Here is a 57,671-nt window from a genome sequence, read left to right as displayed (position 1 = left end):
TGGCCGTTGGACACGCCCGGCGCGACACCGGTGACGGGTAAGCGTTCCGGGTCGGGGCGCACCCGGTCGCGGGTGGGTGTGCGCCTAGCCGTCAGCGGGTCAGCAGTGGCGTTGGCGGTCGCCGTCATGGGCGGCGTCGTGCTGTTGGGTCATTCCGGTGGCGCCGGTGCGGCGGTAGCAACGGTGACGGTCACCCCCTCGGCGACGCCAACGGAGCTGCCGGTGACCGCACCGGTGGGGTGGTCCGCGCAAGCATCGTGGTCCTCGGTGGCGGTGCCCGCGCCGTCGGGCGCGAGCACACCGGCGCCGATGGTGGCCGTGTCCGGGACAACGGTGTTCACCGTCATCACCCGCGGGGTGGGCGGCCTCTCGGTCGCGGCGCTGCACGCTCGTACGGGCGCCGTGGCGTGGGCACGCCCGGTGACCGGGTCGCAGGTGACCGCCGGCCCGGTGCTGGGGGCGATCAACGGGGCACCGGTGGTGATGGTCGCTACCAACACCGCGGTGGTCGCGTTCACCCCTGCAGGCGTCCCGGTGGGGTCGTGGACGGTGCCCGTGACCGCCGCAGCAGGCAGTAGTGCGGTGGTGTTGACTCCGGCCGGTCCGATCCTGCCCCGGACACAAACAACGGTCTCGATCGTGGGGCCCGACAACACGCTGATGGCGCGGGCGTTGCCTCCGGGTGGACGCGCGGTCGCGGTCCTGGGCGGGGGCGCAGTGTTAGTCACCGACACGACCGGGCACGCGTACAAAGTCACCTCACCCACGGTCGCAGGCACGCCCATCGGACTACCCGCCCCGAAGGGGTACACCGGCGGGGTCACGGTCGCGGTCACCGCGACTCAGTTGGTGCAGTCCTGGTCCCCGACCAAGGCCACAGCCGGCGGCGGCGCGCCGGTACAGGTCCTGCGGGCCAGCGCGTTGTCGACGTTGACACCGTCCTGGACCGGCGCGCAGATCCCCGCCACCTCAGGGGCGACCGGACTGATGACCTCCCCGGACGGGCGCACGGGCGTGGCCGGAGCCAGGGTGGTGAACCTGACCACCGGCGCGGTGGGCGGCTTGCCGGCCGGGTGGTCACCCCTGGGCGTGGGCAACGGGGTCATCTGGTGTCACAACGCGAACCAACAGGTCGTTGCTGTGACGGCCTCAGGCGCGGTCATCGGTGGTGCGGGAACCGGCACCGACCCGGCACCAACCCCCGGGGGTGGCACTGGGCAACCGGTAACCCCGTACGCGCTGGTCGGCAGGTCCGCGCTGGTCCTGGCCGCTGCAGACAGCGTCCCCCGCTTGTACTTGCTCCCGGCAGACCCGGGTGCTGCTACCTCGCCGGCGCCAAGCCCGACGTCGATTACCCCCGCGGCAACGACCCCGCCCGTGCCGTCGAGCACGGCCAGCACACCAGCGAAGAAGACGCCAAAGAAACCGAGCACCAAACCGGGCAAGAAGCCGAGTAAGAAACCATCGGTGACGTCGTCGAAGGGTGGCCGCCGATGAGTGGGGGCAAGGCCGCGGGTGGGGCGCTGCTGGGAATCGCGGTGATCCCGATCCTGGTGGTGGTCGCGATATCTGGGACCGCACCCACGCCGGCGCCAGTCGGGGGTGGCGGGTTAAACAGTGCGGGTATCCCAGCAGATCTGGTCCCGTTGATCCAAGCGGCAGGAACGGTCTGTGCGGGGATCACCGCACCCGATATCGCGGCGCAGTTGAAAGCCGAATCTGGCTTCAACCGGGCCGCGACCAGCCCTGCCGGCGCGCAGGGCATCGCCCAGTTCATGCCCGGCACGTGGGTCACCTGGGGCAAGGACTATGACCACAACGGGTCCAGCTCCCCACTGGACCCAGGCGACGCGATCCCAGCCCAAGCCCATTTCATGTGCGCCCTGTACTCCCAGGTGACCACCTTGCTGAAGGCCGGGAGCGTCACGGGTGACCCCAACGATCTGGCGTGGGCGGCATACAACGCCGGCCTGGGCGCGGTCCAAGGCGCTGGTGGTGTCCCACGCAACGGGGAAACCCCGGCCTACATCACCAACATCCGTAAGTACCTGGCGTTGTTCACCGCCGCCGGTGGGGTGGGTGGCCCAGCCCTGGCGGCGGGCGCGTCCCTGTCACAGACAGTGCTGGCGTATGCGTGGCACACCAACCAGGGCCAGGACCACCTCGCGCAGATGCCGCAGTACACCGCCGCGGTGAACGCCGCCCGGGCCAGTGGCCATTTCTACGCCCACCAACCGGGGGAGTACCCCGCTGGTAGGCCCGAAGGGGATCACTGTTCCGCGACGGCGTCATTAATCGCGACCACGGCAGTGGATCCCTCCTACAACGATGCCGGCGTGATGGCCCAGGGTGCGGGGTTCGTCCCCGTGCAGGAAGCGTGGATGGCCGCGCACTGGCAACTCGTCGGCTCGGCCGGGTCGTTGAGCCTGTCCCAGTTACGCCCCGGTGATGTCGGGATCAGCAACGGCGGGGGCCTGACCCACGTGTGGATGTACGTCGGCAGCGTTCCGGGGTTCTCCGGCAACTTCGTGGAGGGCTCGTACGCCTATTCCGGGCATGTCGGGTTCGCCCCGCAAGCCCGCCAATCACCCGGGGTGCTCTATGCCGGGTTTCCCCACGCCGTCTACTACCGGAAGAAGTGACCCCCATGTCGATCACCAGGTACACGATGAGCGCCGCGGCCGGGGCGGTCGTGGTCGCCGCGGCACTGACCGGGTGCGCGGGGAAAACCTCGGCCGGTCCGAGCACGGTCACGGTCACCGCCTCCCGCACGACGTCGAGTTCGTCGACCTCGAGCTCGAGAACGCCACAGATCCCGACCGCGACAATCGCGCCGGGCACAGCGGGCACCCCGCGTGGGGGAGCGCCCGCCCTGGCAAAAGTGAACGCCCAGAACGCCTCAGCGGTCGCGGCAGCGGTGATGCGCGTGTTCGCCACTCGTGACACCGCGTTGGACACCACCCCGTTGGACGCGGAACGACGCGCGATGCCCTTGCTGGGTGCGCCATTAGCCGCGGCAGTGAACGCGCCGATTGGCGGTAACGGCGGGGGTGGGCCCGCGTGGTCGGCATTGACCGCCCACCACGGATGGACCACCGCGACCGCGAAAGTCATCCCACTGCAGGGCGTGGCAGATCAGTCCGGTGACAGCCCCACCCTGGCCGTGCGCCAAGTCGAAGTCGCCACCACCAGACACGGGACCGGCGGATGGTCCACCACCGCGGCGATCGCCCTGTGGGTGGTCACCTGCTCGCGGGCATCCAAGAACGCGCCGTGGCGGGTCACCGCGGTCTACGAGCAAACCCCATGAACACCACGGACATCAACCGGTACGTACGACCTCACCCAGGGAGTCACCACGATGAGTAACGACACCGACACGACCACCGCCGTCACAGCCAACGACACCATCACCGCCGGAACCGGCGAGGTCTTGCAGTTGGTGATCGGGGACGGGCAGTACGTCCTGGACGGGGACACGGTGATCGTTCCGGACGGGTCGGTCCACCAGGTCGCGATGGAACACATTGCCGCAGCAGCCACCGGCCCCGTGCAGGTGAGGGCCAGCGACGGGTCGGCGGTGTACCAGCTCCTGGTCAACCCCGATGGGTCAGTGACCGCGCTGCCCGACGTGCCCGTGGCCTCGGTGCCGCAGCCGTCGGCAGCTCGGCGCGGCACCCCCGCCCGGACACAACCGGTCGGGCGGAAAGTACCTACCACCACCACGAGCATGCGCACGGACACGGATGACGTGCCAGCCAACGATGTGCCGGAGAGGGCGGCGCGGGATGAGGCGCTGTCGCCGGGGCAGGTTGTCCCCGCACGGGAGATCTCTGAACCGGTGGCCTGCGCGGCACCTGTTGATGCGGGGTTGTCCGGTGGTGCAGCAGCCGGGGGAGTGACCGGTGCGGCGGTGGGTGTGATGGGTTCGCCCGCTGAGCCGGGCACGCGGGCGGATCGGCGCGCGGCCCGGGAGTCCGTCACGTTCCTACCGGGCGCGGATGAGGCGTTCGCGGGTCCGGTGGCCGAGCCGCCCGCAACTGGGTGGGCGGGGGTGTTGGCCCGGTTGGGTTTGCGCAGGACGCCGGCTGGTCCGACGCCGGAACAGTTGGTGCAGCGGGCGGAGTTGCGGGCGATTGCCCAGCATTGGGCTGGCCCGCGCACGATCGCGGTCGTCAACCCCAAGGGTGGTGCGGGTAAAACCCCGACGACGATCGCGTTGGCGGCGATGTTCGCCCGGTGGGGCGGGGCGGGGTGTGTGGCCTGGGACAACAACCAGACCCGCGGAACGATGGGGTGGCGCACCGAGGCGGGCCCGCACACCGCGCACGTGCGGGACCTACTGGCGGCGGCGGATGAGTTGATGCGCCCGGGCGCACGCGCGGCGGACATGGCCGGGTACGTGCACCACCAAACCGAGGACAAGTTCGACGTGTTGCGGTCCAACCCGCACTCCATCGCCCCCCAGGAACGCCTGACCGGGGCCGACCTGGACCTCCTGCATCAGGTCACCGCGAGGTACTACCGGCTGATTTTCATCGACTCCGGTAACGATGAGTCAGCGCCGAACTGGTTACAGATGATCGAACACACCGACCAGCTCGTCGTCGCGACCACCACCCGGCCCGATCACGCCGAGGCGGCCCGGCTGGTACTGGATGAGTTGCACGAACAGTCCGAGAACAGCGCCGAATTAGCCAACAACGCGGTCGTGATCGTCGCTCACGCGGACCAGTCCGAAGAACCGGCCACCGCCTACCTGGACCGGTTTGGTGCGATGGCCCGCGCCGCGTGCAGCATCCCGTACGACCCGGGGATGCGCGCCGCCCACCTTCGCCTGGACGGGCTCCGCCCGGACACCCAGGACGCGTGGCGGCACGCCGCGGCGTTGGTCGCAGCCGGTCTCGGTACGGCGACGCGGTCGTGAGCGCGCCCACCATGCGCCGACACCGCACCGGCCCCGACAACACCGCCACTGCCGCCAGCAGAAGCACCGGTAAGAGCCGGGGTAGGGAAGTTGCCCCGGTGAACCCGTTTCTACCCCCACCGGAGCAGGAAGCAGCCGTTCCCGAACCGGTCGTCGTTGATCCGCTCCTGGGTAAGGACCTGGCCGCGACGGGCCCGGCCCGCCCGATCGGGTTGGACGCCCCACCCGGGCCGGGCCTGGCGCGAGCCTTCACCGGCCCGGACACCCGGACCCGGGTCGTCGGTTTACACGGCGGCGCTGGTGCCAGCACCATCGCGCACCTGTTGGGGGAGCGGGTCGCGGTCGATGCGGGCCAGAAAGTTCCCCTCGGTGGCACGCCCCGGGTGTTGTTCGTCGCACGTACCCACGCCGCCGGCCTGGCCGCGGTTCGGCACGCGGGTCGGGTGTGGGCCGCGCACCAGTTGGACGACGTCACCGTGCTCGGGCTGGTCCTGGTTGATGACGGGCCCCGCATCGGCAGGGAGCAACTGAGCGCGTGCCGGACGGTCATGCGGGTCTTTCCCCGCACCTGGCGGATCGGGTGGGTCGAACCCTGGCGCACCCAACTAGCCCCAGACCTGCGCTACGCGCCACTACGAACCCGGCGCACCCTGCACCAACTACACGACCTGTGCGCACGCCAGGCCATCAACCTGGCCAAGGACCTGGCTAAGGAGCAGCAGTGATCACCGCCGCCGCGTTCGGGGTGGTGGTCGTGGGCCTTGTGATGGTGATTGCCGGGTTCATGTACCTGGCTCTGGGTGCCCGTGACTGTCAGGGCGACGGCAACGGCCGGCAACGTACCGGCTTGGCATTCATGGTCACCGGAGTGCTCATCGCGTCAGCCGCGGCGGTGATCGCGGGCATCGCCCGGTAAGACCCGCCCACCTTTTACTCACTCATCTACTGCATCACTACGAAAGGAAACACCCCTTATGAGCATCATGAGCAACACCCACGTCATGAGCGCTGTGCACGCGGTGAACGCGTTTTCTCCGACCCCGCCACCGGGAATGACCGGCCTGACCCAGGTCGTCGGGTGGGCCGCGTGGGCGGTCCTGATCATCTGCGTGCTGGGGTTCCTCGGCGGCGGCGCGTACCTGGTCATCGGCGCGATCGAGGGCCGCGAAGTCCAAGGCGTGAAGATCATCGGGATCTCCCTGGTCGCCGCAGTCATGGTCGGCTCGGCCGCAACGTGGATCACCACATTGACCGGCGTCACGTTGGTCTGACCCGACCGGGTCAGTAACGGCATCACACCCAGGAGGCAGACATGGCACGCAAGGACGACGATGACGGTTCCAGGACCGGGGCCATGACCAGTTCCACCCTGTGGTGGGGCGCGGGCGGATTGATCCTGCTAGTCCTGATCGGTCTGGTGTGGGTCCTGATCAACGCGGGAAAATCCTCTCCCGCAGCGGTCGCGACCCGCACCGTGACCGCTCCCGCCACAACCCCCAGCGGCGCCGGAGCACCACCAACGACTCCGGCCAGCTCAGCCACCACCACGGGTAACGCCTCAGGGTGCAATGTGCCCGGCGGCAACGCCCTGGTCCCGACCGCCGCGATTCCCGCCACCTGGCAACTCGTCGGGTCGGTCGCTGCGCCGGTGTCTCCCACCGCCGGCCCCACGAAGATCACCGGCACCGTTCGAAGTTGCTATCAAGATTCGCCCAGTGGCGCGGTTCTGGCGGCGATCAACATTGCGGTTGCTTTGAACTCCTCGAGCGAGCAGGAAGTCATCTCTCAGCAGTACACGCAGGGACCCGGCAGATCAGAGGCGGCCGCGTTACCCGCCGATTCGGGGAACGGGTCAATTTCCGGATTCCAAGCTCAGGCGTGCACACAGAGTGCGTGCCTGGTCAAGGTTGCCGTCAGTGTCCAGGGAAGCTACGTCGAGCAGACCATGCCAATGATCTGGTCCGGTGGGGACTGGAAGGTCAACGGCCAGGTCACCGGGGTCGCGCAACCCGTTGAGGTCAGCTCACTGTCGCCGTACGTGGTCATGAATGCACAGGGCGCGTCATGACGCACCCTGCGCAGCTTTCTTCCCCGCTTCATTCGTGTTTCAGCCTTTCGTGCGCGGCGTCGTCGCTGGCGAAGTCGGGTTTCCAGGAGGTCGTGAAGGCGTTCGCTGATGGCGCGCAGTCGATGTTCAAAGCGGTCGCGACGTTTTGGGTGAAGGTCCCTGACCCGCAACTGGGCGCGGGGACCGGTCCGGGTCAGCAGATCGCGGGCCTGGTCACCGATGAGTCGTGGGTCATCGCACTGTTAGCTACGTTCGGGTTCCTGGTCGGGATCGGGCGCCTGGTGTGGGCCAACCGGGTAGGTCAGTCCGCGCGGGAACTGGTCCGCGGGTTGATCGTGTTATCGGTGGCGGCATCGCTGACGACGGCGGTATTCACCACGTTGTTGCAGGCCGGAAATGGGTACTCGGACTGGATTCTGCAGCAGGCGACGGGGAAGAACACCACCGGTGACGCGTTCACCGCGATCATCACCCAGTCGTTGAAAACGAGCACGTCTGGGATTGATAGTGCGCTGGGCGCGTGGTTCCTGCTGTTCTTGTTGTTGATCCTGGGCGCCCTCATGCAGGTGGTGTTCATGGTCATCCGGGGCGCGGTCATCTACGTGCTGGCCGTGTTCATCCCCGTCTTCGCCGCCGATTCGTGGTCAGAGGAGGGCTGGGCACGGTTCAAGCGCGCGTTGATGTTGATGTTCGCGTTCACGATCTACAAACCGGTCGCGGCCACGATCTACGCAACGGGTTTCCAGGTCCTGCATTCCCCCGGGGATTCTGACCAGGGGACCGCGTCGTTGATGACCGGGATCTACGGGCTCACGATCCTGATCCTGGCAGCGATCGCGTTACCCGCGTTGATCAAGTTCCTGGTCCCGATCGCTGCGATGGGTTCCTCCAGTGCGTTCTCTGGTGGGGCCGCGTTGGGTGCGATCGCCACCGGTGCGGCAGCGGTCGCGACGATGGGCGCCGGGGCCGGTGCGGGTGCCGGGGCGAGCGGTGCCTCGATGGCCGGCGGTGGTGGATCCGGTAGCGCCTTCGGTGGTGGAGGTTCCGGCAGCAGTGGTGGCGGTAGTGGTGGTGGGGCTGGTCCTACCCCCGATACCGGGGGCAGTTCCGGTGGGGGTTCTGGTGGGGGTAGTAAGGGTGGTGGTCTGCCGGGTGGTCAGGGCCTGGGTGGCGGGTCGGACTCCGATTCAGACGGTGGTGGGGGAGGCATCATCCCGACCGATACCCAGCAGACAGCATCTGGTGGGTCGGGTGGGTCCGCTTCTGACACGCCGGTACCGGTGTCGTCGGCGGGTGGGGGTGCCCCGGCTCCTTCGGGGTCCACCGGGGATACCCCCGCCGCTCATGGCGGTGGCGGTAGCGGTTCCAGTTCGCCCGCAGCCAGTAATCGTGGCGGCGGTAATGGTGCAAGTAGTGGTTCCAGTTCGCCAGCTGCCGGCGGCGCTTCGGGTGCTTCGGGTTCCGCCGTGGCTCCGCCGACCCTGAGTGGTTCCAGCGGCGGTGGTGGTGGTGGTTCGTCGCGGGGTGGTGGTGGCGCCCAGGTGGGTGGGCAGGTCGCGCAACAGGTTGTTGCGTTGGCTGCGGACTCGGTGCCGGACGGCGCGGAAGAGGCCCAGGTATGAGCCAGCCAGTAGGTCAGGTCGTCGTCCCCGTGAACCCAGTCGTATCCGTGAACCCAGTGGAAGAGGTTTGAGCAATGAGTGAGGTCACCGCCGAGCAGGCTAAGAGGGTCACGTTCGGCAATTTGCGGAAACCGTCGGTGCCGGGCCTGTTCGGTCTGCCGCCACTGTTTTTGGTGGTGTTGGCCTTCGCGGCGATGGCCCTGATCGGGTTATCGGTGGCGGGGCAGTTGCTGGCGGCGGTGGGCCTGGTGGTGCTGACCGGCGTGTTGACCGGGGTGATGTTGATCCCGCATGCCTCGGGTCAGAACCCGTACGTGCGGACCACCCGGTGGGTGCGTCATTCCCACGCGGAACGGGCCGGCCGCACGATGTTGCGGCAGGGCCCGGTCGGGCACGTACCTGATGGCGCGGTCCGCCTGCCGGGGTTGGCCGCCGCGAGTGAGCTGACGCAGTGGGAGGACTCGTTGGGTCAGTCCTTCGGGTTGATCAGCATCCCGGCCACTGCCCATCACACGATCGTGATTGATTGCCACGCCGCCGGGACCGGGGGTGTGGATCAGCACGTGATCGATTCCCAGGTCGCGCACTGGGGCGCCTGGTTAGCCGGGCTGGGTCAGACCGGGGACATTGTGGCCGCAGCCGCGATCATCGAAACCGCCCCGGACACGGGTCACCGGCTGCGCCGGGCGGTGTACGCCGACGTGGATACCTCTTCCCCGGCGTTCTCTCAGCAGGTGCTCGCCGACTCGGTCGCGGGAGCCTCAGGGTCGGCGGTGATCACGACCCGGTTGACGGTCACCTTCACCGGTAAACCCCTCGTGGAAGGGGTCCGCGGGAAAACGATCTCCACTGCGGACATGGCCGCGGAGATCTCCACCCGCCTGCCATCACTGTTGGGCGGGTTGAAAGCCACCGGCGCCGGCACCGGCGCGCGCCCGTGCACCGCCCAGGAGCTGATCGACACTGTCCGGGTCGCGTACGACCCGTCGGTGGCCTCGGACGTGGAAGCCGCGCGGGTCAGCGGCCAGGGGACGGGGTTGTCCTGGGATCAGGCCGGGCCTGTGGCTGCGCACGTCGCGTATGACCATTACGAGCACGAGTCGGCCATCTCCTGTTCGTGGCAGATGACGTCCCCACCGCGGGGGGTGTTCTACGACTCGACCCTGTCAGGGTTACTGGCCCCGCACCGGGATCTGACCCGTAAACGCGTCGCGATCCTGTACCGCCCGCAAACCCCCGAGCAGTCCGCGACCGCGGTGGACCGGGACGTGAAAAACACCACCTGGTCCGCCTCGGAAGGTAAACGGGTCACCGCCCGTAAAGGTGGCGAAGCGGCCGCCGCGCTGAAAACGGAGCAGGAAGAAGCAGCCGGCGCCTCGTTGGTGCGGTTCGGGATCATCGTGACCGCGACCGTCCTGGACCCCGCGTTGTTGCCGTTGGCCCGCAAAACGGTGATGTCCTCCCTCGCGGCGCCGGCTCGGTTGCGCCTGCGGTCAGCGAAGGGTTCCCAGGATGTCGCGTTCGCGGCGTCGCTGCCGATCGGGCTCGTGTTGCCCGATCACATGAGTATCCCGACCAGCATCCGTGAGGCCATGTAATGCCCACCACCCCAACCACCCGCACCGAAAACAACACAACAACCAGAACGACCAGACACACCAGATGGACTAGATGCGCTGCACGGACTGAATGGACTACTGGCACGACGGGCTGGGGGAGTGCGCGATGAGGACCGACCTGCAGAAGACACCAGCCCCGATCACCGGCCCGGCCGCGCCCGGGCCGGTGATCGGGCCGGGGGAGGAGCTGGTGGTGAATCCGTTCCTGGAGGAGGCCACCAGCGGCCCCGCCCGCCAGGGCGGTGCGCGCCGCGCCCATCGGGCCGCGGCCCGCGCGGGGGCCGCGAAGCGCACCCGGCGCGTTGGGTTGTTGGCGGGGGTGCGTGCGCGGCGGGCGGTCAACCTTGCCGGGCGGGGCACAACTCCTGGGAAGCGGGGTTGGCCTGGCCCGGGTGGTGGTGCCGCGGTGATGGTGGATACCCCCACGGAGTGGCGTGGTTCATCGGTGCAGGTATGCGGCCTGTGGCCGTTTTCGGCCGGGTCGGGGACCCCGGTGGTGGGGGTCCCGTTGGGTCGGCACCTGATCACCCGGGGCATGGTGTGCGCGGACCCGGTCAGTTGGTTTCTGAAGAAGCTGATCAACAACCCGTCGGGGTTCATCCTGGGCCGCCCCGGGTTGGGCAAGTCCTCTTTGGTCCGGAAAATGGCCGCGATCCTGCCGGCGTATGGGGTGTTACCGATCGTGTTGTCCGATCTGCGCCCGGACTACACCGACCTGATCCGCGCGTTGGAGGGCCAGGTCATCAAAGTCGGGCGCGGGGAGGGCAACGTCAACCCGTTGGACGCGGGCCCGTTGGCCGCGCGGATCAGCGAACTGCCCGACCGCCTTCGCCGCAAAGCCCACGCCGATCTGGAAGGGCGGCGGTTGAACGTGGTCCGGGGCCTGTGTGAACTGTCCGGGTCCGAGCTGGCCGACCACGAAGTCAATGTCCTGTCGACCGCGCTGCGCCTGGCCGACCCCGACCTGAGTGGGAGGGCGGTCATCGCGGACCTGCGCGCGATCATCGAAGAACGACCGGAGGTGTTGCGCCGGGTCGTGCAGGACCGCACCAGTGACAACGCGCGCTACGACGACCGTGTTGAACGGTTGATTGACGCGTTGATCACGTTGGATGCTGACGGCCCGTATGGGGATACCTTCGCCCGGGTCACGTCGGAGCCGATGATGTTGGACCGGGCGGTCTCTTTCGACATGTCGGCCGTCGAAGACGATGACCAGGTCCTACAAGCGGGTTTGCAGTTGGTGTGCTGGTCCTACGGGTCCGCCGGAGTATCCGCAGCGAAATACCTCGCGGACGCTGGGTTGGCGGAGCGGCGGGTGTACCTGCTGATCATGGACGAGCTGTGGTTGGCGTTGAACGCGGCCACGTTCATGGTTGACCGGGTCAACGCAATCACCCGCTTGAACCGGGCCCGGATGATCGGGCAGTTGCTGATCACCCACACGATGGACGACCTGGTCCTATCCACGGAGGCCGCGACCCGTAAAGCGTGGGGGTTCGTCGAACGCTCCGAAATGGTGTTCCTCGGCGGCCTGGCCGAGGGGGAGATGGGCAACCTGCAGAAAGTGTTCGGGATGTCTCGCCGGGAGCGGGAGATGATCACCGACTGGTCGATGGAAGGGACCATCAACCCCGAAACCGGCCAAGCAGAATCCGCACCCGGGCAAGGCAACTTCCTGCTCAAAACGGGCAAGAAACCCGGGATTCCTTTCCACGTGGACCTGACCGACGCAGAAAAAGCAGTCGGGAACACCAGCGGGCAGTGGGACAACCTGCAAGAAACGTGGTCCCGCCGCGCCACCGATCAGGCCGCCGCGCCCACCACCACGCCAGGGGGACACCGATGAGCAACACCAGGCCGAACAAACGATCCGACCCGGGCACCTCCGATCAGCTCTGGATCGGTGTCATCGCCCTCATCGCGGTGGTGGCGATCCTGGCCGGCCCGGCGTATGCCGGGTGGGTCGTGGGTGGCCGCTCCTGGTCGGCGGCGGCGATCGCGACCGCGGCTGTCTTGTACGTGCTCGTGCTGACCGTGGCCGTGATGGTGACCATGGCGTTGGTGCGGCGTCGCCGGGGCCGGGTGTGGACTGACCCGTTGGCGCGTTCGATGTCGACGCGGGCAGATATCGCACCGTTAACGGCACGCGTGGTCGCTGCGGACACGGCCCGGTTGGGCGCCCAGACCATCACCGCCGGGGTGGGGGTGCCAGTCGGTACCGCGGTGCTGACGAAGCAACCGTTGTACGGGCCGTGGGAGTTCACCCAGCTGTGGTTCATGGGCCCACGGATGGGCAAAACAACATCGCAGTGCATCCCACACATGGTGGCCACCGGTGGGCCCTCGTTAGCCACGATGAACAAACCGGACCTGCTACACGCCACGTGGGGCCCCCGATCAGAGATCGGGACGGTCTGGATCAGCGACCCGCAACAGTTAGCCGGGCAGGCACCGACCTGGTGGTGGGACCCGTTGTCGTTCATCACAGCCGGGTTTGGTGCGGTCTCGCGGGCGGAGAAACTCGCGGGGATCTTCCAAGCGGCCTCCACCAAGCCGGACGCGAAAGAGGACGCGTACTTCGGTCCCGGGGGTGAGTCGTTGCTGTCGGACCTGTTGCTGGCGGCCGCGGTCGCCGGTGAGCCGATCACCCGGGTGTATGAGTGGTTGACCTTCCCCGACGGTGAGCCGGATCTGCCCAGCCCCGTTCAGTTGTTGAAGGACCACGGGATGCACGCGTGCGCGACGTCGCTGACCGGTCACATCCGTAAAACGGCCAAGCAGCGTGACGGCCTGTACGGGTCCGCGCAGATCATCATGCGGTTCCTGCGTGAGGGAGAGTTCTTGGCCTGGATTACCTCCACTGGCACCGGTGACACCCGCCGCCAGTTCAGCCCCCAGCAGTTCGTCACCTCTACCGACACGCTGTACCTGCTGTCCCAAGAAGGCCCCGGGTCTGCGCGGGCCATCACCGCGGCGTTGGTCAACGCGGTGTTCGTCGCCGCGGAAGAAAAAGCCAACGCCAGCCCTGGGGGCCGGTTGGCGGTGCCGTTGCTGTGTGAGCTGGATGAGGCGGCCAACATTTGCCGGTTACCGCAACTGCCGGCTATCTACTCCCACTTCGGGTCCAAGGGGATCATCCTGATCACGATTTTGCAGTCCCGTGAGCAAGGTGTGCAGGCGTGGGGTGAAAGCGGTCTGACCTCGATGGTGTCCTCGGCTTCGATCCTGGGTATCGGCGGCGGTATCCGCGACAAGGACCACCTGCTGGACCTGGTCGCTCTGATCGGTCGCCGCCAAGAGGTGCACCGCTCCCAAACCAGCGGCAACAAAGGCAACCGTTCCTCCTCCCGGGACGTGCGCGAGGAAGACATCTTCTCCGTCGATGACCTGGCCGCGTTCCCGCGCGGGCGGGGAGTGGTCTTCATCGCCGGCACCAGACCCACCCTGATCAAACTGGACCCTTGGTACGAGCAAGACCCGCACATTGCGGGCAAGATCGCCGCGAGTATCGAGTGCTACAGCCCCGCGGCTGAGGCTGCGGACCTGCTGGCCGGCAGTACACCGTGACCCGCCTGAGCCCGCCCGCCACGGGGCCGCTGAGCGGGTCGGCCGGGGACTTGACCCGCCCTCTGCACCGCGACGATTACCAGCCGGTCCCAGCCCAGACCACACCCGGCGGCCCGGATCAGCCGCCGCCACCGGTGCGCAGGTACGCCGGTGTTGATGAGTTCGTGGACCAGTTCGTGCTGCCCCAATGGCGCTACCGCCTGGACATCGAGGACGTGCGGTGGTGCGCACGATGGTGGGAACACACCGCGGCGCTGGGCCGCCTGGAAGCGTTGTGGGAAGCGTTCGAAGTAATGCGCCTGGACGACGGGCCCGCGTTGTCGGTCTGGTACCGCGACCACCTTGACACCCATATGACGGTCCTGACTCAACGCAACGGGGTCTTTCACCGGTGCTCTGGTGAGCGGGGTATCCACGAGCTACCACCGGTGTGGCCGCACGGGCAGGTCCCGCCCGGTTTCCTGAGCCCTCCCAACCCAGCAGGAGAAAACGATGAGTAACGACGCACACCTGGATGAACTCGGCGGCGAACTGGACCGGGTCCTGCGGACCGCGACGATGGCGGTCTCCCAGCTCGGTGAACACCTCGCGCGGCGGGTAGCCAATCAGCACCAGGCCCGCGCCGCGCAAGCCCGTCAAACGTTTATCGACGCCCGCGACCAGGCCCGCCAGCTCTACCTGCCCCTGACCTACGGCACCGCCGCCGATCGGGCCACCCCCGCCCAACTACGCCAAGCCTGGCAGGCCGCTGATGCGTGGGCCGGGCGTGACCCGCAAGCAGCCCGCGCCGCGGCGCACCTGCGGGACAAACTGCCCAACCAGAACACACCCAACACGGGGACCACAAGTGCCACAGGTGCCATGGGGTCTACGCAACCGGTGCCGGTACGCGGGCGTAGCGACGGCGCGGTGGTCTCTACCGATCAGGCTGTCGCGTTGGCGCAGGAGCACGCGCCCGGGTACTACACGCGTCACCACGAGGAGCGGCGCGAGGACAACCTGCAGCAGCTGATCGCCGACTGGTCACAGTGGCAGCAAGAGGGTGAGTTGCCGCAGCGCTCGGTGCGTGAGGAATGGGCCCGACACGTGGGGCGCAGCGAAGAAGCGACCACAGCCCGATTCACCGGCGGCCAGGCGGGGTACGACGCCGCGCTGGAACAGATCTGGAACAGTGCGGGCAGCCTGAGCGAGCAGGAAGCCCTCACCCTGGCCGCCGAACACGCGCCGGCCTATTACACCCGCCATGATCCTGAGGTTTTGGCTGTGGATTCTGACACCGCGCAGGTGCGCGCCGACTGGGAACACTGGCGCGAGCACGGGCAGTTACCGTTGCGTTCCCGCCAAGAAGAATGGGCCGCGTACGTGGGCCGGCAAGAAGAGTTCAACCCCGCCCAGTGGGACGGGGACGTTGAACGCGACGCCGCTCTGCAAGAGGTCTGGGACGAAGGCCACGACGAACGTGGCCTGCTAGAGATGACCGACCACCTAGACCGGATGGACGACGCCGGCATGGACAGCACGCCGGTCGTAGATTCGACGTTGGCCGCAGACATTGAACAATTTCGCCTAGACGCCGGTACTGCCCGCGCGACGTACACACCATTGCTAGACCCTGCCGTGTTCGCCAACGCCGATCAGGGCGCTGCCGTGACGGCGTGGGAACAAGCCGCCGGGTGGGCAGGCCAAGACCCCGCAGCTCAAGCCGCGGCCGAGCAGCTAGATCAACAGTTCCGCACCCGGTGGCAGACCTCCCCGATGGAGTACCTGCTGGATCACCTCGCAGACCAGGGCGCCAACACCACCGAAGATGCCCGCGCCGCCCACGCCGCGCAAACAGCCACCGCGCAGCGCGCCGAAGCTGATGAACTACGCGCCACCGCCAGCGAGCTGCTGGACACCGAGCAGGCCCCGGACCAGCACACTGCGGAGCAACACAGCGCTGGGGGACATGCCGAAGCAGAACATGACCTGCACGAAGCCGAGCAGGTCGACGACGACGCGGGCACCGCGCAGGAAACCGCGCCGTATGACAGGACCAACGAATCAGACATGAACGCGCCCGGTGTCACCGACGAAGCCCGCGAAGCCCGACAGCAATCCGCTGCAGGCTTTTCCCGCTCCACCAACGACATGCTCGCCCGGCACGCACACGGCAAATCCAGTACCTCACATGGCAAACCTGCCAAAGCCACTATCGGCCACCACGCCGGCACCGAGCACGACCTGGGCCGGTAACCGGGGGAGCAGTAGCAACGCTGCAGAATCGTGCGCTCAGCCGACTGCAGCGCTGCTGGCTGTTCCCCGTTAAATAGCGGACCACAAAGCCGCTAGAGCAGTGCCACTCAACGCCCCCCTGCGGGATTTTTCACCGAACAGGGCTAGGGCACTGTTAGTCCCACTACCCGCCTGACACACGGATTCGCGTGGGCGGGGTGTGTCGTGGGACGTTCCGCATCAGGGCGAGACTGCCGAAGGATCAAGACGGGCACTTTGGACTTAAAAGTGCGCGAGGGGTTCAGCGCGTCGGCTATTATGCATGATGCGAACATTGTTGGAAGAAGATCTAATGTGAGCCTTTCAGGAAGGGGAGGCAGTAGTGACTAGCGTGCCAGGCACCGCCGTCCCAGAGGATCCCTCTATGGAGGCACTCGCACAGCAAATCCTCACCATTCGCGAACTTCCCGAATTTCGACAATTTGGGAGATACTGGGAGGAGATAACGGAACACGCGTTGTCTACCAGCGCAAGGGATTTCAGAGTTAGATACGTTGAGAATCAAGAGGAAATAAACTCGCTTCAGGCGGGAGGCGTTCTTTCCAAAAATAAAAACAAACTAAAACGTCGAATCGAACTAATTGTTTGCGTTAGCCTTGCCCTGCTTCTATCTGTATTATTTCTCCATTTATCTCGCGGATGGTTTTCGAATTGGACTTGGCTACCCTCCCCCAGTAAGAGTCAGGCGTGGAGGATAGCTCTCAATCTTTTCTTACCGGCCGCCGTACTGGCAATTGGGATATTCTACTGGGCCTCGCGGCGGCGATTTAAAAACGAACAAGATTTACTCAAATTGCGCGTAGCTAACCTAAACGTTGCTTGGTCCAGCGAAGCGCAAACACTGGCAGCCGCCTCGGTCAGACTTTCTATAAACACCCTGCTAACCCCAAGAAACTTGGTGCCGTTTCCAATCTCCGCGCCAGACCTAGTAGAGCTCCCTCCCGACAAGGCCGCCGCTTCGAGAACCATCGACTTCGTAACAAAGTTTATTCGCGACCATCGAACGTCAGCCATCGGAATCGCTGGCCCGCGGGGGAGTGGCAAAAGTACCCTCATGGCGGAAGTTGGTCGCGAACCGGGCACACGAGTGATACCGATCTCTGCGGCAACTAAATATGAACCAATCGACTTGTTGAGGCGGATCGCCTTTTCGGCGAGTAGCTCAAACAAATACAATGATCTGCCGTTTAATCCGACAATATACCGTGAACCGTTTTTGGTGCAACTATCAAGGTGGATAGGCATATTTCTCGGCGCATCTCTCACACTCATCGGTCTCTTCATCCTGATATTGGAGAAGAGTGGAACCCCCCTAAGCCTGCCAAGCGTATTCACTGTTATCGCCGTCCTCGCCATCGGAGTCGGAGTCATCGTGACCATACGGTTGCTGATGCTTAACACGCTAGGGAGAGTTCGATCAGTGAACTCATCGCCCGCTCGAGCGCTGGCAGACGAGTTAAGCAGAGAGCTAACTGAAAGCCGGAGCGGAACTGCAGGGATGAAGCTTTCATCCCTGTTTAGCTTTGAAGCAAAAAGCGCAACGGAGAAAAAACGACGCGATCTGACATACGGGGACCTGATTGACCGCCTGCGCGAAGTACTCCCCGCAGAGATTCATATAGGCTCACAGGACGAGCGGGTCGTCGTGATCTTGGATGAACTTGACAAATTGCCGGATGTAGAATCGTTGACCGCGGTGGTCAATTCGATTAAGGATCTCTTCCACATACCTGGAGTGCATTTCCTAGTTTCAGTTTCCGATGAGGCGCTTTCCAACTTCACCTTACGTGGATTAAAACCCAGAGATGCATTTGATTCCTCATTTGACGAGATCGTTCGCATGTCCCGCCTCACGCCCGTTGAGGGTGTACGTCTTCTAGACTCTCGGGTAAACGGTTTCCCAAAGCCACTCGCCCTCTTGTGCAACGTTTGGGCCGGTGGCATCCCCCGCGATATCATTCGAAGCGCAAGAACGTGCATCGAAATCGCCCTTCAGAGTCCAGACGTACAACCGTGGAAAGATATTTGGACCGCATTTCTTGATAACGATATAACAAATCGCGCTCACGCCGTGGACCAATTCTCCTCACCCATTTTCGATGCGGCAGAACCGACGGTTAGTTCCCGTTCAGAATTAACGCGCGCTTCGCCGTCCTCAAATAAATTGGAAGAGGAGCCTCTAGCTGTTTTCAGATCATGCTGTGGCGCTGCACTGTCAGTGGTTGAAAAGGACCCAGCTGCCGATCATGAGTCAACCCTGCTGCGCCTTGAACTATTAACTGAGGCCGTTGGAGGGATAGGCGACGGCAGCGCGGGTGTCTTGCGTGCTCGATTCAGTGTTGATGGCCCAGACACTCCCGACATGCCCTCAGGGACAATTTGCCAGCGAGTAATCTTACGCTGGCGTCGGAGGCAGAGGGATGTTCGAAGCGAGGTCACCCGGCGTGCATGACGGTTCGGCGCTGCAATGGCTACCGACGTCAGCTGGTAGACGGAGTTGACGAGGTCCTAGTGAACGATCGTTCACCGGTCGCGATCCCTAACTGACCGGAAGATCGACCCATTTCCGTGGCGCTTACTGGGGCTGCGGGATGGGATCCTCTGAAGCATGAGCGGCGAGACCAGTCTGGCGAAGTTGCTGGCGACGATGTCACCTCAACGACGCCCAGGACAGTATGTCTTTGTCACGGTTGCCTCCTACCCGAAAGGCGCCGAAGTCCTGGCAAGCGTCGTTGAGCACGAGGGCCTCAGTGTCGTACTTACCCAGGACGACGCAGATCGACTTGGTCTTGCCTACGACTACGTCGCCGGATGGATTACCTTGCAGGTCCACTCAGCGCTGGCGGCCGTCGGGTTGACCGCTGCAGTGAGCGCAGCCCTGACCGAAGCGAATATCAGCTGCAATGTCGTGGCTGGACACCACCACGACCACCTACTGGTCCCAGCCCATCGCATTGATGATGCGATATTCATTCTTCGCAGCCTCACCGATTGATGAACATCACCGGCGCCCGCACGCAGTAGATCGTCCCTCGAACCCAGATCTGCGGGACCGCACCACTCCGATGTCCATAGGGAACACGGTCGCTGTGACCGGCGTCCGGAAGCGGACCGTTCACCGGTCGGCGATCCGCTTACGGCTGATCGGTGTGGGAAATGTCTATGTGCCGTGGGCGTCCTGATACTGCTGGGTAACGTCTGTGGAGATGCGACCTCGGTCAGATACTTCGATGCCCTGGTTTTTTGCCCATGCACGAACCGCTTTAGCGGGAGGAGCGCCGTTGCGTGTGTCGGTACTTCGGCGGGGTGTAGCGGGCTGAGGCACCCTGTGACAGGCGGCTTCAATGATCTGGGTGAGCAGTTTGTCCAGGGCTTTGGCGTTCCGTGCTGATAGGTCGACCCGGTAGTCCACACCTCGGTAGGAAAAGTCCACCGTTTCGGTGGAATCAGCAACGTTGTCATCGGCGAAGCGCTCGATGAACGCCCGGGTCAGGAAGAGACCGCCCTGGAGGAGATGCTGTACATCTGCACTGATGATCTGTGGCGCCTTCAGCAAGGCCAGCGGTTCAGTTTTCATGGTGCTGCCAGCGTGTCAGAACCAGAATTGAAGGGCCAATCGCTCCCACCCGTGCGCCAGTCGTGGATCCCGATATGGCTCGCCCCGCAGGTTCTCATGCGCAACCTTGCAGCGCTGCTCCTGGTACCCCCGGTTTGTTATATCCCGCGGTCCGTGTCGCGGTCACGGCCTGGTTGCTCGTACCGGGTGACCCGCGCGACCGCAGCCGGTGCGTTGCGTGCGCCGCGGGCCAATGTTGCATCTATCCGCGCCGCTCGTTCTCGCGCGTCGCGCCCAGCAGCGCGCACATCGGCGGGCATCTCCTGTACCTGTGCTGTCTGTTCCCACCGCGAGGTGTTCGCATCGATACTCGCGCCCACCGCCGCCAGGGTGCGGGTCGCAGCGACCATCTCGTGGCGCGCCAGGTGCGCGTCTTGGATCGCTTTCGCGGTGCGTGACATTTGTTGCATCACTGCCATCCACCCCCGCGCGCAGTCGTTGCCGGTGGCGCGCAATGCCAGGTTCACGTGCCGTGCCGCGAGTTCGGCCTCACTGAGCCCGGCCCGCGCCACGACTGGGGCAGTGGTGCCCTGTCCCGGCAGCGATAACGCGACCCGGGTGAGGCTGTCCGCCGCCCGCCCCAGAGCAGGACCGTCCCGCCCTGGCGCGCGGGCCGCGAGCAAACTCATCGTGCCCGCCGCGTGCGCGGTCTCCCTCTTCCACGCCGCCCGGTCCGTGACATCAACCCCCGCCAGACGGTCATTCCAGTTCGACAACGCGACCGCCGCCGCCTGTAAATGAACGTTCGGGTCTTCCGCGACCGGTGGGGTCGGTAGCTCCCCACGCCATAACGCCAACGCGCCCTGCTTCGATGCATCGGTCTCGTTCGCCGTCCACGCCGGGCGCATCTTGCCCAACGTCAGGTCCGGGGCCAGTTTCTTACCGCCGTACCGCACCCGCTCATCAACCCCCGCCGGCCTCACCCCTTCCGGTATCGGCACCTGCACCGAATACCCCACCACCTGCTCGCGCCCACCAGCCGCCCACCGCGGCTCAATATCAACACCAGCCTCCAACACCGCGTACACGAATTCCTCCTCCGTCAACGCAGCCTGGACCGCGCCGCGAACGACACGCTGCAACAGCACCCGATCAGGATCAACCTGGGTAGACCCGGCCGCTTGCCGCTCACCCGCTCGGCGTGACTCGCCCCGCTCATACCCGGGCAACCCCACCGGCTCCCGGGCGTCCCGTTGGCGCTCATCAATAACCACCGCATCATGCAACGGCACCAGAAAATCGTGACGTGCCTCAATCTCACGCCGGACCCGCTGAGACTCCCTCTTCGAGAACGACGTGTTCGCCCACCCCCCGCCCTCGTTGACCAGATTCACCACCACGTGAATATGGTCATTCCCGTTTCCCGACGTGCCGTGATGAAACGCGACCCACGTACACCCCACCCCCGGCCCACCAGCAGTGAAACCCATCCCCTCCACAAACTCCGAAGCGACCATCTGCCACTGCGCATCCGTCAACGCCGGATCATCAGCGTGGATCGACATCGCCGCGTGGAACACGTGACCCGCAGCCGGCGGGGTCGACCCCACACCAGTCACTGCGCCCTGCGGGCCGCCACGGGGACCGGCCCCCGCCATCGCGAGCTCCTCGGCATATTTGGACCGCCACGACGCCTCCACGACCCGCCCCAACTGCGCCGCATCGGCCACGCTCAACGGCCCACCCCACTCCGCGAGCAACCCCGGCGAACCTGCCACCAGATGCGGATTGGTGTGCTCGTTGTGCGTGCCCTTCCCGAAGCCGTACCGCATCAACCCCGCCGCGTCCGTGCCCGTCTTCAACACCCGCACAATCACGAGCCCTCACCCCCGGGCAGGTCCTTCAACAATTCATTTAACCTCCCGATCTGACGCTCCAACAAGTCCACCGCACCCGCCAGCGCGCGCCCATCCACCTCACTTGTAGCATTCGCGACCCGCGCGATCTGATTGATGTTCGTCGCAGCACCCGCCAACAACCGGCGCACCCCGTACAACTCCAAATGCACCTGCTGCACCTTCGCCGCCGCGACCACATCCCCCGCCAGCATCGACCGCGCGTACAACCGCGGAACCGTCACCCCCTGCAACTGCGCCAACGCAGACACCCGCGCCCACTCACCATCAGTATGCGTGATCACCACCCGGTGAGCCCGCGGACCACCACCCGCGTTCGCCCGCCGATACCGGCGAAGAACCCGCGGCACCACGCCACCCTCACCGGCATCCCCATCGGGATCGTCCACACCGTCACCAGACACGTGGACCAACCCCTCCCGATACGCGCCCAACCCGCCACGTGCAGGCGCCAAAGAACCGCTTTCGTCTGCCCAGCATGACCCAAGATCCCGCCAGGCGCCAGCCCAAGGGACCATTTATTGCACATAAATCCACATCTTGCTCACGTCGGTTGAGTCTCATATGTTTTCCGTGGCTGTGTTGCGGTCCGGAAATACAGCCCAGACGAAGGGGTGGCCTTGAGGGCACGCCGGTTTGCGCAACGCCCCAGCGGTCACCCACATGGTGGTGACGTTGCCAAGCTGCTGGACAAGCGGGCACGGGCTCAGTCAGATCCTCGTCTCTCGGCGATAACCCGCTCCCGTCGAGGCGAATAACAGCCCGACGCGCCCTAGGGTGGTCACATGAGTGACATCACCGACCGTGCACAACAACTCCTCGCCGGACGCATCGACGCGATTCAAAAACTCAGCGAACGTCAAGCGGCCGCAATCGGCGCACGCGAGAGCGCAGACGCCGCCGAGCGCGATGCGGCTTCTGCATGGACCGAAGCAACACAAGCAGGGTGGACCGCAGCAGAACTACGCAAGCTCAGCCTCACTCAACCAGGCGCACGCCGAGGTGGACGACCCAAAGGTAGCCGCAACACAAAACGCTCCGAGCAACCAATCCCCGTCACGATGGATAACCCATCCAACGAGTGAGTCCTCGATTGTTGATGGACAGTCTCGGCCTAAACCCTGGCCGCAAAACCTCAGCCGGACACGCTCACCGAGTACGTTCTACATTCAGAGGGGCACGGTAGACCTGTCACGAATGTAGTGCGCCCAGCCCTACGGATGTCCTGGACTTGGCCCGTCCGCAGGATCCTCCATTTCCGAGTTGGCCGGTGCAACACTTGGGGATGGATTCCGCTGTCATCGCCGCCTGGATCGGAGCCGCAACCGCCATTACAGGCACGGTCGCCACCATTGTTGTCGGCGCCAAAACGTCATCACGGCAACAGGACTTCGAACAAGCGGTCCAAGCCGCGCAGCGCGACTTCGAGCGGCAGCAGGTTCGTTTCGCGGACCAACGCGACGCCTACCGGGATTTCTTGGTGCCAGCGGAGACGCTCATAGACGTGTTGGGGGATCAGTACATCAAGCCAGGCAAGATCAGCAAATTCGAGAAGGACGTGGAGATGAGGGTTCTTCTGGCGCCAGAAGAACCCCGAGAAGAGACAGTTAATCCTCTCCCTGTGTTGGCACCAGATAGTGAGGAAGCGGTAAGCCTTCGTCAGCTGATGGTTGAGACCCGGACGCAGCGCGTCAGGATCGCCCTGATGGGACCGCCCGAGGTGGCCCAAGCGGCCTTGAATTTTGAGCGCTCCGTTCGAACCGCTACTCGCGCCGTGCTCTCGCGCGAGCCTACGGAAGCCAGAGACTCCTTCATCGAGGCGGCGGGGGCGCATGAGGAATTCCTCGATAAAGCCAGGTTGACCCTCGGTGACAACTATCGAGGCGGCTCGTAGCGTCTCAACTTTCCGCGTGATGCCCTGGGTGCTGGCCGGGCGATCACGTCGCCATGTCGGCGGTGTTGTAGAACATGATCCGGCATTGGTAGTTGGTGTAGAACGGTACCCACGCCCTCAAAGAGATGCCCGCCTAATACGCGTGCAGCGAGCCGCGTAGGTTCCGACGCCGCCAGGCCCGATGAGCTCAGCAATCGCGAGCAAATTCCTAGGCATGCAGTGCGATCTCCTGGTCAGCTCGAGGAGCGTGCCTGGTTTCGTCGGCTCGTCGTGTCTCGAGTAACCGTGTCACCGTGACTGCGCCAGCCGGCGCCCCGAGTGTGTCTCCATCACACGGGATAATGACCGGAATCCCATGTAATAGGAGTTACAGTGTGTCGCATGTTCGACCCTGAAGACCCTGCTGCCGGTTACGCGTTGCTCTGGCCACGGCAACTCTTCGGTCGTGAGTTGAAAGCACTACTCGACGGGCGATACATCGATACTGAACTGGGACACAGAATGGTGCTGCTGTTTGAGGAAGCGTTCGTGGGCCCCCACCCGGCGGAAGACGCAGGGGAAGCGACACGTCGGTCACTCTTTGCTGGTCTCGGCACCCATCCTTCGTTCCCTGCGCGCGAGCTTGCAAAGCAAGTACTTAGAAAGTGGTCCTCCTTCCCGCAGTATTTCCGGAAGCAGTACTACCGCGAACGGAACTCAGGCTACGGCCCCCCTGAGGGCGCCCCCTCATCCCAGGATCAAGCCTGGGAGTGGACTCATCGAGAGCTGTCGGATGCGATCTCCATGTTCGATGGACAGGGTTACTTCGATCGCTACGGCGGCCACCGGTGTGATGACGATGCGACCCCAAACACCCATAACGACACGATGCACCGACTCATCGAGGATCACTCGGGGCTCGACGTCAGTTCGCCACATTGGTGGGCGGAAAACCGGGACAAAGATGACTTTCTCACCTTCATTGAAGTGATGCACGACCTCATCGCCCGACCCCGAAAGCGGAGTGACCACCAATCTGAAAAAGATGATGATCGTCATCACTACTCCGATTTCAACGAGCGTACGGGCCAAGCGGTGTACCGATGGAAGGTCAACGCGATCTTCTCTAAATACGAGATTAAGTTCCGGATAGCCGAAGAGGGCGAGGACCTTGGGCACGTCGTGAACGCCGTGCGTGATCCACGATCTGATCTCGAGCGCGAAGTACGGCATAACGTGCCCGACGGTGAGGAGAACCGCCAGCGGATCGAACACGCCATCTCTCTGTTTCGCCGCCGTAACGCGAGCACCGAGGAGAAGCGCAGTGCCTGCGTCACCCTGGCGAGTGTGCTGGAAAGCAGACGCCCCCTCCTAAGGTCTCGTCTGCACGAAAAGGACGAGGGTGCGCTCTTCGAGATCGCGAACAAATACCGAATCCGGCACCACCGAGCTGACCAGTACGGTGATTACGCCGAGGAGTTTCTGGACTGGATCTTCTGGAACTACTTGGCTGCCGTCGAGCTGAGCAACCGGCTGATGGCCCGCTCCCCCTCCATGGACCGCGACGATGCCTGAGGGCCTAGTCCCCTACAGCGAGACCGACGCGATCCGACTGCTCGATGATGTGCCACTGTCCGAGGCAGAAGCCGAGTACGTCGAGGCCGCCAGGGCAACGAACACGCTGCGCGGGTACCGCTCGGACTGGGCCGAATTCAGCGGCTGGTGCGCGATGCACGATGGCCGTGAATCGCTGCCGGCGGCGGCCTCGACGATTACCGGATACCTGTCTGATTTAGCCAAGGCTGGCGCGAAGGTAGGGACCCTGAGCCGGCGGCTGTCGGCGATTAAGTTCGTCCACCAGCTGCAGGATTTGCCCGACCCGACAGCTAACGCCCGCGTCGTGGCTGTCTGGGAAGGCATTCGCCGCACCCACGGCGCACCACCAGACCAATCCGCACCGCTCATGCCGCCGGACCTTTTCGACGTCCTGGCCGCCTGCACCACCGCTAAAACGTGGAAGACCAAAGGCCGCTGCCCCGAACCTGACCTGGCCGGATACCGCGACAAGGCCCTACTCCTCGTCGGATTTGTCGCTGCGCTGCGACGCAGTGAAATCGCAGCCCTTAAGTGTGTCGACATCAGCGACCACCCCAACGGGCTCGTCCTCACACTCCCCCGGTCAAAGAACAACCAAACCGGGGAACATACCGAGCTCGTAGTCCTGCCGCGCGCAGGTAACCCGGACCGGTGTCCCGTCACTATGCTGCAGCAATGGCTCCGGCTCGCTGACATCGCTAGCGGGCCTGTCTTTCAGGGAGTTACGAAAGCCAATAAACCCACCGGTCGACCTTTGAACCCTGAATCAGTCAACAGTCTCGTGCAACGTGCCATCTCCCGCGCCGGGATCGACCCGGAGCACTACAGCGCCCACTCCCTGCGTGCTGGCTTCATTACTTACGCCCACCTACGCGGAGCGACCGACCGAGCGATCGCCCACCAAACCCGTCACCGCTCGCTAGCCACCCTCGGGGGCTACGTCCGCATCCATAACGCCTGGACCGACAACGCCGCTACGGCTCTTGGGTTGTAATCGGACACATTTCTGTGTTTTACCCGGAAGCCTTGCGCACCGTCGAATCGTGAGCATATCCAGCGATCGCTGCCCAAATCCGCTCAGACATGCCTCGCCCCGCGTGCATGTCCAGTAGCCACCACCGGTCGATCACTCCAAAGGGAAGCGCATTTCTATGTTTCCCTCACTTTTCGTTCCGACCCCGCTGGGCGACCGGAACCCACCGTTGAGGCCGAGCAAGCACCTGAGCAGCGACGACGGCTGCAGCGGCCATTGGCTCCGAGTGGTCAAGTAACAATTTGGGGACTGGGTGAAGTTTTACGCCGAAAGGTGAGCTGATCATGCTGATTTCTTCCAAAAATATCTCTGCCGACGGCACCGAATATTCATTAACAAACTCGGCCGGACCCTGAATAATCAGCCGATGTGGTCCGACTACCGCGACGAGGGTGGCCAGAGCTTGGCCCAACGCCCGGCCTGCGTCCCTAAACACCTTGGTTGCCACCTGGTCTCCTTGATCGACAAGTGCAGACGCTCCCGCGAGGTCGACGACGTCCGGGTGCATCTGAGCAATTTTTCGAATGATCGCACCCGCGCTGGCCACTGTTTCGAGACACCCACTCGCATCGGTACCGCATCGACACGGAGACCCGGGTCGCTCCACGATGACATGGCCAATTTCACCACTTACGCCGTTGATGCCGTGTGCCATCTCGCGGTTGACGACATAGCCGCTGCCGACGCCTTCCCCGCTTCGACTCAAAAGGATGACCGCTACGTCTTGGTCGACGCCATCTGTCAGGTACTCATTCACGGCAAGGGCACTAGCGTCGTTGGATACAACAGTCGTTATCCCAATGCGTTTTTCTAGTTCTCCTTCAAGGTGCACTGGTGCTCGGTCCAATATTGGAACGGTCTGCTCAGTGAAATGCTCTAGATCAGGGGCGAAACGGACATCGCCCGTTCCTTCTTCTACAAGACCAGCCAAAGTGATTCCGAGTCCAACGATTTCCGATTTCTCTACCGGAAGGTCCTCAATCAGTCGCTGTACAAGAGTCGCAATACCCTCAAATACGTCGTTTGGTCTCGTTGACGCCCATGGAAAGAAGTCCTCTGCGACTACTTTTTTGAGTCCTAGATCGGTCACGATACCGTGGGCGCCGTCCGCGCTGAGGCTGACACCGACTAGCGGGCCGAGGTCGTGCTTCACTTGGAACCGGGGGGGTTCATCGTCCGAGGCTTGCGCTGGCGTCAGCCAGCCAACCTCGTGCAGCAACGAGATGGCGTGACCGACTGCGGAACGGGGAAGGTCGGTCAACGCGGCGAGCTCGTGCTGCGATCTGGGCTGAAGTGTGCCTTGCGAGCCATAGAGAGCCGTGAGCACGGTGCCCGTGAGGTTTTCTTCAATGCGGGAGGTGTCGTAACCCACCCAGGATTCATCTGTAACCACGGCCGTAACCCCGGCACCGGGCAAGACCGTAGACCTCATCTCCGCAACCAAGTCCTTCCGATCAGGAACCAGGTGGAGCTGTAGCTGTAGACCCAGAGCTTGGGCGTAACGTCGGAGCGTTGTAACCCGTGGATCCGTGCGGCCCTTCTCCAGGTCCGACACGGCGGACTGGGTCGTCCCCATCAGTTTGGCTACCGCGCTCTGAGTGGTTTCACCCCTCGCCTCGATCATCTCGATGAGCAGCCGGTCACGCTGGGCGGCCTCTTCGAACGCAGCTCTCTTTCCCGGATCCGACGCCAGTTCAGCCTGGATGACATCCAGGTAGTTGTCGGACTCGGAGGGCGCGGAGGACGCGTGCAGGTCAGCCATGTGCTCGACCATATCGGTTATTACCGATATGGGTCAAGGCTTAGCCGGGTTTGGCTACCACGTGCCCTTGTCGCCGAGCCTCGACCGGGCGGTATCGCACACGGCGTCGTAAACATCCGGGTCATCAGCAGCTACAAGGAGGACACCAACAGCATCAGGTCGATCCCGTCGATCGACGTAGAGGATCAGGGCTGTGAAGTAGATCGCACCGTCAACGTCATCAACAGGGACAGAGACAAAGGTCTCTCTCAGACGCATCGGGCCACGGACTGCCTCCGTCAGGACCCCCCCACCATTAGCAATGGCGTAGATCCGCTCGTCCACCCAGTCACCAGCCCGGGGATCACCCTTCTTGAGTATCTCGAGTTCTTGGCGCGCGTCAGGATGTACCTCGACGTGTGGCGACATGCCGTCTTCCTCCTCAGAATCTCGCGCGGCTCGATACCCTGAGCACACACCAGCCAACGTACCGCCAGTCGGCACATTTTTTGGTGCCCTGCGGCACCCGAGGGCCGTGGCGGCCCATGCTTCCCGGAAGGTAGGAACATGGAACTGATACGCCGGAAGTGGCCTCAGATTGTTGCATGTTTAATTACAGCTGTCGTAGTCGTCACTTTTGTCGTCTGGGCACTGCCTCTATGGTTGACGTTGCATCCCCATCTTGACGGGTACGAAAGGCACGAGGCTACTAACGCTGCTCGCACTGGTGTTGCAGCAGTACTAGTAGCGATTGGCGCGACCATCGGCCTGCTGTACACGGCTCAAACCTATCGACTGGCAGGAAAGGGGCAGATTGCCGACCGCTACACGAAGGCCGTGGAGCAGCTTGCCAATGAGAACGTAAGCGTCAAAATAGGTGGAATTCACGGGTTAGGACGCACTGTTCGCGATGCAGAGGACTATCGGCCAGTTGTAGCAAGCATCCTTGCTGCTTACATCCGCGACCGCTCGATCAAGTCGCAAGAAGGAGACGGGCCCTGCGTCCAATGTGCTCCACATACACAAAAGTCCGACGTCACAGAGGCCCTTGCAGTTTTGCTTTTATTAGCTAAAGAACATCCCACTATTAGGGCCTTAGATCTCCACGGCACTTGCTTGGCTGGAAGTGATATGATGCGAAAGGACCTTGTAGACGTTCAGTTAAATGATGCGTGCCTTGTAGGCACTAAACTCAGTGGCACCGATCTAAGAGGCGCTGACTTCGAAAATGCCGTTCTTAAAAATGCAGTCTTGCACGAAGCGCGCATCAATAAAGGAACATTGTCCGAGGATCAAAAAGATTCCCTAGCGAAGGGGACGATCACTTGGGAGTGATTGATGTCGGGAAGTTCCGCAGCGCTTGGTCAACGCTGCGGAACGTGAAACGGCCGGTGACATCCATCAGTCCGCAGCAGTCAGCGCCTTTCGGGATGCTCACAAACGTGCCGGGAAAGATCAGCACCGTGGCCTAGGTACCGTCTTCCTCCATGATCAGCACCGCCCACCGATCGCCCAGTGCGTTAGTTTTGGCCCGGTACTCCCGAATGTCTCCCCAGGGCCACGAGCCCTACATTTCAGACCACGTCACGCGCAAAGTTGAAGAGTCGGCAAAGTAGCCGCTGATCAACGTTCCTGCGCTTGCAAGCTCAGTGTGTTGAAGGGTAGATCTCGCTGGGTAGATCACGCTGATGGCGGTGTGGTCGTTGAGGCCGGCCGCGCCTGGGGATGTTCTCAGTCTGTGGCGTTTGCCGGCTCTTCGCACTTGAGGGTGGGGTCATAGGTTGAGGCCTCCGCCGATCAGGAGCATTCGGAGGCGGTAGTTGTTGCGGTTGGGGATGCCGCGGGCGACGCGGCGGTGCAGCTCGATGAGCCCGTTGACGGCTTCGGTGCCGCCGTTGCTGGCCCGGTTGGTGTCGAAGTAGGCCAGGAACGCTTCTTTCCACCGTTTCAGTGTTGTGCCGAGGCGTTTGATCTCGGGGATCGGGCACGTCGCGAAGCAGCCCAGAATCCGCTGAGCGGTAGCCCGCCCGGTGGGTAGGTCCTTGTTTTTGTACGCGTCGCGCACGAGTTGACTGGCTTGCCAGGCCAGGTAGACCTCCTCGTGGCGTTCATCGGCTGCAATAGCTCGATCCAGGCGTGCTCGTTGCCGGTCGGTGAGGCGTTCTTGCCCACATCGCAGGATCGTTTGGATGCCGTACAACGGGTCACCGCGGCGGCCTCGGTGACCGGTGGTTTCCTGCTGGACACGACGCCTGACTTCATCGACGGCTTGGGTTGCGAGCTTCACGATGTGGAACGGATCCACGACCGCGATCGCATCATCGAGATGGTCATCGATCGCGTTTTTGTACACGTGGAACGGGTCCAACGTGGCGACCTGGATACCGTCACGGAACGCTTCGCCGCGTGCGGTGAGCCACCCGGCGTACACGGCACCAGACCGGCCCGGGACCAGGTCCAACAACCGAGCGTTGGTGTGCCCCTTGATGTCTCGGGTCAGGTCGACCATCCCTGTGAAGAACTTAGGTCCATGTTTGCGTTCGGACACGTGGTGCCACACATGTTCATCGACCCCGAGCATGGTGACCCCCGCGAAGCGGGTTTCATCATCGACAGCAGCTTGTAACAGCGGGCGGATCGAGTCCCACACGGTGTGCCACGTGGTGCCCATTTGCCGCGCCAATCCGCTGATGCTGGCGTGTTCGCGCCGTAACTGCCCGATCGCCCACCAACAGGCCCGCTCGGTCAGCAACGCCCTCGGCACCGCCACCTGTTCGTTTTGCTCGGTGAACGACCCAACCGGGCACAACAACTCGGGGCAGACCCACCGCCGTTTGGACCAGATCACCGTCACCGGGACACCCGCCGACGGGATATCGACCAGGCGGACCGGCCGCCGGCCGTGACCGTGCGCGACGACACCGCACGTGGTGCAGCCCATCAACCCTGGCGGGGATTCCACCCGCACCGTGAGCGCCCCGCCAGCGCCACGCTCCACCCCGATCACCCGCAGCCCCGGCAGGCCGATCAGTAGGTCGCACCGGTCGCAGTAATCGTCCTCGTTCGGGCAGCACAACGTAGGGTCAGACATCGGTCGAGGTCCTTGACATCAGAAGAGGTAAGAGTCCTCTGATTTTCAGGGGCCTCGACCCCACACCACCCCACCACCGGCTACCGGCGTGTCTCCCTCACCCCACCCTCAAGTGCGAGGAGCCATCAATGCTCTGCCCACGCAACAACCGGGTACACCCCGCATGCGCGATCGCGGGTGCAACATCTGGCCGTGGCAATCGGAGCAGGGAACTGTCCGTGGATGAGATGATCGGCCCGATAGTTGGTAGCCCCTGATCCAGGGGACCATGTACGCCCTTGCAGCTCGGTAACTCGAGAAGGATTGACGATTTGAGCCAACATGCGTCGCGTGAGCAGGCAGATAGCGGATGGCCCACCTGGGGCAAAGCCGTCGAAGATGCGCTCACCTCGCAAAATATCTCGACCAACGCGGCGGCGGCTCGACTCGATGTTCGGAACGTAACATTGCGGAGGTGGCTTGACGGAAAATCACCACCAAGGCTTGCGCTACTGCCAGATTTCGCAGCCCTTACCGGACTCAGCCACGCATATCAGTTGTCCCTTGGCGGCGTACTACCAAAGTCGTTGCGCTCAGATGCACATACGATTCAGGTCGCGGCGGAGCTACGCAATGCGGTCGGCACTGTCGAGCAACTTCTATCGCGCGCTGCGGAGCTGGCATACGCTGACGCAGGTGCCCGGCTGGCTGGAATTCTCCTGGGGAATGCCAGCGGCCTCCAGATCACGCTCCGTCGTGCCTATCGCGGCGCACGCCATCCGATCCATCTGAGTACCTACGTAGGTGTCGATACTCAGAAACAGGACGATGTTGAGGATCTCCGTCAACTAGTGACCCAAATCGTTGGAGAATATGCTGGTGCTTTCGGGGCTAGCTGGCGCGAGCAGGATGCACATGACTGGAAACCACCACGCCCCCGACTAATCTTGAACGTTCCTCAACATGAGCGCCCCAGGGCGCCCATTGACATACCATTGACCGCCGCACCCAACTTCTTAATGCTTGGTTGCCCTTATTCGCACGCGGAGTACGTTGGAGCACTTATCGCCGAGTCGCTTGGGTATGGATATCACGACTTGCGTTATAGCGTCTCACCGCCACTCGATCGAGCACCTACTGATCCGTATGTGACCGAGGCGAGAATTCGATACACTAAGACTCTGTTGCGTGACGAACGACTAACAACTAAATATGTGTCCTCGATTACTGATCACCGTGTGATTCCAAACGTAATTGACGAACTTCGGGAGAGCGATATCGCATGTGTAATTTACATACGAAGCCAGGATCGTTTACTCGAACGTGGCGCCGAAGTTTGGGGTATAAAGCAGGACGAAATACGAGATCTTCGAGATGTGCTCGACCAACTTGTCGCAGAATCTCCATGGCCAGCGATTATTGTGTCTATGCCAGACGAATTACTCTCCGAGGATCCTGAAGGCCCGATTGTAAGCGACCGTATTGCTGATATTTCTGTCATGATAGCCGCTGATGTCTGGCGCGTCCTCACGACACATCGCCTTGTGCCCCGTGGAGACTCCGCACTCGGCACACTCAGGGGCTTTTTTGATGATCAAGGAAGATCAAAAAACTCTTCTGAGTTACGCGCCCCTCTAGTTAATAGCCGGTTGCGGATGCCACCAAGGGCTCATACCAGCGATTAATTAGCGTGCTAGTGATCTTTCAAGAATAAGTTTGGTAGCTGCCCCTGCAGCGTCTGCAGCCAGGAGTCCGATCATGCCCGCCGTGAAACTAAGGCTGGACCGGCGCAGGACAGGGAGGGTAACCGACTTCTCGGGGTTGAAGCGTCCTAGGGTGATGTGCGGGCGAAACTGGTCACCAATAAATTCGTAACCGAAATTCGCTAAATTATTGGCCTCTACCATGGATAGGTGAGAGTCAGGCTCACCGGTGTGGTAACACAGGGACGAAAGTCCAGAAATTATCTGCGCCTGGACGCTCACAAGGTGAGAAGTCTTTTCGTAAGAAACCTCTGAGTATCCATTTGCCGTTAAGGCGAAACCGGTCGCTCGACATGAAATTTCTCCAGACTCACGAAGAGTTCCCATAAGTGATTCGAGCCGGGCGGCGACATCTTCAGCATTCTGGACGTCAAACATATATAACGTCATGTGTGGTCGCAGAGTTCTACCGATTGTGAAAGAGCAGTCTTCAGCACTTATAGAATGTGCCGACTCAACCAAGTTCTTGGAAATGTCGGGTGAAGGCAGCAGAGCAACGTTAACACGCATTAGCCTGGTCTCATTTCTACTAGTTAATCAGATGCGCTCTGCGCCATGTCCATAACCTCGGGCAGGTCGGTTGTTACTCCGTCAACATCCAAACTATATAGCTGCCGCGCACGATCTAAATCGTTTACCGTCCAGGCTACAACTGTGCTCGTTACTTCACGCAGTTTTGCTAGCGAATCTGGGGTAACAAGCGAATGCCGGATGGACACACCCGTATCTTTAATCTCGCTCGAGATAGCGGCTGTCAGCTCCATAGTATTACGTATTGTTCGCCATGTCTCGAAGCCGCGTTCACGAAAAAATTTTAAATCTTCGATAACGTGCGTACTTACCAAAAAACGGCTAGGCTCCACCAGTGGAATAAGTCTCTCATTGAGTTGCTTTCTACGCCATGGAAGATCTTCTTTTAAATCAAGAACTATGCGATATGGAGCCGGTACGAGCACGACTGTTTGGAGAAGGGACAGATCCTGAAGGTACATTCGATAAAGACGGAAGTTTGGACCATCATTCTCTATCCATCCAGGCACTCTGAGCACAGGAAGGAAATGTGAAACTATCACGCCAGATCGATGAATTCGTACATCTACTTCAAATAGCTTTGCGCCCGCAGAAGCTAATTTCGCACATTCAGATAACCCTCTCGGCGTCCTGTGCGCTACGGCAAACATGTATTTTGCGCAACCCAGATCATGGGGTCGGCCACCTCCTTCGCAGTTGATAGGTCCAATCAGTATTTGACGTTCGACCATCAGCGCTCGATGTGAAGGCAGAGGTCACGGTGTGCTTACAAAGCATCATAAGCCTACGGGTTCATGACGGGATGTGGCGTAAACCCCTCGGCGAGTCAGCAGGTCCTAATGGTGGGGCGCTTCAGTCGACGCCTCGGCTCGAGGCGAGGTCTTTGTCGTGCAACTGTGCCGCATCGTCGAATAAAGGAGGCAAAACGGCCAGCCCAGCCTGACGAAACTCTCGCCCAGAGGACGATCGAAGACGCGTGAGGCCACCTGGTCATGAGAAGAAGCGACAGCAAGACACAACGTTGCAAGATCCGAGCGGATACGCGGATCTCGTGTCGTCGTTCTCGGCGCACCACATCAACGAAAAAACCTAGGTTATATGAGGATTTGACAGACTCATCGGTACCTCAGTAACAACCCAGACGTCGCCAGCCCGGCGATGCTCGGCGGCGTCCCACGACGGTTCACTCCAGCGACATTTGGTAGAGCGGGCAGCATCGTCGCTGACAGCAGCAATGCGAGCCTCACATGCGCAATGACTATTATATGTGAGGTACTGGTGATTCGGTAGGCACAGAAGCACAGGCAGCTGTAGATCTGGCGATCTTCCCGCCAGCCGGCAGCGACGATGGGATATGGCCAACTATTGAATTTCAAAATGATTGAAAATTTGGTCCGAGAACCTCAGTTCAAGGCGGTCTACGTCGATCTGGACAACACGTTAATTAAGGGATCAGCGTTGTTTCACCTGGGTAGTGCATTAGCTGCTCGCGGTGTCCTCCGACGATCAGATCTGGCTCGACTGGCAGTTCACCACATCGTTTATCGACTTGCTGGAGAGCACCCACGGCTGATCACCACCGCTAGGGATCACAGCCTGCATCTGGCTGCAGGACTACTCGTCGAGGACGTCCTGACTGGCGCCGACCAACTATATGACCAAGTGCTCGCTCCACGCTTGTGGCAAGGAACGATGCGATTGCTCCGAGCCCATCTCGATGCCGGCACACAGGTGTGGTTAGCCACCGCTGCGCCAATCGAACTAGCCGAGCTCATTGCACGTCGCCTGCGGTTATCTGGTGCGCTAGGCACGCGTGCGGAGGTAATCGAGGGCATGTGGACGGGGCGACTAAATGGATCGCTGCTGCATGGGCCTGCCAAAGCGGCCATCGTGACCCAGCACGCCGATCAGCATGGATGGAGTCTGGCTGACTGCATCGGGTACAGCGATTCTGTTCAAGACCTACCTCTGCTAGCCGCGGTGGGTCATCCTGCCGCGGTCAACCCCGATCGCGCATTGCGACTGATCGCAGTTCGCCGTGGGTGGCCAATCCATGACTTCCGCTCACGCTCCAGAATTCGGACTCCTCACCGTAGGCGTTAGAAACGCTCAGGACACTGGCCATCCGCTTGGCCTAACCGCGTTACACCTCTACACACAGGCAGACCTCCACGCGGTGGGGTCATCAACGCATAGGGTCGACTGCTGTGGGACTCTTTACTCCGAGGGCGGGACCCCTCCTAGATGGTGACGACGCCGCGGTGATTCGTGTCGCTCATGACGTTCTGCCGGAGTTGTCATTCGCTATACAGCGGAAGGTGCGCGAGGATCACTCTTTCGAGAGGCTTCGGTTGATCTGCCTCAGTGACGCAGATTCAAGCGATGCCGGAATGAGAGCGCGCTGCGAAGCCATCCAGACCGTAGTGGAAGAGCTCCGGTCCCTTGGGTTCGTGGCACATCAACTCGGGCCGGCATTTTCAGAGTGGAACGATGTCGACGTCGTCGGACGGCGGGTAACCTCAGCCTCCTAAACGGCCCGAAAATCGTGAAGCGGTCGAAGCCGAGGAATACTCAGTGGTCTGAACACTTCCCGGCGACAGCGTGTTGTACAGACGCAGGAGCAACAACCTGTTGGCCAAGGCCAAGTCCACACCGCAACCACGGCGGCCGCGCCGGTCCCAGGACACCCGCCGCCTCACCTGAGTCACCACGAGCTTCACGAGCTTCACGAGCTTCACGAGCTTCACGAGCTTCAGATAGTCCACGGACACTTCTGTTTTCGGCAACCAGTGACGCACCGCGGGCCGGAACGATGCGTTCGGTTCGGTCGCCACGACCCGAACGCTTTGGAGCCACCAGCGCGGTTGGGCCTTCGACCATCAGTGCACCGCGGCACCGCGGCACCGCGGCATCGCTCATAGGCTTGAATACTCGTGGCCCTGACTTGCCGGGCTGACTAGTTACCACCCAGCCTGCCCCAGGGCCACGGGGCCTAATTTTCAGGCCACATCACGCGCAAAGTTCAAGAGCCGCGTCGACAGCAATGAACTGCCAACTTTAGGCATCTCAGAGATCACACGGTGGTGCTCTATTTCATCAGTGTTGTGCCGCCACCCCACACGCAAAATGCATCACATAGATGAGTCATACCTGTGCCCAAATTTAGGCATCAAGAGTTCTGGTAAATCGTCGCGCGAGTCTGCAGAATCCCTCATATCGGGAAAGATTATTAATAGGCTTTCCAGCGATGAAAAGAAGCTACGGCAGCTTACTCGCCGCACGAGAAGACCCAATCTAAGGGAGACCGAGCACCATGGCGACGAAGAAGACTCACCACGTTTGGCCGATCTGTATCAGTACCGGCAAGGCGCGTTATGGCGAACGGAAAGACACCAAGCTGGCCCTTTCGGAGGCCGCACGCCTGCGGTCCGTGGCCGAGCGCAACGGTGCGCTGTGCACATGGACGGTGCTGCGCGCTTACCGCTGCGACGAATGCTATGGCTGGCATTTGACATCGAAGCCCCAGTCGCGTGGGTGGGCCGCCTGATGCCAATCAGCTTCACGGCTCGCGTCGCCCATTGCGCAGTTATCGGCTTCGTGATGTCTGCTTCGATGACGCTCAGTGGCTGCAAAGCGCCCGAGGATCACGGCCTCATTCTGGGCGTGACGGCCAGTGCGGCTGAGCCCGCACCGAGCCTCGCTCCTCTGGTGGGGGCGCTAACTACCCATGCGGTGGGAGCCGTCAATCCGGGTGGTGGCGCGGTCAAGGTTGTGGTCGGGAACAACACGGATACTCCGGTCGTCGACCTGACACCGCTGAGGTCGTCCCAGGAGGTCGAGCAGGATCCGGACCAGGCGCAGAAGTTGGTGGCCAGCAAGCTCCGCAAGTTGCAAGCAGTGTTGGACATATCCACACCACAGAAGCCGGGTCTGGACCTGATGGGCCTCTTCCGGCGCACGGTACAGGCTTCCTCCTCCGGGGACAGTCTGCTGTTGGACACCTCCGGTGTGAGCACCGTGGACCCGCTCGACCTGCGGGTCACTGGGTGGTCCATTGATGTCGCCTCCACGGTTACCGATCTGCGCAAACGGGGCCTGATTCCCGACGCCCGGGGGCGCACGGTTCGGTGGATTGGTCTGGGCGTCACCGCCGGTACCCAGCCTGAGTTGACTCTTCCCGAGGTCAAAACGGTCACGGATCTGGCTCTGTCGGTGTGCCGGGCTAGTGGAGCGGTTTGCTCTGCGGAGTCCGGCGATGTTCCCCGGACTCCACCGCACTCGACTCAACCCGTGCCGGTGGTCACGGTTGGCCGTACGACAACGACGTGCACTCGTCCGATCAACCTGCCTGGTGACGTGCTTTTCGACCGAGGCAGTACGTCCTTGAGCGTCAATGCCGACCAGGCCTTGGGGACTGTTGCTGCCCAGCTGGCGACCTGCCCCGCGGGGCGGGTCGCCACGATCACCGGTCACACCTCCTCTGAACTGAGCGGCGACCACGAGTTCGCGTTGTCCAAGGCCCGCGCTGTAGCCGTTCGAGCCCGCTTGCTGCAGCTCGGGGTACCGATGCACGTACTTGGTGCCGCGATTGGTGTCGGCGACACCCGCCAGGTTGTAAACAACCTGCCCGATGGGCAGCGCGTCGACGCCCTCGCACAGCTGAACCAACGAGTTGAAATCACCATCAAATGAAGGAAAATACCGTGTCAATCCAGTCCGAGATCAACCCGCCCGAAGCTGACCCGAGCCCTGTCCATATGCGCGTGGTTCCTAGCCCCGAGCCGACACCACCCAGCATCCCCACGATGCACACGCTGACTTCGATGATCGGTGTGGGCCCGATGCCCTGGACCAAAATCGTCCAAGGCCACCACATGGTTAAAGAGTCCGGCCGCATCCGGGTCCCGCGCCCGCCTACGCAGCTCTCACACGCTGAGGACGACGTGCGCCGTCGCGCAGAAGCCCGTGCTCAGCGCAGCCTCGACGCCGGGGTCAAAAAGGCCGACAAGGACGTTGACGTGATCAAAGGCCTACACGCCGAGTTTCTGGTCAACGAGGTGGTCTTGGGCCACCTCGACACAACTCGATACGTGGGACCTCACGGAGAAAGCCTGTCGACCCCGGAGACCGCCGGAAAGCTCGCGACCTGGACGCAAAAGGTGAGTGATGACGAGGACGAAGGTTCCGTCGCTCACCGGCGGACGGATCCCCGGGACAAAAAGTTTTACCCTGCGATCTTGTGCGCCGACATCGTCGTCCTGACGTTGATCTGGTGCAAGATCCTGAACGTCAACTTCCGCACTTTCTGGACCGAACCGGGCGGATGGATCAAAGCAGGCACCGCGCTCACCTTTGGCTTAGTCGGCACCTTCGCGCTGTCCATTGTGATGACCCACCTGGGAAAGCATCACCGGTCCTACCGAGCAAGCCACGGCGGGTGGGATTTCAGCGGTGGGAACCGGCGGATGCTGATCGGCGAACTCGCCGCGACCTTCCTCGTGATCATCCTGGTCGCTGCGGTAATGGCCGCCCGGGTCGTCGCGGAAGCAACTGGCCCGCAGAGCACGATGCTGCTGTGGCTGCTCGCAGTCCTGTTTGCAGCGCTGATGAGCGCTAGCGCCTACCTGGCGTATAAATCCGAGTTCAACAACGGGTCACTACTGACAGACAAGATCGACGTGCTCGCCCCGCAGGTGCATGTCAACGACGCCACCAAGAAACAGGTCGAGACTAAGCAGTCCATCCTGTTGGAGACGTCCGGCAAGCTGACCGGTAAGCTCGAACGTCACCTCGTCAAGACCAGTTCTGCGGCGCTGGCAAGTGTGGAGAAGAGTCGGGAAGACCGGACCATCCGGTACGCCCGAAGTATCCATCAGCAAATGGGCGCGTCGGGTCAACTGCCCGCTCCTCGCCTCGATTTTAGCGGTCTGGAATTGGCTCTTCAGCAGGCCAAGCAGCTGCGGCGTCACCAAGATCAGCTGGAAGTTCTCGACGGCAACAGGGCCACGCCGTGAGTAGTTTTATGGACAAGGCAAAGCGCGTCCAGGCCGCCGCCCAAATCACCGGGCTCCTTGCAAGTAGCGGGCATGCCCCGCCGCCGGCGAAGATGTCCGCCGCTCTGCGGGATCAGTGGAGCCAGAGCCAGCGCGCCTCACCGGAAGAAATCCACCGCAAGATTCAGCGCCTAACGACGAAGAACTACCAACCGACGACCTCGCTGACCAAGAAGGACAGCAAGAAGCTCCGCGGCAAGTAGCAGAGCCCCTCACCAAGAGCACAACGCGCAACCACCTCGGCCGCGAGTTGATCGTCGGATGGGCCCAAACCCCTCCGGCGATCAAGCTTGCCGCGCCAAAGCAACCCGGTACCCGTCTGTCGGGTTCTACTCACCGCACGGAGACTTCATCGGTTCTTCACTTGACTCCACCGCTGGTCTCCCCGTGTTTGACCGGCCGCAGGCGGTCCGGTTGGGTCGCAATTTACCGGAGCACAGTTGCTCAGGTTGGTGGACCTTTGGTGATGGGGTGCCGGTCGAGGTCGGGTTGGTAGAGGCCCCGGTAGGAGTGGATTTGCTCGGCGGTGCGCACGGTGATCGCGGTGCGGTGCGGGTCACGGTTGGCTTTGGATTGCAGTTGTTGCCGGGCCCGTCGGCCATCTTCGCGGTGGTGCATTCGGACGGGATCGCGACGGTCGCGCTCGGGTCGTCCGCGTGCTGTCGTTCGACTTCGATGACGTACCACTTCTTCCTCGCCCGCTTCTTCGCCGCAGTTTTGGCGGCCGGGCCCTACGGGGTTGGGCGCTCGGGCGTGGTGCCGGGCTGGGCTGGTATCGCGGTGGGGGTGGCCTCGATGTCACCCACTGGTGTGACGGGATCACGGCGCTTGCTTGTGCTCCTGCGGCCACGTCCCGCCGACACGGTGGTCGGCGTCTGCGGTGACGCCGAAGATGGTGCCACCGCCGGCGCTGGTGTCTGCTCGTTGGTGATGGCATAGGCACCGCGTCCGGCGAGAGCGTCATAAAGGACGCTGCGGGAGACGCCAAGATCCCGAGCGATCTGTGCTTTGGGGATCTGCAACGCGACCTTCTGACCCACCGTGGTGACCTGCTCGGCAGTGAGCACGGGTTTACGTCCCTTGTACGTGCTTTTGGCTTTCGCGATCGCGATGCCCTGGCGTTGGCGTTCCCGGATCAGCGAGCGTTCCAACTGGGCGACCGCGCCGAGCATGTGTAACTGGAACATCGCGTACGGGTTGGCTTCGTCTTTGGCGAACGTGAGGTGTTCCTCCACAAAGTGCACCGTGACGCCCTTACTCGTGCACTGCTCCACGATCTGCGCGAGATCGATCACCGAGCGGGCCAAGCGGTCCATTGACGCGACGCGCACCGTGTCCCCCTCGCGCACATACTCCAGCAACTCCCCCAACGCGGGCCGGTCCTCGCGGCTTTTTCCACTGAGGTGATCAGTGAACGTGCGATCCACCTCCCCCACGGCGCTCACCTGCCGGTCAGTGTGCTGATCCACTGAGGACACCCGCACATACGCCACTGTCTGAAACTGCACGCGGACCACGTTACTGCCGGAACTGACCGAATAACAGATGGATTACGACAGAACGACAGTTTTTTGATCCATCTCACATGTCCGACATGGGTATACCCCAGAACGACAGATTTCTGGGTGTTCGGGCGATCCTCACGCGACCCGAGGTCACTGCCTGTGGCTTGTCCGTTGCCCTGCTGCCGGCGCTTTCCTGTTGGTGGCTCAAACCCTGTCGCTGAAAGCGCCTGAGACATTTCACGGCGGGACACTTAACCGAGACATCTCGGTGCCCGACGATCCGGCCGGGCCGAGTGGTCGCCGCGACGGCTGCTGGACGTCTCATCAACGTTTGCCTTGATAAGACAGCCACGGGATGCCTAACTCACACGATGCGCCCTTCCTCGTCTATGTGTCGGGGTCGCCCACGTAGGGCGAGAGCATGTGAACGCCCGGTGGTGGTGTGTCTCCAAGTCCGGATGGCGGGACCTTCCAAGACGAGACGCGCGCGTTAGGTCTACGTTGCCGCCGCTGAACTTCGCTCGGGCGAAGGATACTCTGCCGATGGCCCGGCCCTAAGACCGGAAATTCATGCCGTGATGCATCTATATGATGCCGAGCGATCAACCAAGCGACAGAAGAGGACGACCGCCGGATGCCGTGGACCAACGAAGAGCGGGAAGAACGTCTGCAGGACATCCTGGAGTCGATGAAAGCGATCTTTCAGGCCGACCCCGAGAAGGCGGTGCGCAGCCAGGAGTTCATTCAGACCTTCCACAGCTTCGTCGCCGATGACTTTCGAGCGTTCCTGACCACGAAGGCTACGAAGGCCGGCGTGAAGGTCGTCGAAGAGGCGAAAATCTTCGGCTCGTACAAGTCTAAGGACGTCGATGTCGCCGTCGTCCACCCCACGAATGGCCCGCTGATCTTGGTTGGCGTGCGTAGCCAGATGAGCTCAGTCGGCAAGAACGTCCTGACGTACTACCAGGACATCGTCGGCGAGGCGATTTCCCTCCAAGAACGCTTTCCCATGTGCACTACTGGGTACGCCTATCTTCACCCGCTTGAGGTCGTGCCCTGGCAGAAGAAGGATGGGAAGTGGGTCAAGGCCGAGAACCCGAACCACCATCGTTTCGCACGCATGTACGCCGCCATCGGAGACCGTGACGACCGCCTGTACAAGCACCAGACCGGCTCATACGACCACTTCGCCTACTCCGTAGTCGACTTCCAGTCTGACCCGGTAAAGCTGCGCGATGACATCATCAAGCGCGCCGTCGATAGCCTCGAAATGTCAATCCTCACCTTCGTGCCGCGGCTCGTGGAAACCTTTCACTCGCGCAACCTCTGGGTACAGGACATCTTCGAGCCGACGAAGACCGAGGAGTTCCCAGACGAGGACGACGAAGAGGGCGAAGAGCACCTCGATGATTCGCTCCTGACCTCTAACAAAGACTGATCTAAGTCTGGTTCTGCGCCTTGCGCCAACAAGCGAGAGTGTCTGCGCCCTCCCATATAGCGGCCAGGCCGTCGGTGCCCACGAGATTCTCGATTGACGTTGCACCGGCTGCGTACGCAGCGGCAGCATCGCCCGAGCGGAGGGCAACGTTGAGCTTCTCCGCGTCACCGTGTGGCGTCGACGCAGGATTAAGGATCCGAACGGCGTCGGCCTCACGAGGGACGGCAATCATGACGCCCCCGCCGAGCGAGTGGATCTGCAGCTCTGTACTGAGCAACGTCAACGGCGTGTACCAGGAGTTCACGAAATTTCTCGGGTCCTGGTCTACCTTGGCATAGCCGCACAGCACGCTGTTCGAGGCCACCCAGCCCGCATCGTTGAGGTACAGACGCGGACGGTCACTGAACGTGGTGAGCACCAGGTCAGGCGTCTTGACGCCAGGCACGCGGTACCAAGGCTTGCGGATGCGGCACTTGTAACCCATGTCCACGCCGTCGTGTTCACCCTGAGCGACGTACTCACGCTCGCCCTTCGTGAGCTTTTCGCCAGGAAGCCAGAGCCAGGAAGACGGACTCATGGAGCTCGTATCGACGCCTCCGCGCGACAACTGACGGGAGCTCCCAATGGTTGGTAGGAGTGAGCCTTTAGGCAGGCGGAAGCTCTTGGTGGTGCGCTGGTCGGGGTGGAAGAAGGACTTGTTGCCCGACACGTAGCCGATGTTGAACTTGACCCGGTCGCTGGCAGGGGACGTATGCAGGTCGATCACTGCCAGGGCGTCACGCGTGACCTCAGGTAACAGCGCGTACTGGAAGGCGCGCTCGCCCCTCACGACGTCTTGAAGCTTGATCGGCACGCCAGCTCCGATGCCGGCAGACAGATCAGCAAGTCGATCATGCGCGAGCTGCTCGACGTACGAAGTCGTGCCGCCGCGCTCCTCGGCAAGGAGGACCAAGACATTCTGCATGATGTCCCGGAACACGCGCTCACGGAACCTCAGTACACGGATACGGCCGAATGAGCGCCCCAAAAGTTCCCATAGTGGGCGGGCGTAGCGGACGTACGTGAAGTCCAACGGGAGCACGAACGCCAGCCGCCCGCCCCGTTTGAGCTGGGCGGTGGCCTTGGAGACAAACGGCATCCAGACGCTGCCAGCGGTGTCCATCGCCAAGCCGCCCATCGTCGAAGCGGCGGCGTCGAGCGCGTTACGCCGGAGAGTGCTGTCAAGCTCGCGCACGCGGACAAATGGCGGGTTACCGATGACCACGTCCGACATCGGAAGGTTCGTCGCGGAGAGGAAGTCGCCGACGTGAACACGACTCTTCGTCACCGCACCGCTCGCTACAGCCTCAGCGGCTGTGGCGGGATCGAGCTCGCAAGCGTGCAGATCGAGAGCGTCCCAGTTGCGCGACGTCGCGTACAACTGCGCCGCAAGAGCGAACTGCCCGTCGCCAACACTGGGCTCGACGATCACATCCGACTCGCCGCGAACGGCCCAGCGGACCATCACGTTCGCAGCGTCGTCGGGGGTGAAGTACGCGCCGCGACGACGCTGGGCGGTCCGCTCCGCTCGAGCGTTGAGGGCAATCTGCCGCCCGAAGTCCTCGATCTGATCCTCGCGGTATACATGGCCGTGCATCGTCGCGATCGGTGCAGGCATTGCAGCCGCGATGCCGGAAGTCGCGGCCTGGGAGCGTGTTGCCCACACACGGAACGTATTGACCGAGACACCGAGCATCGCCGCGGCACGGCGGTTGTCGACAAGGCCATTAACAGGTCCAAGATCGTCGGAGAGGACTTCAGTGGCGCGCTGCATACTCATTTAGCCACCGTAACGCATCATTACATATTCACTTGAGTCATTAGGTGTTGAGATCTCAGCGCGCTGCTAGCTGACGGGGCGCTGCTCTCTCAAGGTCGCCGCGCCTACAGTGGCCCGGCGCGACGCGTAGTGAAGGCATCCCAGCGGGCCAACGTGTGAGGTGGGCGTACCCCAACTGCACTGCATACCGCAGTCTGCGCGGATCAGAGGGGCCTTGACCTCATCCATGTGGGGGTCGGTTTTGAGCCACCGGGCCGCGAACTCATTCCTTTTGCGAGTGGTTGACCTGCGTCGACGCCCTTCTGGGCCGCTGGTCTGTTGGAATCGTCCGTTTGCGATGGACCCCGCCTCAGCGTCGCCGAAACAGCCACTAGCGCTATTCGCTGAGGAACCCGTTGGCGGCTGGTGGGATCTGCTGATCTGCAATACCGAGGCCACTCCAGGTATCTCCTACACCGAAGGTGTGGCCGGTCGGCACGATCACCGCGTCGCAGTGGACGCTTTCCAGTTTGCCGCGCACCACGAACACATGCCCCTGATCCGTCATACCAGAACTCCTCCGTAACCAGCTCAAGGCTGATGATCAGTGTCAGTGCCGTCAAGGTACGTGCTGCGGGAGCCCAGCACGAGCGGTTGCGGATCCGAGAACTCAGCGTTGTCGGTGGTCCGCCTTATAGTCAAAGTGAGGATAAAACAAGAGGAGACATCATGGAAGATCAGACCCAGCAACAGTCCACCTTCGATGCGCGACTGGAGCAGGAGTGGGCGGGCTATCAGGTCGCGCTCGGTGACCACCTGGCGAAACTGCCAGAAGCCGAGCGGTACGAGGTGCGTTCGCCTGACCAGTACGACGTGCCGTTGATCGTGGTGACGCGGCAGGAGCAGCAGTCGATGTTCCACCTCACCGCTCCGGTGCTGGCAACCGAGCAGTCGAACCTCCCGCTCAACGCCACGCGACGCAAGCAACTCAAGCGGCTCGGCATTGGTACCCAGGCCAGCACCTTCGAGTGGCAGCTCGCCAAAGGAGACCTGCACCTCGCCGACCACATCGCGTGGGTGGCCGTGCAACTCCTACGCACCATCTACGACGTGCCATCGCCCGCCTTGCTGGACGCGGACGCACTCACGATCACCGCCCCACAGGAACTGCAGATGGACAGACCGGCGTTCGAGGCGAGCTCCCCCGTGCACACAAAAGGTCCGCGCGAACTAGCCGATGCCGTGGAGCAAACACTGGAGCAAGTTGCGCCGCACCTCGCGCACCGCAACGAAAACTTCTTCAGGATCGGCGACGAAGAAGGCGCGATCAGAGTGCGGGTGGATGAAAATCCGCAATTGATCTGGGTGTTCACCACACCTGTAAGAGTGCGCGCCACGTCCACAGCAACACGTGAGGTCGCACTCCTTAACCGCGACGCGCACTTCGGCCGCTACTACCTCAAGGACGGGTGGCTCATCGCCGAGGTACGACTCCTGGCCAACCCGTTCGTGCCGCAACACCTGATGGACACCCTCACCGGGCTCCTGGACGAAACCCGCGGACTCGCGCAGGACTTCGCCTGGCGCACCCACGGCACGGTCCTGGACGCATAACAGTTCCTGCCGGGATCATCCAGAACGGGCCTGGCGACGGTCGGTCACACCGAGGTGGAAGAGGCCGTACTCCACGGTGTAGCTGGGCTGATCGGGACACCACTGTTCGCGGACCTGCTCTGCGATGTCGAGGTAGAGCGCGTACGTGGCCCCAGACCAGCCCGTTGCACCCCACCCCAGAGTGGTGGCGACCAGCCTGTCCAGAATGAGCGGTCGATGATCGACCTTGCAACGGTCGTACGCGGAGAAGTGCAGCCATTTGGCGAAGAAGGCCGGCCCCAACCCGAACACCTTGTTCTCCCCGCCCCGCATCATGCTCGTGTAAGCAGCCGGCGGGTCCACGACCGCGAGGTCGCGGGCCGCGAGCAGTTTCGAACCCAGCTTCGGGTCGGCGAGGGCTTTGACGCACCGGCTCACGCTGCGTGCACTGGTACCAGTCCCCCACGCGCAGATCGCCACGAACGCTGCCACCGCATCCGCCTCCGAGGCCACGGTGATGGCCTCATCAAAAAGCTCAGCACGGGTCACCCTGGCCGGCTCGGCGCGGTCGATGATCTCCGGACGGTCCATGCCGGCCGGCCACCGTTTCGCCCAGTGCGCCGGCCAAAACGTGAACCTCTGGGCGCGGACCTGCGCATCAGAGGGCGGACCATCCGGATACGACATCTCAAGCCGAGACACCAAAGTCGCCGCATCGGTGGTGTTTTGCGTCTGAGTTCGTGTCTTACTTCCTGGTTTTGATCAGACAGCATCTGGCGGGTCCTTCACCCCTCACGGGAGGATCAGGTCATGGCAGTAGAACAGTCATCACGGGCTGGCAGGAAGCGTCGCTCGAAGCGGTTCTTGACGCCGTCGGCGAAGTACGAGATTTGGTTGCAGTTGATCCGTCAAGAGGTCACGATCGCCCAAGCGGCCGAGCAGCAACGGGTGGACCGCTCGACGGTGGTGCGGATCCGACAGGTCGCCAAAGAGGGAGCGTTAGCCGCGCTAGCCGCCTCGAAACCTGGTGTTGCGGGCACGGCACGCGACGCGGAGTTGGACGCAGCGAACGCTGAGGTCGCCCGGTTGTCCGAAGCAGTCAAAGAGCTCGCGGTGCAGTTGACGTTGGCGCAGGGAAAAGACGGTTGGGGCTAAGTGGCCAGGTCCCCAATCGTGTCGACGCGGCCACCAAAGAAGGATTACTCGCGTTGCTGGACACCGCGATGGAAGCAGGCTGGACATGGCGGGCAGCGTGCGCGCACCTGGGTGTGTCCGAGCGTCGCTCGAACCGATGGGCGCGCCGCCGGGCCGCCGGCCGGTTGGCGGACGGCGCACCGGGTGGGTCCCCGGTGCACGGCATCCTGCCCGAGGAGAGCGAGGCGATCCTGGCCTTGTTTGAGCAGTGGGGGCAGGTCGATCGTTCGCACCGCAAACTGGCACACCGTGGGTCCTACCTGGGCCGGTTCTGATGCTCCCCTTCCACGGTGCGCCGTGTTCTTCTGTTGGGGGACAAGCACTTCCGGCCCGTGCCCCGACCCGGGACCTCGATCAAATCACCGTTCCCGACCTGGGCGCTCCGCGAGCCGAACTCGATCTGGATCTACGACTCCACCCACTTCACTGCGTGCGGGATGACCGTATTGATCATCGAAGACCTCGTCTCCCGCAAATGGCTCACGCACCTGGTCTCGGTCGAGGAAACACACACCCAAGTCGAGAACGCGTTCACCACCGCCCTGGAGGCCGAGGGGCTCCTGGACGCGGCATTGGAGCGGGCCGACAGTGGGCGGGTGGACCCCGCCTGTGATGAGGGGCTGGCCCCGATCCTGCTCGCGGTCTCCGACAACGGGTCGCAGATGATCTCCCGAGATACCCGCACCTTCCTGACATTGCTGGCGATCGCTCAACACTTCGGCCGGCCCGGCACCCCCACCGACCAGGCATGGATCGAGTCGTTGAACGGGACCATCAAAACCGAGTGGCCCCACCTGCTCGCGATCACCGAACCCGCCGTTCTACGCGCCGAATTGGACACCATCCAAGAGCACTACAACGGCGTACGCCTGCACCAAGGGATCGGGTACGTCACCCCCAACGACGAACACGAAGGACGCGGCGAGCAGATCCGCCAAGCCCGCCGTGAAGGCATGCAATGGGCCCGGCTCCACCGCCTTGCCAGCCGCCGGGCCAAGCGAGATAATCAACCAACCCAAGGACCCCACGATGCTGGGTAATACATCGCGGAAGTCGGACATTAACTCAGACACACCTCACCTGTAGCCCCGCCCGAGCACGAAACCCCCGATGCCGAACTCGCTTCCCAGCAGGTCCGTGACCCACCAGGCCCTGCCTGCCGGCCACGAACCGCGCGAGGCAGAGGGCGCCGGTGTGAAACCCGCCCGGTACGGGGACTGGGCTTCGCCAGTCACCACACCGGGCCAGAGCGGCGACTCGTCATAGGCCCCGTGACACCGCGCCCATCAAACAAACGAGCGCAGGCAGTGTCCCAATGACGACACCCAAGGCGTTGCCCGCTGTGGTGGCCTGAACCCAGCACGTTGGCGGCCGCGTACCGCACTCCCCCCGCCAGATAGACACGAGCGACCCGCCCGGTGGCGATCAAGGAGTAAGCCGCACACCAGACGGGCCTCGTGCCGGTACCGCTACCTGACCAGCAACAGATACCGACGTGGTCACGGTACGACAAACGGCCGGGATGCAGGACTGATCACGGCCACGCCAGCGGCCAGGTCGCCAGGTGGCCAGCAGTAGTGACGGTGCCCGGGCACACTGCCCAGCTACTCCCCCGCCCAGCCCGACTGCGGGGGCGCCCCGCTACCGGCCAGTCCCCCACCAACCCGCCGGTTCCCCCCCGATCACCGGGATCACTACCTGCCTGCTGACAGCGTCAGAGGATGCCGCGCGGCAGGTACCCCACACGCTTCCGCACCGCCGACGGTTACCCCGGATAAGATCTGCTTATCCCCATCAACGACCTCCCGCCGCTGAGCGGCGGCGCCAGACCTCAAACCTGCTGATTAAGAGTCCGGCACTGGCCGTCGATAGACCTTCCGGGCCGTTGGCCGCGTTGGCGGCTCGTGTCTGGACGTCCCGGGTCACCGGCGTTTGAGCCGGTTCGGTAGACGTGCGGGCGGGTTGGGCAGCGTGTCGCCGTTGGCTGCTCGTGCTGCGCTGATCGCGTGGGTGATGGCGTCTACGCTCCACGCGGACTCACTCGACCAGTGTCCGGCGCTCTCGTCGGCGGCGATCGCGTCTTGCATCCGCTGGTAGACCTCGGCTTCGACTTTGAACGCTTTGGTGTTGCCCGTCCTGGTCGTCGCCCGTTTCGCCCCTGCTGTGCTTCTTTTGACGCGACTTGTGGAGCTGAGCGCTGCGTGTGTGCTGAGCGCGTTGGTGACCCACCGATAGAGCGTGTCGGCGTCCCCTCGCCGGTTCGACCAGTCCGCGAGGTAGGCCGCTTTCATCTCCTCGTAGGTCTCGGCGGTGAGGTACACACCAAGGTTGACCCGCGCATCCTGGGCTGTCCGCTGGCGGCGCTGTTCGCGCGCAGTGTCGCCCTGGCCCTCGCTGAGTGCGGCGTCCTTCGTCGGAAGCGTTGCGGACTCGCTCGGAGCTGTTACAGCCTCGGCCTGCGCTTCGGTTGCCTCGGTGTCGGTGCGGTAGACGTTGGTGGGTTCAGTGTCACGGTCGCGGATACTGCGGCGCTTGGGGGGCATGGCTGGCTCTCCTTGCTTATCGGGCTGAGTTGGCGATCACGGTGGCGATTGCTGCCGCGTAGTCGGTGGCGATTCCTGAGCCCGGCGCGTAGATGCTGACGGGCTGGCCGTTCGTGTACGCATCGCGGGCTTGCACGGTCTCGCGGATCGGTGTCGTGACGGTGCCGGGCCGGGTCTCGTGCAGTAGCTCCACGATTTCGCGGTCCAGTAGCCGGCGGCCGTCGTAGCGGGTGGGGATGATCCAGTGGACTCGTTGCCCTGGTCGCATCCGTGAGGCGATCCGCTGGCGGATCACGTCCTCTAGCCGGGCTAGTTGGTCGTATGCCTCGGTCTCACACGCAATTGACGCGATAACAACATCTGCGGCTGCCAGCGCGGACAGGGTGACCAATCCCAGCGAGGGCGGGGTATCAATCACCACGTCATCCCACTCCCCCACCAACGTCGGCAAGTAATCCCGCAGCGAGGTAATGACTTCGGGCCGCTGGTCCAGATCCGCCAGCTCGTCAGTGCCCACAAGCACCGATACGCCGGGCACGCTCGGCGCGGGTACTGCCGCCTCTTGTGCGGTCGCCTCTGCGAGTAGGACATCAGCCGCGGCCGCTGACACTCCCCCGGCATCCCTGATCCCTAGCCGCCGCGTGAGGTTGCCCTGCTGGTCCAGGTCGATCCCAAGCACTGTGCGACCTCGACGGGCCAGCTCGGCGATAACCTCGGCTGCCGTGGTGGTCTTGGTCGATCCACCTTTCGACAGGGCTACGGCATAGACCGTCATCTCATCTCCTCATGCGGTTGCGTGTGTCACTCGCGTTCATTATGTCGTGACTGTTTGTTAGATAGTAGTTGGTGTGAGTGTTGCCTCACGTAGTGAGCGCGCTTCGTAGTGCGGCTCTCGCTATGCTCACGGATGCTCCGCGCCGTGGTGGCGTGGTCCGTGTTGGCCGCTGGGGTCGGGCTCCGCTTGTGAGTCCGACCCCAGCGGCGTCTAGTCCAGGTCTGCCGACGTCGCGTAGTAGTCGAACGCGCCGAGGCGGTGATACCGGCGTATCAACTCCGCCGATCCCACGCTGTCATCGGCCTGCTCCCACTCATCGACGGCTGCGGCCGCTTCGGGGTGGCGAGATGCGGCCAGCGTGACCAGTGCGTCACTCTGCGCGGGTCCAAGGAGCTGGTCTGTAAAACGACCTTCGGCACCTGTCAAGGCTGCGGCCACGGCGCGCAGCTCGTCGTCTGATTTCTCGCTCAGTTCGGCCTCTACCCGTAGACGTACGACCCGTCGCACTGCCATGCGAACTAGGTCCGTGTCGCCCGCGCGGCCTGTCGGAAATACCCGCACGCCTCGCTCGATCTCGCGCAGCGAGTCGAGCGACAATTTTCTGGCCTGCATCGACTCCACCATCTTGTTGAGTGCTTCGCCCTTGGTTGTCATTTCTGGGTGCTCCTTCGGGGTGGCGGGGTGGTTAGTCCCTAGTGGTCCGTGTTGTTAGTTTAACTATCGTAGTTAGTTGTTAGATACTAGTTGTTGTGGGCGGTGTCTCATATGCTGGCTAGTGACTCCGTGGTGCAAAATGGGTGACACGGTTCGCCGGGTTCGGCTCCGCACTCGTCGCACGGCTCGGCCAGCGGTCCGACTGCAAAAGGATTGGTTTCGAGCTCGAGGGCGGTCTGCGCGTCGCCGTGTTGTTCGTCTCCGGCGTACATCACTCCCCCGCTTCCTTGAACGCTTCACGCAATGCCCGCAAGGCGTTGGCTGTCTCGGTGGACTGTTGCCCAAGACTCATGCACTGCCACTGATTACGCCCATGCAGGTAGGCCGCCCATTCACGCGCCAGCGCGACATCAGTCGCCGCTGACAGCGTTACTCCATCGCCGAGGTCGAGGCTCAGCTCTCCTACGATCGCGTTGTTCATGGTGCTCCTTCGTGGTGGCGGGGTGGTTAGTCCCTGATGATCCGTGTTCGATAGCTTTATTCTATCGTAGTTGTTTGTTAGTGAGTAGTTATCGTGGCTGTTGTCTCGCATGGTGAGAGTGTGCGGCTCGCGGGGTGATTTCGCGGGCCACACACTCTCGGTGCTTGTCAGCTCGTGAGGTCCGCGGCGATGTCGGCGATGGCTTCGCCTGCTTTGGCGCGAGTCCACGCTTCGCCCTTGGGCTCGAGGCCGACGTCTCGTAGTGCTGCAGCTAGTGCCTTGTTATCGGCCTTGGCCTTGGCCTTGGCGGCCTTGGCCGATTCGGTGACGGTGACGCCTTCACGGCCAAGCGCGACAGCGGCTACGGCGTCGAGTACGTGTGATGCACGCTCGTACGCGACGGCGATGCGCTGAGCGTCGCGGGTCCATTCGGCGGCGTAACGGGCCGACCCTCGGGCTAGATCGCCCTGTCCGTATGCGGTCAACAGCCCGAACGCGACTGCCTCGGCTTCGGCTTCCATGTCACCTCGGTGCTCTCCGGCATAGGTCCGCTCGTCGTCGCTGCCGTGTAGGAGTGCGTGCGCGATTTCGTGTGCCAGCGTCTCGACGGCTGACCACCCGCCCAGTCCTCCATGCACGACGATCTGGTGTGTCGTGTGCACGGTGTATCCACCCTCGGCCATGTCTCGCCCCGATCGGGTGACGGTCCAACCTTGGCCGGCTATCCACTCAGCGAGACGCGCGAACACTGTGCGAGCCTCACCCTCGGGCAACTCGGGTGCGCCATACGCGGCCGCGGCGGTCTCGCCCTGGTCGTTGGTCGCGTCGCTCGCCCGGTAGGTCTGCTCGATGCGAAACACGGTTTTTCGGATTGCTCCGGGTGCATCCTGGGCGCACTTCTTGCCGGTTTCGGGATCGACCCACATTGACAGCGGCCGAGAGAAGATCGCCAGCGCTCGACCCTGCGGGGTAAACCCACGCTTCGCCCAGATGTACCGGGGAGCGATTTCCTCAGCCGCTGCCTGGAATGCAGCGGCAAACGCTGCATCTTCGCCCAATCCCTCTGCCTCGAACCTGTTCGCGAGTTGGCAAATGATGAGCGCCTGATTGTTGGGGGAGTAGGCCGGGTGACCGGCACGCAATCGCAAGGCACGCGCTGCCATCGCAGCGGGCCACCCTGCGGGGTTCGCGATGAAAGCTGCGGCCTGCTCGGTCAACGCGGCGCGAGTGGCCTGGTGGTCAATAGTGGTTGTCATCTCTGGGTGCTCCTTGTAGTGGCGGGGTGGTTAGTCCCTCGTGGTCCGTGTTGTTAGCTTTATTCTATCGTAGTTGTTTGTTAGTGTGTAGGTGTTGCGTATGTTGTCTCACATGATGAGCAAATTATGCTGAGTGAATTGCTTGACTCGATCGCCACGCTTAGCAGCTCGGGCAAAGCGTGCAGGCATGCCGTCGCGGGGGACTGGTTGCCCTATAGCAGTCGAGTGCCGTTGACCGCTGTTCGTCTCTTACGTGCGCTTATGGGAGGCAGCGCGGGAATGGCAGCTCATCGGATCGAGCGACCCCCCTCGTCCTAAGCCCGCGCGAAGCGCGCACCCTGTGCCACTGCGAATCAAGAGTCGGCTGCGAAACCTGCCGTGCCTACGGGCATGTTGTGCGGGTTGTGCACTGTGTCTCTGTGGGGGCATATGGCGTTGCCGGGTGGGTAAATGGTCGTGGCCCGCGTGAGGGGCTGCACCCCGAACAGGGGTGGTGCGGGGGAGCCGCACGTCAGCGCGGGCCACGACTGTGCGGCACCGGGTGGGGGGGTTGGTGCCGCACTCTGAACGCTAGTTGGGTTGGTTGTGGGGTTTCTGTGTGTGCCGAGGCTGGGTTGGCTCACTGTGCGGGCAGATCGTGATCATCTGCGGACCCGACCCGGGTCTAGGTGCACCAGGGCGCATCAAAGATCAAGTGGCCCAGCGGGGCGCCAGGCGAAGCACGGACCCCCGCGACAAGGGCCACCCGATCCCGCCGCCCAGCATGGACGCGCACCAAGCACAGCACCGCCGCAGACGGCATACAGGCCATACCGCCCGGCGACATACGCCTCACTAACAAACCCCTGACCATGCATCCCAGGGAACCAGCCGGGCCCGGTTCCACAGGGCCGGGCTGGCAATACAGCACTGAATGCCAGTGAGGTCCCGCAACAGGTGCGCACCGGACAAGCAGCCAGGAGGATGGGGGAGTCGGTGGTGGCCGTGTCGGCACGCCCCAGCGCTCACCCAGTGCGTGGGAACAGTTTTCAGGCAGCTGGTCGGACTGTGTGACGGGCCGGGTTTCGTGTCACAGGTCCCGACCCGACCATGTATCGAACACATGTTCTAATACGGTGGTGGGGCAGTCGCGGGCGGAGCGGACGTGGCCACGGCCGCGATCGGTACGTCACGTCTGGGTGAGATACCGAGATATTCATCCTTTTCAACCCCCCGATCCAGGCGTTCTCGTGTCCTGGCGCCGGCGCCGGGGCACGTGGGAAGGTCTAGTGATCGTGGTGCGTCTGGGCGTTGGCGGGGAGCTCGTGGTGGACCAACGGTGGGTGGACGCGAAGGATCTTCGTCCTGCGGTGACCGACCCGAATAGGGCGTTTGGTCTGCGATGAAACGGGGGTCAGTCACGGGTTAAACGTGTGTGGCTGGTGGAGTGGGCCGGGGGCGGATGAAGTAGGCGCCCAGGCGGATCATCGCGTCGTGGTTTAACTCCCAGGTCGCCACGTGTGGCCCGGATCGGCGGTGATAGATCAGCAACCCGACCCGGCTCAGTTCCAACAGACGAGGACGCGCGATCGATGCGTCCAGTTGGGCCAGTTCACATACCCGCGCCAACGTGACGGGCCCTTGGTGACCCGCCACACCCAACACGCTGATCGAGCGGTGATGACCCAGGACCCGCAACACCCCCTCCAGAGTCCGCGCGTCGCCGGTGGGTAACCAATCCGCAATCGCCCCCGGTGGCCACCCACCAGAAACACCACCGCCGGTTTCCTCCCCCTCCACCACATCACAATCAACCTCGTCGACCTCGCCATAATGGACCTCGGCGCTGTCGATCTCGTCGCGGTCCTGGTCGCTCATCTGGTGCAGTCTGCCCGCTGGGGCCGGTGTGCCACACGGTTTTGCCCGGGAGAAGATGGACCCTGACGGGGATACCGGGGACCACAACGACTGACACGGCTGGGGGAGTGCGGGTGAAGAAGAAAACGTGGGGTGGGGGAGCGGTGATCGCCCTGGTCGGGTTTGGCGTGATCGGCGCGTTGAACCCACCCGACAAAAGCGCCACCGCGGCCAACACCAGCACACCCAGCTCGAGCAGCGCATCGAACGGCGCATCGAGCAGCGGGGCCACTACGGGTGCGGGCTCGACTCCGACGACACCGCCGGCGTCCTTTCCCAGTAGCTCGAGCAGTCTGAGGAGTTCGGCCGGGTCAACGGCGGGTAACCCGGGGCGGATCGTCGCGGTCAGCACCATGGCGGCGAGGGCACAGTTAGCGGGCTTGGTCGTGAAGGGAAGGGCCCCGAAGACGGGGTACAGCCGGGCCCAGTTCGGGCCGGCGTGGACCGATGACGTGAGCGTTGCCGGTGGTCATAACGGGTGCGATACCCGCAACGACATCCTGGGACGGGACCTGGCCGGGATTACCTACAAGGCGGGCACCCGGGGCTGCACCGTGCTGGCCGGGACACTGCACGACCCCTACACCGGGCACGTCATCAGCTTCACCCGCGGTCCGCGGACCTCGACCGCGGTACAAATCGATCACGTTGTCGCGCTTTCCAACGCGTGGCAGACCGGCGCGCAACAACTGGACGCCACCGGGCGGGAAAATTTGGCGAATGACCCGCGCAACCTGCTCGCGGTCGATGGGCCCAGCAACGAAGCCAAAAGCGATGGGGACGCCGCGACGTGGCTCCCACCGAACAAAACCTTCCGGTGCACCTACGTCGCGGATCAGATCGCGGTCAAAGCCGCCTACCACCTGTGGGTCACCCCACCAGAAAAAGCAGCAATGACCGCCGTGCTGGCCCACTGCACCAACCCACCCGGCCCCACCTCAAGCACTACCGGTACGACCAGGGCCCCCGCGCCGAGGCAGACCACCGGCACGACCCCAGCAGCGCCGGCCGTCTCGCCGGTGGTGCCAGCGCAACCAGCGGATGTGTACTACCCCAACTGCGCGGCCGCCCGCGCCGCCGGTGCCGCGCCCCTGCACCGGGGCCAACCCGGGTACCGGTCCGGTCTGGACCGCGACCACGACGGCATCGCCTGCGAATAGCCACCCATCGCTGCTGAGCGCGGGACTGTACGGATCCTCCTGTTGGTTCCGGCGGCCACCGCCTCAGGACGATCAGTAACGACAAATCGGTCCCCTATAACGTCACTGACCGTTCCGTTGCTGCTCACCCCCGCCGTTATCGTCGGTGATATGAGCTGGTTGGATCGAAGCGAAACAAACGCGGCCCAGTGCCGCCACCGGGGCCCGGGGAGGGGTTTTCCCGGTGCCCTACCAGCGTTGAGGCCATCCTGCCGGTGTTGCAGAAAATATCGGATGACGGGTTGGCGCCGATCAGTAAAGACCACCCGGGTTCTGTGTTCATCGTTGGGCGGGGAATGGTTCCCTTCACCGTCGATGAGACCGGGCACGTCATCGAGCTGAAGTAAGACCGCCACAGCCCCGGCAGCATGTGGGTCTGCGGCGGAACGCGGTCAGATCACCGGCAGAAAAATAGTCACACGGTGCCGGCTGACGTCTCAGAAGGGACACTCATCGCCCTCCCACTGCACGACGTCGACGTCCAGGGGGTGGGCGCGGCGGTGTTCGCGGTCGGGGCATGCCCGCACCGCGCCATCGGCGCCGCACCTGGTGTCGAGCACGGGGATCCATCCGTCGCAGTCGGGCCGGTCGCACTGCGGCTGGGGGGCAGCAGGGCCCGGATCGGTAAACGGGTCGCCGGGGTAGTCGTTGACTTCGTCCAGTTCTCGCAACATCGCCGCCAGCAGCGCCCATGGCCGCTGAACATCCCGGTTCCTGGTGGGGGACTGTTTGCCCTTCCGGGTCGCGACGTCGGCCAACGCAAACACCACGTCATCGGCCTCCCAGGGCGGCGAACACGCCACAAACCGTGTCAGAGCCGGTGCAATGCGCCGGGGGCTCTGCCCCGACAACCACGGCAGCTGCTGAGCTACTCCCAGCGCTAACCGGCGAGTCACCACCGGATCAACCCGCTTTCGTTGAGGCCGGCGCGGCGAAGCCGCGACCTTTGCCTGGCCGCTCGCGGCCGTTGTGCGCTTGAAGTGAGTTGTTTGAAGGTGAGGTGGGGGGCAAAGACGGGTACCACTGGTAGGGGTGTTTATCCACAACCTGCGAGGGACTGAACGGGGTGTGGTGAACGCGACCTCTGTGGATAACCCCCGCTGGCGTGAACCCCGACGACGAGCCGCTAGGCACTCGTCCACGTTCAGCATCCGCCCGGCCGCGATCACGACCTCCAGGCCGATCTGACGGGCAACCTGCTGACACAACTGGACCGTGCGGGTCGTGGTCTGTAGGACGCTGGCCAGCGTGGCCGGACGCACCACACACCGCCGGCCCGTACCCGCCACCGCGTACCCACTACGGACCGTTAAATAGCGCACCATCAACTCTGGCGAGACACGTCGATGCAGTGTTTCGGCGTGGAACGCCAACGCCACCGGCACCACCGTGCTCAGCCAATGCTCACGACTGACCCACACCGTCACCTGCGAATACGCGCCCTCAGGGGCAAAACTACGGTGACCACGCGACGCATTACACACACCACGGTCATCCTGATGCCACCGCGGCAAAACACCAGGCCTGGTGCGGCAGGACAACTCCACAAACGCCGCATCCACCGGTGCGCACACACGATGCGACGCCACCCGAACCGCACGCTCAGAACACGGGTCGGCAAAGTCTTGGCGAAAAAGGGCAGCATGATCTAAAGTGGGCAGCACGAAGCCACCTCTCTGGACGGAGCGGATTCGTAGCCAGCTAGTCACTGGCGCAGAACTTAAGAAGCTTCAAACGATGAGCCGCCGCTGCAAACGGCGGCTTTCGTCATGTCAGGGCACTGCCCCGATCTGGATCAGCCCGTTAGAGGGAGCTCCTCGCTGTCCTGGGCTTTGCGCACGGGACCCGCCGCGCGCCGCGTCACGGCGTCGGTAACTCCCAAAACTCGGCGTTCGAGCAGCGCCTGCACGCTGATGCCAAGAGCGTGAGCATCGGCATGTAGTTGCTCGCGTTGTTCGACGCTCACTCTAAAGAGGACTCCCTTTTGGCGATCGTGCGCAACGAGTTGGCTCATGCCGCGCAGTCAAGCAGGTGTTAGCCCTGCTAGCACCTGTAACCGCGGCGTGTCGTGAAAGCGATGATAATTCATCACCGTACTCGTTGATAGGGAAGGGCCGATGTTCTTGC

52 protein-coding genes (1 of these 52 running past the window's edge) are annotated in these 57,671 nt (G+C 63.0%); 33 read left to right on the top strand and 19 right to left on the bottom strand.

What is annotated here, in order from left to right:
• From V3G39_18010 to V3G39_17935, 16 genes are all read left to right on the top strand, one after another.
• Nucleotides 1-1,497: the 3' portion of a hypothetical protein gene (locus tag V3G39_18010; protein XAS78326.1), read on the top strand. The gene continues 255 nt to the left of window position 1, outside the view; the window shows 1,497 of its 1,752 coding nt (coding positions 256-1,752); its start codon lies beyond the left edge, outside the window; its stop codon occupies nt 1,495-1,497.
• A complete protein-coding gene (locus V3G39_18005; GenBank protein ID XAS78325.1) occupies nt 1,494-2,642 on the top strand; it encodes a lytic transglycosylase domain-containing protein in 1,149 nt (382 codons plus the stop codon). The genes V3G39_18010 and V3G39_18005 overlap by 4 nt, the downstream gene beginning before the upstream one ends.
• A gap of 5 nt (nt 2,643-2,647) precedes the next feature.
• Nucleotides 2,648-3,310, top strand: a complete 663-nt coding sequence (locus V3G39_18000) for a hypothetical protein (protein ID XAS78324.1) — start codon at nt 2,648-2,650, stop codon at nt 3,308-3,310.
• Between the two features lie 51 nt (nt 3,311-3,361).
• On the top strand, nt 3,362-4,927 hold the full coding sequence (locus V3G39_17995) for an ATPase (GenBank protein XAS78323.1): 1,566 nt from the start codon (nt 3,362-3,364) through the stop codon (nt 4,925-4,927).
• On the top strand, nt 4,924-5,652 hold the full coding sequence (locus tag V3G39_17990; GenBank protein XAS78322.1) for a DUF6668 family protein: 729 nt from the start codon (nt 4,924-4,926) through the stop codon (nt 5,650-5,652). The genes V3G39_17995 and V3G39_17990 overlap by 4 nt, the downstream gene beginning before the upstream one ends.
• A complete protein-coding gene (locus V3G39_17985; GenBank protein XAS78321.1) occupies nt 5,649-5,843 on the top strand; it encodes a hypothetical protein in 195 nt (64 codons plus the stop codon). The genes V3G39_17990 and V3G39_17985 overlap by 4 nt, the downstream gene beginning before the upstream one ends.
• A gap of 58 nt (nt 5,844-5,901) precedes the next feature.
• Nucleotides 5,902-6,198 (top strand): hypothetical protein, encoded by a 297-nt coding sequence (locus V3G39_17980; GenBank protein ID XAS78320.1) that lies wholly within the window; start codon nt 5,902-5,904, stop codon nt 6,196-6,198.
• 41 nt (nt 6,199-6,239) lie between these two features.
• Nucleotides 6,240-6,995 carry a hypothetical protein gene (locus V3G39_17975; protein XAS78319.1) on the top strand — a complete coding sequence of 252 codons (756 nt, stop codon included), beginning with the start codon at nt 6,240-6,242 and terminating at the stop codon, nt 6,993-6,995.
• Complete coding sequence (locus tag V3G39_17970; protein XAS78318.1) at nt 6,992-8,617, top strand: hypothetical protein; 1,626 nt, start codon at nt 6,992-6,994, stop codon at nt 8,615-8,617. Before V3G39_17975 ends, V3G39_17970 begins: the two co-directional genes overlap by 4 nt.
• A gap of 74 nt (nt 8,618-8,691) precedes the next feature.
• Nucleotides 8,692-10,215, top strand: a complete 1,524-nt coding sequence (locus tag V3G39_17965) for an SCO6880 family protein (protein ID XAS78317.1) — start codon at nt 8,692-8,694, stop codon at nt 10,213-10,215.
• Between the two features lie 127 nt (nt 10,216-10,342).
• A complete protein-coding gene (locus tag V3G39_17960; protein ID XAS78316.1) occupies nt 10,343-12,085 on the top strand; it encodes a hypothetical protein in 1,743 nt (580 codons plus the stop codon).
• Complete coding sequence (locus tag V3G39_17955) at nt 12,082-13,806, top strand: TraM recognition domain-containing protein (protein ID XAS78315.1); 1,725 nt, start codon at nt 12,082-12,084, stop codon at nt 13,804-13,806. Before V3G39_17960 ends, V3G39_17955 begins: the two co-directional genes overlap by 4 nt.
• The gene (locus V3G39_17950) at nt 13,803-14,306 is read left to right on the top strand and encodes a DUF4913 domain-containing protein (GenBank protein XAS78314.1); all 504 of its coding nucleotides are present in this window, start codon (nt 13,803-13,805) and stop codon (nt 14,304-14,306) included. Before V3G39_17955 ends, V3G39_17950 begins: the two co-directional genes overlap by 4 nt.
• Entirely contained in the window at nt 14,299-16,041 is a 1,743-nt protein-coding gene (locus V3G39_17945; protein XAS78313.1) for a hypothetical protein, read from the top strand. The genes V3G39_17950 and V3G39_17945 overlap by 8 nt, the downstream gene beginning before the upstream one ends.
• Nucleotides 16,042-16,444: 403 nt before the next feature.
• Nucleotides 16,445-18,532: a P-loop NTPase fold protein gene (locus tag V3G39_17940; protein XAS78312.1), complete on the top strand. Its 2,088-nt coding sequence runs from the start codon at nt 16,445-16,447 to the stop codon at nt 18,530-18,532.
• Between the two features lie 156 nt (nt 18,533-18,688).
• Nucleotides 18,689-19,075: an ACT domain-containing protein gene (locus V3G39_17935; protein XAS78311.1), complete on the top strand. Its 387-nt coding sequence runs from the start codon at nt 18,689-18,691 to the stop codon at nt 19,073-19,075.
• A gap of 165 nt (nt 19,076-19,240) precedes the next feature.
• Here V3G39_17935 and V3G39_17930 read toward each other — a convergent pair whose 3' ends face one another.
• The 3 genes from V3G39_17930 to mobC form a co-directional block, all read right to left on the bottom strand.
• Nucleotides 19,241-19,657 carry an Lsr2 family protein gene (locus V3G39_17930; GenBank protein XAS78310.1) on the bottom strand — a complete coding sequence of 139 codons (417 nt, stop codon included), beginning with the start codon at nt 19,655-19,657 and terminating at the stop codon, nt 19,241-19,243.
• A gap of 137 nt (nt 19,658-19,794) precedes the next feature.
• Nucleotides 19,795-21,513, bottom strand: coding sequence for a hypothetical protein (locus tag V3G39_17925; GenBank protein ID XAS78309.1), 1,719 nt, complete (start codon nt 21,511-21,513; stop codon nt 19,795-19,797).
• Nucleotides 21,510-21,941 carry a plasmid mobilization relaxosome protein MobC gene (gene mobC, locus V3G39_17920; GenBank protein ID XAS78308.1) on the bottom strand — a complete coding sequence of 144 codons (432 nt, stop codon included), beginning with the start codon at nt 21,939-21,941 and terminating at the stop codon, nt 21,510-21,512. The genes V3G39_17925 and mobC overlap by 4 nt, the downstream gene beginning before the upstream one ends.
• A 396-nt stretch (nt 21,942-22,337) precedes the next feature.
• Between mobC and V3G39_17915 the strand changes: the two genes are divergently transcribed.
• The 4 genes from V3G39_17915 to V3G39_17900 all read left to right on the top strand — a co-directional run bounded on the left by V3G39_17915 (nt 22,338) and on the right by V3G39_17900 (nt 26,015).
• Entirely contained in the window at nt 22,338-22,637 is a 300-nt protein-coding gene (locus V3G39_17915; GenBank protein ID XAS78307.1) for a hypothetical protein, read from the top strand.
• A 200-nt stretch (nt 22,638-22,837) separates the two neighbouring features.
• The gene (locus tag V3G39_17910) at nt 22,838-23,446 is read left to right on the top strand and encodes a hypothetical protein (protein ID XAS78306.1); all 609 of its coding nucleotides are present in this window, start codon (nt 22,838-22,840) and stop codon (nt 23,444-23,446) included.
• 381 nt (nt 23,447-23,827) lie between these two features.
• Nucleotides 23,828-25,000 carry a hypothetical protein gene (locus tag V3G39_17905; protein ID XAS78305.1) on the top strand — a complete coding sequence of 391 codons (1,173 nt, stop codon included), beginning with the start codon at nt 23,828-23,830 and terminating at the stop codon, nt 24,998-25,000.
• Between the two features lie 49 nt (nt 25,001-25,049).
• A complete protein-coding gene (locus tag V3G39_17900) occupies nt 25,050-26,015 on the top strand; it encodes a site-specific integrase (protein ID XAS78304.1) in 966 nt (321 codons plus the stop codon).
• A gap of 166 nt (nt 26,016-26,181) precedes the next feature.
• Here the strand turns inward: V3G39_17900 and V3G39_17895 are convergent, their stop codons facing one another.
• Nucleotides 26,182-27,816: an ROK family protein gene (locus tag V3G39_17895; protein ID XAS78303.1), complete on the bottom strand. Its 1,635-nt coding sequence runs from the start codon at nt 27,814-27,816 to the stop codon at nt 26,182-26,184.
• A gap of 54 nt (nt 27,817-27,870) precedes the next feature.
• Nucleotides 27,871-28,224, bottom strand: coding sequence for a hypothetical protein (locus tag V3G39_17890; protein XAS78302.1), 354 nt, complete (start codon nt 28,222-28,224; stop codon nt 27,871-27,873).
• Between the two features lie 138 nt (nt 28,225-28,362).
• Between V3G39_17890 and V3G39_17885 the strand changes: the two genes are divergently transcribed.
• Complete coding sequence (locus V3G39_17885) at nt 28,363-29,130, top strand: pentapeptide repeat-containing protein (protein XAS78301.1); 768 nt, start codon at nt 28,363-28,365, stop codon at nt 29,128-29,130.
• Between the two features lie 439 nt (nt 29,131-29,569).
• Here the strand turns inward: V3G39_17885 and V3G39_17880 are convergent, their stop codons facing one another.
• Nucleotides 29,570-30,886, bottom strand: coding sequence for an ISL3 family transposase (locus tag V3G39_17880; GenBank protein XAS78300.1), 1,317 nt, complete (start codon nt 30,884-30,886; stop codon nt 29,570-29,572).
• A gap of 311 nt (nt 30,887-31,197) precedes the next feature.
• Here V3G39_17880 and V3G39_17875 point away from each other — a divergent pair, with 311 nt between their 5' ends.
• Entirely contained in the window at nt 31,198-32,550 is a 1,353-nt protein-coding gene (locus tag V3G39_17875; protein ID XAS78299.1) for a hypothetical protein, read from the top strand.
• Nucleotides 32,551-33,161: 611 nt separating this feature from the next.
• On the opposite strand, the gene V3G39_17870 is transcribed toward V3G39_17875, so the two are convergent.
• Both V3G39_17870 and V3G39_17865 read right to left on the bottom strand, forming a co-directional pair.
• Complete coding sequence (locus V3G39_17870) at nt 33,162-33,890, bottom strand: hypothetical protein (GenBank protein XAS78298.1); 729 nt, start codon at nt 33,888-33,890, stop codon at nt 33,162-33,164.
• A gap of 1,788 nt (nt 33,891-35,678) precedes the next feature.
• Nucleotides 35,679-35,993: a hypothetical protein gene (locus V3G39_17865; protein XAS78297.1), complete on the bottom strand. Its 315-nt coding sequence runs from the start codon at nt 35,991-35,993 to the stop codon at nt 35,679-35,681.
• A 479-nt stretch (nt 35,994-36,472) separates the two neighbouring features.
• Here V3G39_17865 and V3G39_17860 point away from each other — a divergent pair, with 479 nt between their 5' ends.
• The 4 genes from V3G39_17860 to V3G39_17845 all read left to right on the top strand — a co-directional run bounded on the left by V3G39_17860 (nt 36,473) and on the right by V3G39_17845 (nt 39,415).
• Nucleotides 36,473-36,706 carry a hypothetical protein gene (locus tag V3G39_17860; GenBank protein ID XAS78296.1) on the top strand — a complete coding sequence of 78 codons (234 nt, stop codon included), beginning with the start codon at nt 36,473-36,475 and terminating at the stop codon, nt 36,704-36,706.
• Nucleotides 36,706-37,851, top strand: coding sequence for an OmpA family protein (locus V3G39_17855; protein XAS78295.1), 1,146 nt, complete (start codon nt 36,706-36,708; stop codon nt 37,849-37,851). The genes V3G39_17860 and V3G39_17855 overlap by 1 nt, the downstream gene beginning before the upstream one ends.
• A 113-nt stretch (nt 37,852-37,964) precedes the next feature.
• The gene (locus V3G39_17850) at nt 37,965-39,173 is read left to right on the top strand and encodes a hypothetical protein (GenBank protein ID XAS78294.1); all 1,209 of its coding nucleotides are present in this window, start codon (nt 37,965-37,967) and stop codon (nt 39,171-39,173) included.
• Complete coding sequence (locus V3G39_17845; GenBank protein ID XAS78293.1) at nt 39,170-39,415, top strand: hypothetical protein; 246 nt, start codon at nt 39,170-39,172, stop codon at nt 39,413-39,415. The genes V3G39_17850 and V3G39_17845 overlap by 4 nt, the downstream gene beginning before the upstream one ends.
• A gap of 528 nt (nt 39,416-39,943) precedes the next feature.
• On the opposite strand, the gene V3G39_17840 is transcribed toward V3G39_17845, so the two are convergent.
• Nucleotides 39,944-40,720 carry a recombinase family protein gene (locus tag V3G39_17840; protein XAS78292.1) on the bottom strand — a complete coding sequence of 259 codons (777 nt, stop codon included), beginning with the start codon at nt 40,718-40,720 and terminating at the stop codon, nt 39,944-39,946.
• Between the two features lie 631 nt (nt 40,721-41,351).
• Here V3G39_17840 and V3G39_17835 point away from each other — a divergent pair.
• Nucleotides 41,352-42,155 (top strand): hypothetical protein, encoded by an 804-nt coding sequence (locus V3G39_17835; GenBank protein ID XAS78291.1) that lies wholly within the window; start codon nt 41,352-41,354, stop codon nt 42,153-42,155.
• A gap of 1 nt (nt 42,156) precedes the next feature.
• On the opposite strand, the gene V3G39_17830 is transcribed toward V3G39_17835, so the two are convergent.
• Together V3G39_17830 and V3G39_17825 are read right to left on the bottom strand one after the other, a co-directional pair.
• Nucleotides 42,157-43,968, bottom strand: coding sequence for an N-6 DNA methylase (locus V3G39_17830; protein XAS78290.1), 1,812 nt, complete (start codon nt 43,966-43,968; stop codon nt 42,157-42,159).
• A gap of 382 nt (nt 43,969-44,350) precedes the next feature.
• Complete coding sequence (locus V3G39_17825) at nt 44,351-44,521, bottom strand: hypothetical protein (GenBank protein ID XAS78289.1); 171 nt, start codon at nt 44,519-44,521, stop codon at nt 44,351-44,353.
• Between the two features lie 161 nt (nt 44,522-44,682).
• On the opposite strand from V3G39_17825, the gene V3G39_17820 reads away from it, so the two are divergent.
• Nucleotides 44,683-45,567, top strand: a complete 885-nt coding sequence (locus tag V3G39_17820) for a hypothetical protein (GenBank protein ID XAS78288.1) — start codon at nt 44,683-44,685, stop codon at nt 45,565-45,567.
• Between the two features lie 15 nt (nt 45,568-45,582).
• Here the strand turns inward: V3G39_17820 and V3G39_17815 are convergent, their stop codons facing one another.
• Nucleotides 45,583-46,233, bottom strand: a complete 651-nt coding sequence (locus V3G39_17815; protein XAS78287.1) for a hypothetical protein — start codon at nt 46,231-46,233, stop codon at nt 45,583-45,585.
• A gap of 123 nt (nt 46,234-46,356) precedes the next feature.
• On the opposite strand from V3G39_17815, the gene V3G39_17810 reads away from it, so the two are divergent.
• The 3 genes from V3G39_17810 to V3G39_17800 are packed head-to-tail and all read left to right on the top strand — an operon-like array spanning nt 46,357 to nt 47,780.
• A complete protein-coding gene (locus tag V3G39_17810; GenBank protein XAS78286.1) occupies nt 46,357-46,701 on the top strand; it encodes a hypothetical protein in 345 nt (114 codons plus the stop codon).
• On the top strand, nt 46,692-47,015 hold the full coding sequence (locus V3G39_17805; GenBank protein XAS78285.1) for a hypothetical protein: 324 nt from the start codon (nt 46,692-46,694) through the stop codon (nt 47,013-47,015). The genes V3G39_17810 and V3G39_17805 overlap by 10 nt, the downstream gene beginning before the upstream one ends.
• Nucleotides 47,016-47,030: 15 nt before the next feature.
• On the top strand, nt 47,031-47,780 hold the full coding sequence (locus V3G39_17800) for an integrase core domain-containing protein (protein ID XAS78284.1): 750 nt from the start codon (nt 47,031-47,033) through the stop codon (nt 47,778-47,780).
• An 882-nt stretch (nt 47,781-48,662) separates the two neighbouring features.
• On the opposite strand, the gene V3G39_17795 is transcribed toward V3G39_17800, so the two are convergent.
• The 6 genes from V3G39_17795 to V3G39_17770 all read right to left on the bottom strand — a co-directional run bounded on the left by V3G39_17795 (nt 48,663) and on the right by V3G39_17770 (nt 54,306).
• Nucleotides 48,663-49,283 (bottom strand): hypothetical protein, encoded by a 621-nt coding sequence (locus tag V3G39_17795; GenBank protein XAS78283.1) that lies wholly within the window; start codon nt 49,281-49,283, stop codon nt 48,663-48,665.
• A gap of 16 nt (nt 49,284-49,299) precedes the next feature.
• Entirely contained in the window at nt 49,300-50,058 is a 759-nt protein-coding gene (locus V3G39_17790; protein XAS78282.1) for a ParA family protein, read from the bottom strand.
• 210 nt (nt 50,059-50,268) lie between these two features.
• A complete protein-coding gene (locus tag V3G39_17785; GenBank protein ID XAS78281.1) occupies nt 50,269-50,712 on the bottom strand; it encodes a hypothetical protein in 444 nt (147 codons plus the stop codon).
• Nucleotides 50,713-50,983: 271 nt separating this feature from the next.
• Nucleotides 50,984-51,193, bottom strand: a complete 210-nt coding sequence (locus V3G39_17780; protein ID XAS78280.1) for a hypothetical protein — start codon at nt 51,191-51,193, stop codon at nt 50,984-50,986.
• Between the two features lie 167 nt (nt 51,194-51,360).
• Nucleotides 51,361-52,449 carry an ImmA/IrrE family metallo-endopeptidase gene (locus tag V3G39_17775; protein XAS78279.1) on the bottom strand — a complete coding sequence of 363 codons (1,089 nt, stop codon included), beginning with the start codon at nt 52,447-52,449 and terminating at the stop codon, nt 51,361-51,363.
• A 1,404-nt stretch (nt 52,450-53,853) separates the two neighbouring features.
• Entirely contained in the window at nt 53,854-54,306 is a 453-nt protein-coding gene (locus V3G39_17770) for a hypothetical protein (GenBank protein XAS78278.1), read from the bottom strand.
• Nucleotides 54,307-54,419: 113 nt separating this feature from the next.
• Here V3G39_17770 and V3G39_17765 point away from each other — a divergent pair, with 113 nt between their 5' ends.
• Together V3G39_17765 and V3G39_17760 are read left to right on the top strand one after the other, a co-directional pair.
• Complete coding sequence (locus V3G39_17765; GenBank protein XAS78277.1) at nt 54,420-55,505, top strand: DUF1524 domain-containing protein; 1,086 nt, start codon at nt 54,420-54,422, stop codon at nt 55,503-55,505.
• Nucleotides 55,506-55,762: 257 nt separating this feature from the next.
• Nucleotides 55,763-55,891, top strand: coding sequence for a hypothetical protein (locus tag V3G39_17760; GenBank protein XAS78276.1), 129 nt, complete (start codon nt 55,763-55,765; stop codon nt 55,889-55,891).
• 90 nt (nt 55,892-55,981) lie between these two features.
• Here the strand turns inward: V3G39_17760 and V3G39_17755 are convergent, their stop codons facing one another.
• Nucleotides 55,982-56,440: a hypothetical protein gene (locus V3G39_17755; GenBank protein ID XAS78275.1), complete on the bottom strand. Its 459-nt coding sequence runs from the start codon at nt 56,438-56,440 to the stop codon at nt 55,982-55,984.
• Nucleotides 56,441-57,671: the final 1,231 nt, after the last annotated feature.

Source organism: Dermatophilaceae bacterium Sec6.4, assembly GCA_039636865.1.
Lineage (GTDB): Bacteria > Actinomycetota > Actinomycetes > Actinomycetales > Dermatophilaceae > Allobranchiibius.
Note: the sequence above shows the minus strand (reverse complement) of the source record. Positions and strands in the feature narration are given on the sequence as shown.

What these genes read in the sequence shown, in the direction of transcription:
- V3G39_18005 (XAS78325.1), top strand. Translation starts at nt 1,494, where the DNA reads ATGAGTGGGGGCAAGGCCGCGGGTGGGGCGCTGCTGGGAATCGCGGTG.
- V3G39_18000 (XAS78324.1), top strand. Translation starts at nt 2,648, where the DNA reads ATGTCGATCACCAGGTACACGATGAGCGCCGCGGCCGGGGCGGTCGTG.
- V3G39_17995 (XAS78323.1), top strand. Translation starts at nt 3,362, where the DNA reads ATGAGTAACGACACCGACACGACCACCGCCGTCACAGCCAACGACACC.
- V3G39_17980 (XAS78320.1), top strand. Translation starts at nt 5,902, where the DNA reads ATGAGCATCATGAGCAACACCCACGTCATGAGCGCTGTGCACGCGGTG.
- V3G39_17975 (XAS78319.1), top strand. Translation starts at nt 6,240, where the DNA reads ATGGCACGCAAGGACGACGATGACGGTTCCAGGACCGGGGCCATGACC.
- V3G39_17970 (XAS78318.1), top strand. Translation starts at nt 6,992, where the DNA reads ATGACGCACCCTGCGCAGCTTTCTTCCCCGCTTCATTCGTGTTTCAGC.
- V3G39_17965 (XAS78317.1), top strand. Translation starts at nt 8,692, where the DNA reads ATGAGTGAGGTCACCGCCGAGCAGGCTAAGAGGGTCACGTTCGGCAAT.
- V3G39_17960 (XAS78316.1), top strand. Translation starts at nt 10,343, where the DNA reads ATGAGGACCGACCTGCAGAAGACACCAGCCCCGATCACCGGCCCGGCC.
- V3G39_17955 (XAS78315.1), top strand. Translation starts at nt 12,082, where the DNA reads ATGAGCAACACCAGGCCGAACAAACGATCCGACCCGGGCACCTCCGAT.
- V3G39_17945 (XAS78313.1), top strand. Translation starts at nt 14,299, where the DNA reads ATGAGTAACGACGCACACCTGGATGAACTCGGCGGCGAACTGGACCGG.
- V3G39_17940 (XAS78312.1), top strand. Translation starts at nt 16,445, where the DNA reads ATGGAGGCACTCGCACAGCAAATCCTCACCATTCGCGAACTTCCCGAA.
- V3G39_17935 (XAS78311.1), top strand. Translation starts at nt 18,689, where the DNA reads ATGAGCGGCGAGACCAGTCTGGCGAAGTTGCTGGCGACGATGTCACCT.
- V3G39_17930 (XAS78310.1), bottom strand. Translation starts at nt 19,657, where the DNA reads ATGAAAACTGAACCGCTGGCCTTGCTGAAGGCGCCACAGATCATCAGT.
- V3G39_17915 (XAS78307.1), top strand. Translation starts at nt 22,338, where the DNA reads ATGAGTGACATCACCGACCGTGCACAACAACTCCTCGCCGGACGCATC.
- V3G39_17910 (XAS78306.1), top strand. Translation starts at nt 22,838, where the DNA reads ATGGATTCCGCTGTCATCGCCGCCTGGATCGGAGCCGCAACCGCCATT.
- V3G39_17905 (XAS78305.1), top strand. Translation starts at nt 23,828, where the DNA reads ATGTTCGACCCTGAAGACCCTGCTGCCGGTTACGCGTTGCTCTGGCCA.
- V3G39_17895 (XAS78303.1), bottom strand. Translation starts at nt 27,816, where the DNA reads ATGGCTGACCTGCACGCGTCCTCCGCGCCCTCCGAGTCCGACAACTAC.
- V3G39_17890 (XAS78302.1), bottom strand. Translation starts at nt 28,224, where the DNA reads ATGTCGCCACACGTCGAGGTACATCCTGACGCGCGCCAAGAACTCGAG.
- V3G39_17885 (XAS78301.1), top strand. Translation starts at nt 28,363, where the DNA reads ATGGAACTGATACGCCGGAAGTGGCCTCAGATTGTTGCATGTTTAATT.
- V3G39_17880 (XAS78300.1), bottom strand. Translation starts at nt 30,886, where the DNA reads ATGTCTGACCCTACGTTGTGCTGCCCGAACGAGGACGATTACTGCGAC.
- V3G39_17870 (XAS78298.1), bottom strand. Translation starts at nt 33,890, where the DNA reads ATGGTCGAACGTCAAATACTGATTGGACCTATCAACTGCGAAGGAGGT.
- V3G39_17860 (XAS78296.1), top strand. Translation starts at nt 36,473, where the DNA reads ATGGCGACGAAGAAGACTCACCACGTTTGGCCGATCTGTATCAGTACC.
- V3G39_17855 (XAS78295.1), top strand. Translation starts at nt 36,706, where the DNA reads ATGCCAATCAGCTTCACGGCTCGCGTCGCCCATTGCGCAGTTATCGGC.
- V3G39_17850 (XAS78294.1), top strand. Translation starts at nt 37,965, where the DNA reads ATGCACACGCTGACTTCGATGATCGGTGTGGGCCCGATGCCCTGGACC.
- V3G39_17835 (XAS78291.1), top strand. Translation starts at nt 41,352, where the DNA reads ATGCCGTGGACCAACGAAGAGCGGGAAGAACGTCTGCAGGACATCCTG.
- V3G39_17830 (XAS78290.1), bottom strand. Translation starts at nt 43,968, where the DNA reads ATGCAGCGCGCCACTGAAGTCCTCTCCGACGATCTTGGACCTGTTAAT.
- V3G39_17825 (XAS78289.1), bottom strand. Translation starts at nt 44,521, where the DNA reads ATGACGGATCAGGGGCATGTGTTCGTGGTGCGCGGCAAACTGGAAAGC.
- V3G39_17820 (XAS78288.1), top strand. Translation starts at nt 44,683, where the DNA reads ATGGAAGATCAGACCCAGCAACAGTCCACCTTCGATGCGCGACTGGAG.
- V3G39_17815 (XAS78287.1), bottom strand. Translation starts at nt 46,233, where the DNA reads ATGTCGTATCCGGATGGTCCGCCCTCTGATGCGCAGGTCCGCGCCCAG.
- V3G39_17810 (XAS78286.1), top strand. Translation starts at nt 46,357, where the DNA reads ATGGCAGTAGAACAGTCATCACGGGCTGGCAGGAAGCGTCGCTCGAAG.
- V3G39_17795 (XAS78283.1), bottom strand. Translation starts at nt 49,283, where the DNA reads ATGCCCCCCAAGCGCCGCAGTATCCGCGACCGTGACACTGAACCCACC.
- V3G39_17790 (XAS78282.1), bottom strand. Translation starts at nt 50,058, where the DNA reads ATGACGGTCTATGCCGTAGCCCTGTCGAAAGGTGGATCGACCAAGACC.
- V3G39_17785 (XAS78281.1), bottom strand. Translation starts at nt 50,712, where the DNA reads ATGACAACCAAGGGCGAAGCACTCAACAAGATGGTGGAGTCGATGCAG.
- V3G39_17780 (XAS78280.1), bottom strand. Translation starts at nt 51,193, where the DNA reads ATGAACAACGCGATCGTAGGAGAGCTGAGCCTCGACCTCGGCGATGGA.
- V3G39_17775 (XAS78279.1), bottom strand. Translation starts at nt 52,449, where the DNA reads ATGACAACCACTATTGACCACCAGGCCACTCGCGCCGCGTTGACCGAG.
- V3G39_17770 (XAS78278.1), bottom strand. Translation starts at nt 54,306, where the DNA reads ATGAGCGACCAGGACCGCGACGAGATCGACAGCGCCGAGGTCCATTAT.